At 49.2% G+C, this 46,296-nt stretch carries 45 protein-coding genes and 3 tRNA genes; 11 read left to right on the top strand and 37 right to left on the bottom strand.

Annotation, left to right across the window (positions count from 1 at the left end):
* Nucleotides 1–115: 115 nt before the first annotated feature.
* The 7 genes from DWY84_RS12590 to DWY84_RS12620 all read right to left on the bottom strand — a co-directional run bounded on the left by DWY84_RS12590 (nucleotide 116) and on the right by DWY84_RS12620 (nucleotide 5,996).
* Nucleotides 116–187, bottom strand: a tRNA-Gln gene (locus DWY84_RS12590).
* A gap of 29 nt (nucleotides 188–216) precedes the next feature.
* Nucleotides 217–288 (bottom strand) — tRNA-Gln (locus tag DWY84_RS12595).
* Between the two features lie 136 nt (nucleotides 289–424).
* Nucleotides 425–1,972 carry a hypothetical protein gene (locus DWY84_RS12600; RefSeq protein WP_182434953.1) on the bottom strand — a complete coding sequence of 516 codons (1,548 nt, stop codon included), beginning with the start codon at nucleotides 1,970–1,972 and terminating at the stop codon, nucleotides 425–427.
* A 6-nt stretch (nucleotides 1,973–1,978) separates the two neighbouring features.
* Complete coding sequence (locus DWY84_RS12605) at nucleotides 1,979–2,491, bottom strand: RNA polymerase sigma factor (protein ID WP_243024847.1); 513 nt, start codon at nucleotides 2,489–2,491, stop codon at nucleotides 1,979–1,981.
* An 86-nt stretch (nucleotides 2,492–2,577) separates the two neighbouring features.
* Nucleotides 2,578–3,774, bottom strand: a complete 1,197-nt coding sequence (locus DWY84_RS12610; RefSeq protein ID WP_118533733.1) for a cation diffusion facilitator family transporter — start codon at nucleotides 3,772–3,774, stop codon at nucleotides 2,578–2,580.
* 37 nt (nucleotides 3,775–3,811) lie between these two features.
* Nucleotides 3,812–4,645, bottom strand: coding sequence for a tRNA pseudouridine(38-40) synthase TruA (gene truA / locus DWY84_RS12615; RefSeq protein ID WP_118533734.1), 834 nt, complete (start codon nucleotides 4,643–4,645; stop codon nucleotides 3,812–3,814).
* A 184-nt stretch (nucleotides 4,646–4,829) separates the two neighbouring features.
* Nucleotides 4,830–5,996: an aminotransferase class I/II-fold pyridoxal phosphate-dependent enzyme gene (locus tag DWY84_RS12620; protein ID WP_118533769.1), complete on the bottom strand. Its 1,167-nt coding sequence runs from the start codon at nucleotides 5,994–5,996 to the stop codon at nucleotides 4,830–4,832.
* Between the two features lie 238 nt (nucleotides 5,997–6,234).
* Here DWY84_RS12620 and DWY84_RS12625 point away from each other — a divergent pair, with 238 nt between their 5' ends.
* The gene (locus DWY84_RS12625; protein ID WP_118533735.1) at nucleotides 6,235–7,065 is read left to right on the top strand and encodes a deoxyribonuclease IV; all 831 of its coding nucleotides are present in this window, start codon (nucleotides 6,235–6,237) and stop codon (nucleotides 7,063–7,065) included.
* 74 nt (nucleotides 7,066–7,139) lie between these two features.
* Here DWY84_RS12625 and DWY84_RS12630 read toward each other — a convergent pair whose 3' ends face one another.
* On the bottom strand, nucleotides 7,140–8,840 hold the full coding sequence (locus DWY84_RS12630; protein WP_118533770.1) for an AAA family ATPase: 1,701 nt from the start codon (nucleotides 8,838–8,840) through the stop codon (nucleotides 7,140–7,142).
* A gap of 62 nt (nucleotides 8,841–8,902) precedes the next feature.
* On the opposite strand from DWY84_RS12630, the gene DWY84_RS12635 reads away from it, so the two are divergent.
* Nucleotides 8,903–9,103 carry a hypothetical protein gene (locus DWY84_RS12635; RefSeq protein WP_118533736.1) on the top strand — a complete coding sequence of 67 codons (201 nt, stop codon included), beginning with the start codon at nucleotides 8,903–8,905 and terminating at the stop codon, nucleotides 9,101–9,103.
* A gap of 341 nt (nucleotides 9,104–9,444) precedes the next feature.
* On the opposite strand, the gene DWY84_RS12640 is transcribed toward DWY84_RS12635, so the two are convergent.
* The 7 genes from DWY84_RS12640 to aspA form a co-directional block, all read right to left on the bottom strand.
* Nucleotides 9,445–10,833 carry an MATE family efflux transporter gene (locus tag DWY84_RS12640; RefSeq protein ID WP_243024848.1) on the bottom strand — a complete coding sequence of 463 codons (1,389 nt, stop codon included), beginning with the start codon at nucleotides 10,831–10,833 and terminating at the stop codon, nucleotides 9,445–9,447.
* Nucleotides 10,823–11,425, bottom strand: a complete 603-nt coding sequence (locus DWY84_RS12645) for a cytidylate kinase-like family protein (RefSeq protein WP_118533737.1) — start codon at nucleotides 11,423–11,425, stop codon at nucleotides 10,823–10,825. Before DWY84_RS12645 ends, DWY84_RS12640 begins: the two co-directional genes overlap by 11 nt.
* Before the next feature lie 223 nt (nucleotides 11,426–11,648).
* Nucleotides 11,649–12,146: a GNAT family N-acetyltransferase gene (locus DWY84_RS12650; protein WP_118533738.1), complete on the bottom strand. Its 498-nt coding sequence runs from the start codon at nucleotides 12,144–12,146 to the stop codon at nucleotides 11,649–11,651.
* Between the two features lie 91 nt (nucleotides 12,147–12,237).
* Nucleotides 12,238–12,867, bottom strand: a complete 630-nt coding sequence (locus DWY84_RS12655; RefSeq protein ID WP_118533739.1) for a flavodoxin family protein — start codon at nucleotides 12,865–12,867, stop codon at nucleotides 12,238–12,240.
* Nucleotides 12,868–12,890: 23 nt separating this feature from the next.
* Entirely contained in the window at nucleotides 12,891–13,724 is an 834-nt protein-coding gene (locus DWY84_RS12660) for a bifunctional 5,10-methylenetetrahydrofolate dehydrogenase/5,10-methenyltetrahydrofolate cyclohydrolase (protein ID WP_118533740.1), read from the bottom strand.
* Nucleotides 13,725–13,793: 69 nt separating this feature from the next.
* Nucleotides 13,794–14,420 (bottom strand): cyclodeaminase/cyclohydrolase family protein, encoded by a 627-nt coding sequence (locus DWY84_RS12665; protein WP_118533741.1) that lies wholly within the window; start codon nucleotides 14,418–14,420, stop codon nucleotides 13,794–13,796.
* Between the two features lie 131 nt (nucleotides 14,421–14,551).
* Nucleotides 14,552–15,988, bottom strand: coding sequence for an aspartate ammonia-lyase (gene aspA / locus DWY84_RS12670; protein WP_118533742.1), 1,437 nt, complete (start codon nucleotides 15,986–15,988; stop codon nucleotides 14,552–14,554).
* Between the two features lie 145 nt (nucleotides 15,989–16,133).
* On the opposite strand from aspA, the gene DWY84_RS12675 reads away from it, so the two are divergent.
* Nucleotides 16,134–17,063, top strand: a complete 930-nt coding sequence (locus tag DWY84_RS12675) for a LysR family transcriptional regulator (protein WP_118533743.1) — start codon at nucleotides 16,134–16,136, stop codon at nucleotides 17,061–17,063.
* 124 nt (nucleotides 17,064–17,187) lie between these two features.
* Here DWY84_RS12675 and DWY84_RS12680 read toward each other — a convergent pair whose 3' ends face one another.
* The 3 genes from DWY84_RS12680 to DWY84_RS12690 form a co-directional block, all read right to left on the bottom strand.
* Nucleotides 17,188–18,096 carry a DUF3137 domain-containing protein gene (locus tag DWY84_RS12680; RefSeq protein ID WP_118533744.1) on the bottom strand — a complete coding sequence of 303 codons (909 nt, stop codon included), beginning with the start codon at nucleotides 18,094–18,096 and terminating at the stop codon, nucleotides 17,188–17,190.
* Nucleotides 18,097–18,107: 11 nt separating this feature from the next.
* Nucleotides 18,108–19,157 (bottom strand): hypothetical protein, encoded by a 1,050-nt coding sequence (locus tag DWY84_RS12685; protein WP_147354296.1) that lies wholly within the window; start codon nucleotides 19,155–19,157, stop codon nucleotides 18,108–18,110.
* A 106-nt stretch (nucleotides 19,158–19,263) separates the two neighbouring features.
* Nucleotides 19,264–19,644, bottom strand: a complete 381-nt coding sequence (locus tag DWY84_RS12690; protein WP_118533746.1) for a hypothetical protein — start codon at nucleotides 19,642–19,644, stop codon at nucleotides 19,264–19,266.
* A gap of 226 nt (nucleotides 19,645–19,870) precedes the next feature.
* Between DWY84_RS12690 and DWY84_RS12695 the strand changes: the two genes are divergently transcribed.
* The 3 genes from DWY84_RS12695 (at nucleotide 19,871) to mscL (ending at nucleotide 22,490) form a co-directional block, all read left to right on the top strand.
* A complete protein-coding gene (locus DWY84_RS12695) occupies nucleotides 19,871–20,620 on the top strand; it encodes a LytTR family DNA-binding domain-containing protein (protein WP_243024851.1) in 750 nt (249 codons plus the stop codon).
* Nucleotides 20,621–21,060: 440 nt separating this feature from the next.
* Nucleotides 21,061–21,930: a GHKL domain-containing protein gene (locus DWY84_RS12700; RefSeq protein ID WP_178716351.1), complete on the top strand. Its 870-nt coding sequence runs from the start codon at nucleotides 21,061–21,063 to the stop codon at nucleotides 21,928–21,930.
* A gap of 89 nt (nucleotides 21,931–22,019) precedes the next feature.
* Nucleotides 22,020–22,490: a large conductance mechanosensitive channel protein MscL gene (mscL, locus tag DWY84_RS12705; RefSeq protein ID WP_347560800.1), complete on the top strand. Its 471-nt coding sequence runs from the start codon at nucleotides 22,020–22,022 to the stop codon at nucleotides 22,488–22,490.
* 72 nt (nucleotides 22,491–22,562) lie between these two features.
* Here mscL and DWY84_RS12710 read toward each other — a convergent pair whose 3' ends face one another.
* From DWY84_RS12710 to argC, 8 genes are all read right to left on the bottom strand, one after another.
* Nucleotides 22,563–24,107, bottom strand: a complete 1,545-nt coding sequence (locus tag DWY84_RS12710; RefSeq protein ID WP_243024849.1) for a GGDEF domain-containing phosphodiesterase — start codon at nucleotides 24,105–24,107, stop codon at nucleotides 22,563–22,565.
* Nucleotides 24,074–24,415 carry a hypothetical protein gene (locus DWY84_RS17800; protein WP_243024850.1) on the bottom strand — a complete coding sequence of 114 codons (342 nt, stop codon included), beginning with the start codon at nucleotides 24,413–24,415 and terminating at the stop codon, nucleotides 24,074–24,076. The genes DWY84_RS12710 and DWY84_RS17800 overlap by 34 nt, the downstream gene beginning before the upstream one ends.
* A 44-nt stretch (nucleotides 24,416–24,459) precedes the next feature.
* Complete coding sequence (locus DWY84_RS12715; RefSeq protein ID WP_118533750.1) at nucleotides 24,460–25,443, bottom strand: D-isomer specific 2-hydroxyacid dehydrogenase family protein; 984 nt, start codon at nucleotides 25,441–25,443, stop codon at nucleotides 24,460–24,462.
* Nucleotides 25,444–25,624: 181 nt separating this feature from the next.
* Nucleotides 25,625–26,824 (bottom strand): aspartate aminotransferase family protein, encoded by a 1,200-nt coding sequence (locus DWY84_RS12720; RefSeq protein ID WP_118533751.1) that lies wholly within the window; start codon nucleotides 26,822–26,824, stop codon nucleotides 25,625–25,627.
* 26 nt (nucleotides 26,825–26,850) lie between these two features.
* A complete protein-coding gene (gene argB / locus DWY84_RS12725) occupies nucleotides 26,851–27,756 on the bottom strand; it encodes an acetylglutamate kinase (protein WP_118533752.1) in 906 nt (301 codons plus the stop codon).
* A gap of 90 nt (nucleotides 27,757–27,846) precedes the next feature.
* Nucleotides 27,847–29,073 carry a bifunctional glutamate N-acetyltransferase/amino-acid acetyltransferase ArgJ gene (gene argJ / locus DWY84_RS12730; protein ID WP_118533753.1) on the bottom strand — a complete coding sequence of 409 codons (1,227 nt, stop codon included), beginning with the start codon at nucleotides 29,071–29,073 and terminating at the stop codon, nucleotides 27,847–27,849.
* A 12-nt stretch (nucleotides 29,074–29,085) separates the two neighbouring features.
* Nucleotides 29,086–29,550 (bottom strand): GNAT family N-acetyltransferase, encoded by a 465-nt coding sequence (locus DWY84_RS12735; RefSeq protein ID WP_118533754.1) that lies wholly within the window; start codon nucleotides 29,548–29,550, stop codon nucleotides 29,086–29,088.
* 68 nt (nucleotides 29,551–29,618) lie between these two features.
* Nucleotides 29,619–30,659 (bottom strand): N-acetyl-gamma-glutamyl-phosphate reductase, encoded by a 1,041-nt coding sequence (argC, locus tag DWY84_RS12740; RefSeq protein WP_118533755.1) that lies wholly within the window; start codon nucleotides 30,657–30,659, stop codon nucleotides 29,619–29,621.
* A 339-nt stretch (nucleotides 30,660–30,998) separates the two neighbouring features.
* On the opposite strand from argC, the gene DWY84_RS12745 reads away from it, so the two are divergent.
* Entirely contained in the window at nucleotides 30,999–32,228 is a 1,230-nt protein-coding gene (locus tag DWY84_RS12745; protein ID WP_118533756.1) for an argininosuccinate synthase, read from the top strand.
* 145 nt (nucleotides 32,229–32,373) lie between these two features.
* On the opposite strand, the gene garD is transcribed toward DWY84_RS12745, so the two are convergent.
* From garD to DWY84_RS12780, 7 genes are all read right to left on the bottom strand, one after another.
* Nucleotides 32,374–33,891: a galactarate dehydratase gene (gene garD / locus DWY84_RS12750; RefSeq protein WP_118533757.1), complete on the bottom strand. Its 1,518-nt coding sequence runs from the start codon at nucleotides 33,889–33,891 to the stop codon at nucleotides 32,374–32,376.
* A 142-nt stretch (nucleotides 33,892–34,033) separates the two neighbouring features.
* Nucleotides 34,034–34,552 carry a hypothetical protein gene (locus DWY84_RS12755; RefSeq protein WP_118533758.1) on the bottom strand — a complete coding sequence of 173 codons (519 nt, stop codon included), beginning with the start codon at nucleotides 34,550–34,552 and terminating at the stop codon, nucleotides 34,034–34,036.
* 176 nt (nucleotides 34,553–34,728) lie between these two features.
* Nucleotides 34,729–36,186, bottom strand: a complete 1,458-nt coding sequence (gene nagE / locus DWY84_RS12760) for an N-acetylglucosamine-specific PTS transporter subunit IIBC (RefSeq protein WP_118533759.1) — start codon at nucleotides 36,184–36,186, stop codon at nucleotides 34,729–34,731.
* A 118-nt stretch (nucleotides 36,187–36,304) separates the two neighbouring features.
* The gene (locus DWY84_RS12765; protein ID WP_118533760.1) at nucleotides 36,305–36,547 is read right to left on the bottom strand and encodes an HPr family phosphocarrier protein; all 243 of its coding nucleotides are present in this window, start codon (nucleotides 36,545–36,547) and stop codon (nucleotides 36,305–36,307) included.
* A 35-nt stretch (nucleotides 36,548–36,582) separates the two neighbouring features.
* Nucleotides 36,583–37,071, bottom strand: coding sequence for a PTS glucose transporter subunit IIA (locus DWY84_RS12770; RefSeq protein ID WP_118533761.1), 489 nt, complete (start codon nucleotides 37,069–37,071; stop codon nucleotides 36,583–36,585).
* A 92-nt stretch (nucleotides 37,072–37,163) separates the two neighbouring features.
* On the bottom strand, nucleotides 37,164–38,009 hold the full coding sequence (locus DWY84_RS12775; RefSeq protein WP_118533762.1) for a PRD domain-containing protein: 846 nt from the start codon (nucleotides 38,007–38,009) through the stop codon (nucleotides 37,164–37,166).
* A 289-nt stretch (nucleotides 38,010–38,298) separates the two neighbouring features.
* Nucleotides 38,299–39,669, bottom strand: a complete 1,371-nt coding sequence (locus DWY84_RS12780) for a diguanylate cyclase (protein ID WP_118533763.1) — start codon at nucleotides 39,667–39,669, stop codon at nucleotides 38,299–38,301.
* Between the two features lie 193 nt (nucleotides 39,670–39,862).
* On the opposite strand from DWY84_RS12780, the gene DWY84_RS17445 reads away from it, so the two are divergent.
* Nucleotides 39,863–40,006 (top strand): hypothetical protein, encoded by a 144-nt coding sequence (locus DWY84_RS17445; RefSeq protein WP_178716353.1) that lies wholly within the window; start codon nucleotides 39,863–39,865, stop codon nucleotides 40,004–40,006.
* Nucleotides 40,007–40,083: 77 nt separating this feature from the next.
* Here the strand turns inward: DWY84_RS17445 and eno are convergent, their stop codons facing one another.
* Nucleotides 40,084–41,379, bottom strand: coding sequence for a phosphopyruvate hydratase (gene eno, locus DWY84_RS12785; RefSeq protein ID WP_118533764.1), 1,296 nt, complete (start codon nucleotides 41,377–41,379; stop codon nucleotides 40,084–40,086).
* 261 nt (nucleotides 41,380–41,640) lie between these two features.
* Here eno and DWY84_RS12790 point away from each other — a divergent pair, with 261 nt between their 5' ends.
* The 3 genes from DWY84_RS12790 (at nucleotide 41,641) to DWY84_RS12795 (ending at nucleotide 43,902) form a co-directional block, all read left to right on the top strand.
* The gene (locus tag DWY84_RS12790; RefSeq protein WP_118533765.1) at nucleotides 41,641–41,859 is read left to right on the top strand and encodes a FeoA family protein; all 219 of its coding nucleotides are present in this window, start codon (nucleotides 41,641–41,643) and stop codon (nucleotides 41,857–41,859) included.
* 67 nt (nucleotides 41,860–41,926) lie between these two features.
* The gene (locus DWY84_RS17450) at nucleotides 41,927–42,070 is read left to right on the top strand and encodes a hypothetical protein (protein ID WP_178716355.1); all 144 of its coding nucleotides are present in this window, start codon (nucleotides 41,927–41,929) and stop codon (nucleotides 42,068–42,070) included.
* Nucleotides 42,049–43,902 (top strand): EAL domain-containing protein, encoded by a 1,854-nt coding sequence (locus tag DWY84_RS12795; protein WP_118533766.1) that lies wholly within the window; start codon nucleotides 42,049–42,051, stop codon nucleotides 43,900–43,902. Before DWY84_RS17450 ends, DWY84_RS12795 begins: the two co-directional genes overlap by 22 nt.
* A gap of 681 nt (nucleotides 43,903–44,583) precedes the next feature.
* Here DWY84_RS12795 and DWY84_RS12800 read toward each other — a convergent pair.
* The 3 genes from DWY84_RS12800 to DWY84_RS12810 form a co-directional block, all read right to left on the bottom strand.
* Complete coding sequence (locus DWY84_RS12800; protein ID WP_118533767.1) at nucleotides 44,584–45,279, bottom strand: DNA alkylation repair protein; 696 nt, start codon at nucleotides 45,277–45,279, stop codon at nucleotides 44,584–44,586.
* Between the two features lie 10 nt (nucleotides 45,280–45,289).
* Nucleotides 45,290–45,916, bottom strand: coding sequence for a lactate utilization protein (locus DWY84_RS12805; RefSeq protein ID WP_118533768.1), 627 nt, complete (start codon nucleotides 45,914–45,916; stop codon nucleotides 45,290–45,292).
* A 197-nt stretch (nucleotides 45,917–46,113) separates the two neighbouring features.
* Nucleotides 46,114–46,184 (bottom strand) — tRNA-Gly (locus DWY84_RS12810).
* Between the last annotated feature and the right edge of the window lie 112 nt (nucleotides 46,185–46,296).

Consider the following 46,296-nt stretch of genomic DNA (forward strand, 5'->3'; position numbering starts at 1 on the left):
CGTCTTGTTTTGGTGCCCGCATAAAAGCGGGCATTTTTAGTGTGGTTTCCTCCGAGTGGAGGAATTTCCTATCATATAAAAAAGGCTCCCGAATTTGCGGAAGCCTTCTAAGCAGCTGGGCTACAAGGATTCGAACCTTGAAATGACGGAGTCAGAGTCCGTTGCCTTACCATTTGGCGATAGCCCAATAATCAAATCGAATATGAAGTTTTTGAACTGGGCTACAAGGATTCGAACCTTGAAATGACGGAGTCAGAGTCCGTTGCCTTACCATTTGGCGATAGCCCATTGCTGCAACGAGGATTATTATATACGATAGTGTCGATTTGGTCAAGCACTTTTTTCAAAAAATTTTATTTTTTTAATTCTTCCAAAAAAAGAACCGATTCAGCGGATTCCAGAAGATTAAAACAACGGCGGCGGTTCAGTTTTGCCCGCCGCCGTTGTCTGTATCTTTCTGTGTGCTGCTCTCTATACTGGTTTTTGCGTCTTCCGTCTCCTGCTGCTTTGCTTCTGTCATTTTCGCACTGCCTTCGGAAGTTTGCTTCTCATCCGGTGTTTCCGTGCTGGTCCTCGTTTCGGATTCCGCATTCGGATGTCGTTTCTGGCTATTTTCCTGATCGTGTTCTGTTTCTTCCGTTTCCTCATCCGATGCTTCTGAACTCTTCAGTTCATCCGCAATCTCCGGTGCATCAAAATAACCCTTTACCGTGGTTGCCGTGCTGTCGCCCTTGCGTGTGATGCCGCCCAGAACAAAGCTGTAGGTCTTTCCGTCTTCCAGACCACTAACCTCCACAATACAGCTGTCACTCTCGGTCTCGTCTACCATAGCGGAATAAGAATTTCCGTCTTCGTCCCGCACAGAAACGGTCGGATTCTTCCAGCGAACATAATCTTCAAAGTAAATGTAGATGGATCCGTCCTCATAATCCACATAGTCGATCTTCACGCGGCCCTGACGGATTTCTTCATCCGTCTCCGGCTCTGTCTCAGGCTTTGCAGAAGTTTCCGTTTCAGAAATGCTTTCCGCAGCGGCACTGCTTTCCTTCATCTCTTCTGAAATTCCCGTGCCTTCCGCTTCAGACCCGGTGCTGCTCTCTGCGTTCTTCTCTGCTTCCTGTATTGTTTCCGCATGCTGCGCGTTTCCTGATTCCGCATCCTGCGGACTCTTTGCCTTGTCCGCGAACTCACCCAGGTTCAGGGAATCTTTTGCGATCTCCCGGGCAATCTCTTCCATATTCATAGTGGAAAGCCGCCTCATATCAGCCTCGGTAAGGTTCTCATTCTGGCTGATCAGTTCCTTTAAAAAATAGGCTTTGCCATAGGAAATCCCGTAAGTATCTGCCAGCTTGCGGGCCGCATCCTCCTCAATTACCTGCTGGTCATAAACCACCGCTTTTACCTGATTTTCCTGCAGAGTCTGCTCAATGTCTTCCACAACACTGCTGCGCAGAGCCGTTGCTTTTTTGATGCTGTCATTGCTTACCGTAACCAGAATGGCATTGTCCAGATCATCCAGATAGCCGTGGATCACCATGGAACCAATGACCGCATTGACTGCTACATTCAGTTCTACGCCCTTTAAATCCATATCTTCCATAATGGACTCCGCATCCGCATTCAGCGGCTCCGCTTTTAGGATGCGGTTCTTACGGCTAATGGAAAGCTCCACGCTTGGGTTAACATCAATGCCGATCACCGAATCAATCTGACGGTTCTGATACTGGTAATGCCATGCGCCACCCCCGGCTGTCACCAGGCAGAGGCATGCCGCTGCCGCCACAGCCATGCCGCGCATACGCCGCTGCAGGCTTACGATCTTTTCCCGCCCGTCATCAGGCCGTGGCTTTTGCTGCGGCACGGAAAGATCAAGCCTGTCAAAGATATCCGGAGCGAGCGCATCTACCGCGGACTTCAAATGCTGTTCGATTTCCTGGCTGCTCATTTCCCGTTTCTGATACTCCGCTTTCATCTACACTCACTCCCCCTCTCTTAAATAATTCTGCATTTTTTTCATGGCCCGGTTATATTTGGACAAAACCGTAGCCAGCGGAAGGCCCAGACCAGCCGCAACCTCCCGGTGCTTTAACCCGGCAGACGCATGCAAAAGCACGATCTGACGTTCATCCTCTTTTAATATTTCCAGTGCCGCCTTCAGTACAATCGCATCCGTCATATGCTCCAGTGCCGGACACGATTCCCCGGTTTCCTCTCCGGAAAGCTCGTCCAGTCCCACATCCGCAATGCGTTTCTGATCCCGAAACTTCATATAACAAAGATTCCGGGCAATGGTAAACATCCAGGCAAGAGGTTTTCCCTGCGGCTTGTAGCTTCTGGCAGAAGTCCAGATTTTCAGATAGGTCTCCTGCAAAACCTCTTCCGCATCCTGCGGATTTTTCAGGATAGACAGGATAAAGCTGTAGACACTCCTGTTCGTCTCCAGATAAAGCTGGTGAAAGGCTTCCCGGTCACCATGCGCTACCTGTCTCAAAAGTTCCTCTTGATTCAATCGACTGTTCCTTCCTTATAGTTTAATGCGTTCCCGGCAATTCTTATTGCATGAAAATGACAGTTTTTTCAGTTTCTGGTACTGCCATTTTCTTCCTGCTGATAGCTGTTTTCCACCGTGATGATGCAGGCGCAGCGGCTATCCCGCTCCCTCACCCTCTCACAAACCTGGCGCGTCAGCTCCTCCCGCATCTGTTTTGTGTATTCCCGCGGCACTACCAGATCAAAGATCAGATTGATGCGGGCCTGGCTCTGCACAATGCGAAAATCATGCAGGGTCAGCCGGGAATCCAGATGCAGGATCACATCAATGGTCATTTTCTTCAAAATGGCTGCCAGCTCGTTGTCCGTCTCCACCGGGTCCATATGGATGACCAGAAAAATGCCAAGCTTTTCCAGAGCATCCCGCTCAATCTGATCTACCACCGCATGGGAGATTTCAATATCCACTTTGCTTGGTACTTCCGCATGAATGGAAGCCATACTGCGGCTCGGGCCGTAATTATGCACGATCAGATCGTGACTGCCAATGATGCCATCGTAGCTCTCAACAAACGCCGAGATCCGGTGATAAATCTCCGGTTCAATGGCCTGTCCTAAAAGGGGGGCCAGTGTATCCTTCGCAATGTTGACACCCGCAATTAACACCAGAACCGAAACCACCAGTCCAATGATGCCGTCTATGTTAATATGGAAAAAGCGGAACACAAGCAGTGATACGATGGTGGCTGAGGTTGCCCCCACATCCCCCAGGGAATCTGCTGCGGTTGCCATCATCACCGTGGAATTGATCCGCTTTCCCAGCTTTCGGTTGTAAGATGCCATCCACAGCTTGACCAGCACGGAACATACCAGAATTCCTACTGAAAGTGCGCTGAAGCTTAAGGTCTCCGGGTGCAGGATCTTGCCCACTGCCGTCTTTAAAAGAGAAAAGCCCACCTGTATGACCAGAAAGGCCACTACAAAAGCTGCAATGTATTCCATGCGCCCATGTCCAAATGGATGCTCCTCATCAGCCGGCTTTTCCGCCATGCGCACCCCAACAAATCCAATGATGGAGGACGCAGCATCCGACAGGTTGTTGAAGGCATCCGCCATAACGGAGATACTGTTTACCACCAGTCCCGCAAACAGCTTGCCGCCAAACAACAGCAGGTTGCAGCAGATTCCCGTGATACTGGCCAGCATGCCATAAGCCGTCCGCACTTTCACGTTCTCCACATTTTCAAAATCTTTTACAAATCGTCTTACCAGAAAATCCATCATAATGTCTGTTGCGCCATACCTTCCTCATAAAAACATCTTATTGATAAAATACCTGCTGCAGGCAGAGTCCTTCTGCCGGTGCCGTGTATCCGGCCGCCTGACGGTCCAGTGCCGCAAGGATTTCCGGCATACTGCCTGCATCCCGTTTTCCAAGCCCCACCTCAATCAGGGTTCCGGTCAGGATCCGGACCATATTCTGCAAAAATCCGTTTCCCTCAAATTCCAGCTTTACCAGTCCGCTGCCCGCATCCTGCTCCACGGTGATACGGAAAATGGTCCGCACCGTGGATTTTTTCATCTTTTTATTGCCGCAAAAGCTCTTATAATCATGGGTACCGCAGAGCAGATCCGCTGCTGTCTGCATCTTCTTTACATCCAATGCCTGACCCAGTCCGTAACAGATTCTGCGTGAGAATACATCCCGCTTTTCCCCGGTCTCAATCCGGTAGGTATAGATTTTTTTCACGGCACTTAAGCGGCTGTGAAAACGCTCCGGCACCGGAGTCAGTTCTGTTATGGCAATGTCATCCGGGAGATACTGATTCAGATAAGCCCGGATCCATTCAGAAACCGTTTTGTTTTTCCCTGCCGATTCTAAGTTTCCATGCTGCTTTCCGCCAGCCACAGACTCATTTTTCACCGCCATATCCCGCTTCCATCCATCCGGCAGATGGAAATTCGCCACCTGCCCTGCTGCATGCACACCCGCGTCTGTGCGGCCTGACCCATGCACTTCCACCGGAAAACCGGCCATGCGCTCCAGCACCTTTTCCAGCTTGCCCTGTATCGTATTTTCCGTGTTGCCCTGCTTCTGCCAGCCGTCATACCGTGTGCCTTCATATTGTATGATCATTTTATAATTCTGACTCATGGTTTCTCTGCCTCTCCGCAAAATTGCGTTACGCGGTTCACTCGCTGTGTGAACTATAACAATTGCTCCATGACAGTACTCTCGCCGCTGCTGTTTCCGATCAGCCTGCAGCAGATTCTTCCCGTGCTGTCATGAAGCAATTCTCTTTGCGTTCCGCTTTCTCCAGTTCTAACTGTTCCGTTTTTTATTTCAGGATTCCGCAGGCGTCAATCGCCGCAATGCCCTGTTTCAGTTCCGGCTCATCCTGTACCAGAGCCATGCGCACATAGCCCTCTCCGGACGGACCGAAAGCGCTGCCCGGTGTTACCAGGACACCGCTTCGCTTTACGAGTTCCACCGCAAACACCTCGGAGCTTGTGAAGCTTTCCGGAACCGGAGCCCACACGAACATGGTTGCCTCCGGCTTCGGGAACTTCCAGCCAATGTCACTTAAGCCGTCACAGAGCACATCACGGCGCTTCTCATAGGCCGCGCGGGTGGTCTCCACACAAGACTGGTCCCCGGTGATGGCTGCAATGGCTGCCTTCTGAAGCGGAAGGAACATGCCGTAGTCCATATTGGATTTTAACAGTTTTAAATGCTTTACAACTTCCGGATTACCCACGCAGAAACCGATTCTCGCTCCGGCCAGACCGTATGTTTTGGAAAGGGAATTAAACTCTACGCCAACCTCTTTCGCGCCCGGAAAACGAAGGAAGCTTCCACAGTGTCTTCCATCAAAGACCAGTTCACTGTAGGCGTTGTCGTGAAGAACAATGATGTCGTATTTCTTCGCGAACGCGATCAGTTCCTCATAGAAAGAGTCCGGTGCCATCACGGCGGTCGGATTGTTCGGATAAGAAACTACCATGAATTTTGCCCGCTGTGCCACCTCCTCCGGAATGTCGGAAAGACGGATCACATAACCATTCTCTTTTTTCTGCGGCATATAGTAAAGCTCTGCGCCAGCCAGACGCGGTCCATCCGCGAAGACCGGATAGCATGGATCTGGCACCAGCACCAGATCTCCCTCATCCACGATGGACATGGCAATATGGGCCAGTCCCTCCTGGGAACCGAGCAGGGAGCAAATCTCTGTATCCGGGTCCAGGTTCACGCCATAGCGGCGCTCATACCACTGGGAAACGGCCTGTAAGAGATCCTTCTGATCGTTGATGGCGTAAATATAATTGCTTTTATCGGCTGCTTCCTTACAGAGCACATCCAGAATGTGCTGGGCCGGCGGAATGTTCGGCGCGCCGATACTTAAATCCACCACACTCTCTCCTGCCTCCAGCTTCTGGCGTTTGATCTCTGCAAGTCTGGAGAAAACACCTTCTCCAAACCGGTTCATTCTCTCTGCGAATTCCATAATGTTCTCCTCCGTAACCTGGCACATGTCCGCTGCTGTCTGCGCAACTCCAAATCTCCTTGTATCCATATCTATATTTTTCAAAAAGATCAGGCTTATTCTACCACAGTTTTCTTAAAAAGTCTCGACTAACTTTACAATTCTGCGTCTATCCTCTATAGTAAAAAAGAACGGTTTCGGCCTGTTATTGCCAGAAGCGTTCTTACATAAATATCATATGAAAAGGGGACTCATCATCATGCTTACCATCGGATGTCATCTTTCCTCTTCCCGCGGCTACCTCGCCATGGGAAAAGAGGCTGTAAAAATAAACGCCAACACCTTCCAGTTCTTCACCCGCAATCCCCGGGGCGGAAAGGCCAAAGATATTGATCCAGATGATGTTTCCGCATTTCTGGGATTTGCCAGAGAACACGGAATCAGCCGCATTCTCGCCCATGCGCCCTACACCTTAAATGCCTGTTCCGCGGACGAAAAAATCCGTGATTTCGCCCGCCGCACCATGGCAGACGACCTGCTGCGCATGGAATACACGCCTGGAAACTGCTACAATTTCCACCCGGGCAGCCATGTAAAACAGGGCGTGGAAACCGGCATTGCCTATATCACAGACATGCTGAACGCCATCTTAAAGCCAGAGCAGACCACCACCGTTCTTCTGGAAACCATGGCCGGAAAAGGAAGCGAAATCGGAGGCCGCTTTGAAGAACTGCGTGAGATCATCGACCGCGTAGACTTAAACAGCCACCTGGGCATCTGCCTGGATACCTGCCATGTCTGGGATGGTGGCTACGACATCGCAAACCATCTGGACGAAGTTCTCACCGAATTCGACCGCGTGATCGGTCTTAACCGTCTCCGCGCCATCCACTTAAATGACAGCTTAAATCCCCTCGGTGCCCACAAAGACCGCCATGCCCGGATCGGCGAAGGCTGCATCGGACAGGAGGCTCTGATCCGCGTCGTGCAGCACCCGGCACTGAAGGATCTGCCTTTTTATCTGGAGACACCGAATGAGCTGGACGGGTACGCGAAGGAGATTGCGCTGATGCGGGAGCAGGCGGAGTAATGTAAACCAACATGATTACGTCAAAAAAATAGAAGCCATGTGTTACCATTTGGCTTCTATTTTTTCTATGATCCTTATTCTATCCTCTTCACAAAACATTCCTTCTTATAAAACGCGATTCCATAGCACAGAACTTCATTTCCATTTTCCAGAAATTCTTCCGCATAGCTGCGATTCCGAATCTGAGTTAATGCTTCCTCGCATTCCCGTTCAAGCTTTGTTCTGTCTTCTGCGATCTTAACTTCAAAGATCACTACCCGCATGTTGGACGGATCTGCTATCACAATATCACTTCGCCCTGTACCATGTTCCCGATTAGACTCTACCGCATAGCCGATTCCGGTAAAGATTCCCGCAAGAAACGCGTGGTAATAATCTTCCCGGTAATCATGATAGCTGATGGTTTTTCTCAGAAGACGATTCATTTCTGAAATAATCGTCCCCACATCTCCACGCCATATAGCCTCGCCCAAATTCTCCGGTTTCCAGGATGGTGCGCTTTCCATGAACCATTTTACGATCGTATCACGGTAAATTTCCTGAATTTCTTCATTGGGAATCATGAGCGCGGTAAAACCATCCCGGATTCTGTTTCGATCTTCTGGCCGCAAATCTTTCTCCCTGCACCGTGTCAAATATCCGGTCAGATACAGTACACTCCAAAAGTTTTCATCAGAACACCGATCAAAATCATAGGTCAGATTTTCATCGATTTTCTGGATAATATAACCGCCGCCCAATAAGATTTCCAGTTTTGCTGTAATGAGATTCTGCTTATGATCAAGGAAAGAACGAATCACTGCATTGTCACTAGTGTTTCTCCAATAGCTGACCGGCTGGCTGATTTCTTCGTGTTCTTGAAGATCATACACATAATTGAGCACATCCCAGGGACAGTACATGTCAAACTCACCAAAATGATAACCGTCATACCACGCACGAACCCGCTCTGCCTCATTCTGATAACCAGAATCCTCCAGAATCTGTCCTACCTCCTGGCTGGTAAAGCCAAAATATTCATTCAGCCTTGATTTTACAATCGAATCTGAAACAAAATTATTTGTTCCGGTGAAAATACTCTCATTGGATATACGCAGACAGCCTGTCACTACCGCAAAAAGAAGATTGCTGTTATCCTTCACAGAGGTGCTCATCATGGCACGCATCATATCCAGCATCTGGTCGTAATACCCATGCGCGCTTGCCTTTGCCAGCGGCACATCGTATTCATCCAGCAGAAGGATCACCGGCTTTTCGTAATAGTCATGAAGCATCTGCATGATCAGGGAAAGACTTGTTTTCAGCATCGTATCGGTTGTCTTTCCATCCACTACATCGACAAGCTGCAAAAAAATCTTTTTATCAAATGGATTTACTTTCTCGCTTTCTGTCAGATAAAAATACTGCCTGCACAGTTCCGCAATTCTTCTCTGAAGCATACTTTTCGCTGACTCAAAATCAAGCCCATCTACATCTTTTAATGTCAGAAAAACCGTAGGATACTGGTTCATCCAGTTTGCGCAAAGTCCGGAATTTCTGGAAATCGCAAGACCATTAAACAATTCATGGCTGTCTTTCCGGATATCAAAAAAGTTGGCCAGCATACTCATGCCGAGGGTCTTTCCAAAACGGCGCGGACGAGTGATCAGTGTTACCTTAGTGACTTTTGTTTTTACCAGTTTTTCAATCAGTTCCGATTTATCAATAAAGTAATATCCATTTTTGCGTATTTCCGCAAAATCAGAAACACCAACCGGAATATTCAGATTTGCCATCTTGTCACCCACCTTTTCATCATTTTTCAAGCATCTTTCTGGGTTTATGATACCACGAAATAATGATGGCTACAATTCTTATCTTTGGCAAAAAGCGACCGCCCTCTCCCGGTCAGAAACAGCAGATTGCCAAAGGCTTCCACGCTCTGGGATACAGCATCATATCCGACAGCCGCTTTTTCCGCAACGATCCGGAACTCCACTACATTCCCATGATCAACAAAGACGGGACTGCATTTACCAGAAAAACCTGGATGGTTTAGCTTCTGCTTTCCTGCTATTCTACGGTAATAAAAAACACAGCCAGAATGGTACTGGTAAAAGCTGGAAATCATGGCTCTTATCAGTACCGTTCTGGCTGTGTCTATCTTTTCTTAGTGGGGCCAATACAGTAGAAGCCGGTTATCCCGGCATTCCGCGGAGCATAAATATGGGTATACGTGTCCGGCTATGCAGCGACTGGTGTTTGAGGGAGGCGGACATCTTGTCCGACTATCCGCAAACATCTGTCAGCTGCATCGTCCGAACACAATACCCATATTTTGCACAGCGGTATGCCGGGATTACCGGCTTCGGACCTGTAGCGATCTACGCTCTTAAATTTTTATATTGCAATCTTCCTGTAGCTCCTCCAGAAGTACGCCACCTCTGCCGCTCCTGTAATGATCCACGAAAATGCATAAAGCAGATACAGGGATGTCAGCGTGTGGAAATGGGCAAAGATCGTAAATACCCAGATCACACGGAATACACAGGAACCAAGAATGACGATCACTGTAGGTGCGACACTCTTTCCGATTCCGCGGGAGGCTGCGATGGAACAGTCCATAAATGCTGAGATCGCATACGAAAAGGCCATGATGGAAAGCCGTTCCTTTCCCGCATGGATCACGGCAGGCTCTGTTGCAAACAGGGATAAGAACCCATCGCCAAATAAGAAGAAACATCCACCCAGAACCGCTCCGATTGAAAAAGCATATGTCAGGCAGATAAAATAGCTTTTCAATACCCGTTCCTTTTTTCCTGCGCCCAGATTGCGGCTCATGAAGCTGGCGCAGGCTGTATAGAACGCAAACATGGAATTATAGACCAGCGGATCGGTATTGGCTGCTGCCGCATTTCCCGAAACCGTAACTGCGTCAAAGGAATTGACTCCCGCCTGTACAAACAGGTTGGCGATTGCAAAGATTGCCTGCTGCAGTCCTCCGGGAATTCCCAGCATTAAAACAGCCTTACCTGCCATTCTGTGAAAACACACCTTGCGAAGCTGAAGTCTGCAGACATCCCGCCGTCTCCACAGATGATGTAAAACCAGGCCGGCCGATGTATACTGAGCCATGACACTGGCAATAGCCACACCTTCTGCTGCCATATGAAGCCCGATGACAAAGATCAGGTTCATGATCACGTTCAGGACTCCTGCGATAAGCAGATACACCAGCGGCCGTTTGGTGTCACCTCGGGCACTCATAACGCCGTTGCCGAAATTGTAAAGTCCCATGGCAGGCATACCCAGAGAATAGATCTGAAGGTAATTGACCGCACCCTCCATCAGCTCGTCCTTCGTATGCAGAAGAACAAGGAACGCTCTGGAGCTGGTCAGGCCGACCACACAGATCAGAAGTCCGGTCACAAGGCAGATCAGAAAAGAGGAATGGATCGTCTCCTCTGTCTCTTTCTGGTTTCCGGCTCCCAGGCCATGGGCCACGCGGACATTCACGCCAGCGCCCATGCCAATGAGAAATCCGGTAAACAGCGTCACCAGAAGGCTGGTGGAGCCCACCGATCCCAGTGCCCGGTAATCCGCAAAGCGCCCTACAACAGCCACATCGCTTAAATTAAACATGACCTCCAGCAGCTGGGAAAAAATCAGCGGGCAGCTGAACAGAAAGATATTCTTCCACAAGGATCCTTCTGTCATGCTGACCGCAGATGTCTGATTCTTCTTTGAATCCATTTTATTATATTCTTTTAAATTCTGATTACTGCTCATACAGCTTCAAACTCTCCAGGATCATATCAACACACTTTTCTATCCCAAGTTTTCCGCTGTTCAAACTTAAGTGATAGTTTCTTGGGTTTCCCCACTCATTTCCGCTGTAATACTGGTAATAATCGCGGCGTTTCTGATCGATCTGACGCATACGGCTTTCCATCTTTTTTGCAGTCTCCTGCGGCTCTAAAGCCAGCATACGCTCCACGCGCTTCTTCATGCCGGCGCAGATGAATACATGGAATCCATCTTCCACCAGAATATCCGAACAGCGTCCGATGATGACGCATGGGCCCTCCTGAGCCAGTTTTTTGATAATCTGGGACTGGGCCATAAATACCTGGTCTGATACCGGAACTTCATATAGTGGAGAAAACGGATTTACAGACACATAATCGTGATCGATCCGTTCCTTGTTTCCAATCACCTCATCATGGCTGTGAAACACATCTTCCGAAATATTTGTATCCTCCGCTGCCATGGAAATGATCTCTTTATCGTAAAACGGGATGCCAAGCTTTTCCGCCAGACGAAATCCCACCTCACGGCCGCCGCTTCCAAACTCACGGCTTATGGTAATGACTCTGCTCATAATTGTTTCCTCCTCTCCGGTATCGCTTTTTGTTTTACTTTCATTTTTTCGCATGTAAAAACAAAAAAGATTGTGAATGCCGTGCTTTCATCTTAGCATGTTTATCCACAGAAAGCTACCGTTTCCGACAAAATTATGCACAATTTTCCCGCTATTTTCCCTGCATCATACAGCAAACAATACAAATCCGCACCTGCGCTGGAATCAGCTGTCAGGAACCTGGTCAGATTGTTTTGGGCAAAAGCTCAAACGCCAGGCGTTCCTCTCCATTGGCCAGATAAATCTTGCCACATCTGGTAAATCCAATTTTTTCCAGCACATGCTGCATCGGAAGATTATTCCGGTGAGTATCAATCCGCAAATCTCCATGACTGTGCTCTGCGCACCAGTGGATGCAGAAAGAACCAGCCCCCTTCACACGGCCCGGCGCTGCCACCCGGTGCATGACATGATATGTTCCGGTCCCAATCCAGCTTCCCTCATAAATCTTTGCATAATCCGGATCGGGTTCCTCTGAAAAATAGAACACTCCGGCCAATACACCGTCCGCCTCGCAGACATAACTTTTTCCTGCCCGGATATCTGCTTCTATCTGCTCCACCGGCGGATAAGATGTTCCCCACTGCGTGCCATTTCCGGTCGCCTGCATGAAAGCTCTTGCTTCCGCATAGAGTTTTAAAATTTCCGGCAGATCCGTCATCTGGGCGTTTCTGATTTCCATATCGTCAGGTCCTTTCTGATTGCGAATTCTAACATGATTTTCATTTATCCAAGCCCTTTTCCGGCATGCGTCCGGCCGAAAACAGTCTGAGCTATCGGATGAAATTGGTTCTGACCCGCTCTTCCCGGCCGGTCGGCGGTGTAATGCCTGCTGCCTTTCCGGCCTCAATGCACAGGATCATCCAGGCCATATTGCGGCCCATAGTACGCATGGTCTGCAGGCCCTCCAGATCCTGAAGCACCTCCTCCGGCTTGTTGCCATGTACCATATTCCAGTACTGGGATCCAACGGTCATCATATTGCTGATGCCAAAATATTTGTTCAGCACATCAAAGGATGCCGTAGTTCCGCCGCGTCTTGCGGAAAGTACGGCAGCTCCCGGTTTGTACGCAAACGCGCTGCCTGCGGAATAGAACAGCCTGTCCAGGAAAGAAAGCACCCGGCCACTCGGATGCGCATAGTAAACCGGACTTCCGAAAATGAAGCCATCTGCCTCTTTTGCTTTTGCAGCCACAAGATTGACCTGATCATCATCAAATACACAGCGGCCCAGCTTTCCGCAGGAACCGCAGCCGATACAGTCGCGGATAGCATCTTTTCCAAGCTGGATGATCTCAGTCTCCACACCTTCCTCGTTTAATGCCCTTGCCGCCTCACTCAATGCAGTGAAGGTACAGCCATGCTCATTTCCACTTCCATTAATCAGTAATACTTTTGCCATGTGAATATCTCCTTCTATTTGTTTTACAGTCCCGCAGCTCTTACCAGATGCTTCGCCAGCACCGCCGTGGTCACGGCTCCGACACCGCCCGGCACCGGAGTTGCCGCCTGGGCTTTGTCCTGGATGGTATCGTAATCCACATCGCCGCAGAGTTTTCCGTTTTCGTCCACATTGATGCCCACATCAATCACCACAGCATCCTGAGCAACATAATCGCCGTTCAGCATTTTCGCCCGTCCGGCTGCAGCCACCAGGATCTCCGCATTGCGGCAGGTGCCTGCCAGATCTTTGGTTCTGGTATGGCAGATGGTTACTGTGGCATTTTCCTTCACCATTAACATGGAAAGCGGTTTGCCCACAACCATGCTGCGTCCTACGATGGTCACGCGTTTTCCGGTCATCGGGATTTCTGCTGCTTTCAGCACTTCAATGACGGCTTCTGCCGTGCACGGAGCAAAACCGCTGTCATCTCCCTCAAATATCTTTGCGATATTAACCGGGGAGATGCCGTCCAGATCCTTTGCCGGATCGATCATGCCCTCAATATCCTTCTCACAGATCTGCTTCGGCAACGGACGCAGCATCAGGATTCCGGTCACATCCGGGTCCTCATTGATCTTTGTGAACTCTGCCTTGAAATCAGCATCGGTAATATCTGCCGGATACACATAAGACTGCACCCGCAGGCCAAAATTCTCCATCTTTTTGGTGGCACCGCGCTCATAGGACATATCATCCGGATTCTCTCCCACACGGATGATGGCCAGCTTCGGAGCTGCACCCTTGCATTTTGCAAGTGCTGCCTGTACCTCTTCTTTGATCTTTGCAGAAACCTCTGCGCCTTTTAATACTCTCATGGATTTCCTCCCTCGTTCCTTCTGATACTCGCCCACCTGTATTTCAACAGGCACCAGGACGTCAATTCATCAGGTGAGCTGCTCTAACACCTTTTCGTATATTTCGTCTGCTTTCTTTGTTCCGTTTTTAATCAGTTCTCTGGCCTTTGTATTCAGCTCCTCCGCCTTTTCCCGGTTCTTCATGGATTTGGTATTGATATAGACATTCATGACTGCTCCGGTCAATGCGGTGCGGGCAAACTGTACGGCAACGCCTACATCGGACACAGCCATGCGGCTTCCCTTTTCCCCGAGAACCTCCAGAAACGTCAAGGTCTCAACAGCCTTCTCCATCATGTGAAGAGGTACCAGGCTTGCAGCCAGAAGATTTTCCTCCATAATGCGTACCTTCTCCTGCTTTTCTTCCTCGGTGGATGCCGGAAGGGCATAGGCTGCTGCCAGAGGCGCAAAAGCCTTTGCGTCCTGGTCTGCCAGATCCAGAAAATCTTCCTGCAGTGCCTGAAGCTTTCCAAGCAGTTCCTGCATTATTTTTTCTACATCTGCGTATTTTTTCTTTCCAACCGTTAAGTTCGCAACCATCTGTCCCAACGCTGCCGCCAGAGCTCCGCCGATTGCTGATGCTCCGCCGCCGCCCGGAACCGGAGCCTTGGAGGCCAGGCTATTCAGCCAGAGACCCATCAATTCTTTTTCTATCATCAGAGAATCCTTCCTTTTCAAAATATCATTTCACGATTATACCATATCAAAACAAAGAACACCAGTCCTGGAAATAGACTGGTGTTCCTGATTGATTGTCCAAATGGTATTTCTGTATGCTCTTTTTCTCGTTAACCCCGCAGCTGCTCCATCGGATCTTTTCCAAGAATGCCCGGCTCGGTCATGGTGTACGGATCCAGAACGGTGTTTAACTGTTCCTCGTCCATCAGACCCTTCTCCAGGATCAGGTCTCTGACCTGGCGGCCGGTACGCAGCGCTTCTTTTGCAATGTTGGCTGCGGTCTCATAACCCACATACGGACAGATGGCCGTGATGACACCAATGCTGTTCTCCACCTGCCTGCGGCAGTGCTCTTTGTTGGCGGTGATGCCGGTGATGCAGTTATCTACCAGAGTCTTTACTGCATAGGTCAGTGTCTCGATGGACTCAAATAAATTATAGAAAATGATCGGCTCAAACGCATTCAGCTCCAGCTGTCCGGCCTCAGCTGCCATGGTGATGGTCACATCATTTCCGATGATATTGAACGCAACCTGATTCACAACCTCCGGGATAACCGGGTTGATCTTGCCCGGCATAATGGAGGAACCATTCTGTCTCGCTGGAAGATTGATCTCGCCAAAACCGGTTCTCGGACCGGAAGACATCAGTCGCAGGTCATTGGACATCTTGGACAGGTTCACGGCACAGTTTTTCACGATGCCGGACACCGAAGCGTAGCTGTCCAGGTTCTGGGTAGCGTCGATCATATCGTAGGACTGCACCAGCTCCTCGCCGGTCAGCGTGGACATATTTTTTACAACTCGGTGGAAATACTGTACATCCGCATTCAGGCCGGTTCCGATGGCGGTACCGCCCAGGTTCAGGCAGCGGATCTCTTCTTTTGCATTCTCAAAGCGTTTGATATCCCGGCGGATGGCTGATGCGTAAGCGTGGAACTCCTGTCCCAGACGGATCGGCACTGCATCCTGCAACTGGGTGCGTCCCATCTTGATGACAGAATCAAATTCCTGGGCTTTCTGCATCAGCGCCTCTTCCAGGCGTTTCAGCTGTTCCTGGGCATTGCCTAAAAGCTTTAATGCCGCCATCTTGCCGCAGGATGGAAATACATCGTTGGTGGACTGGCCAAAGTTTACATGATCATTGGGGTTTACCAGATTATACTCACCTTTTTTTCCTCCCAGAATTTCAATGGCCCGGTTGGCAATGACTTCGTTGGCATTCATATTTAAGGAAGTTCCCGCACCGCCCTGGATCGGGTCTACAATAAACTGGTCATGCAGCTTTCCGGCAATGATCTCATCGCAGGCCTGGGTGATGGCAGATGCTCTTCTCTTATCCAGCTCTCCTACCTCAAAGTTGGTGATGGCTGCTGCCTTCTTGATCTGTGCCACACTGTTGATCAGCTCCGGGTGCATTTTCAGTCCGGTAATATTAAAGTTCTCATAGGCACGAAGGGTCTGCACACCATAATAGGCATCCTCCGGCACCTCTTTTTCTCCAATGGAATCGTGCTCCAGACGATATTTCTTTCCATCTTCCTGCATCTTTTTATCCTCCTGCATATCATATGAATATGTCTGCTGCCAGACATCATTTCCTCTTGACTTTAGTATAAATTGGCACTACACTATTTTCAAATACTTATAAAATCATACATTTTATAGATTATAATCTATATCAGGAGGATTTATGTTTCAGGGGATGCGCTATGTCTACGAGGTTTACAAAGAAATGAGCTTTTCCAAAGCCGCCCGCAACCTGTTTATCAGCCAGCCGTCTTTGAGTGCCGCAGTCAAAAAAGAGGAAGTCCAGATTGGCTTCCCCATCTTCGACCGCAGTTCCAATCCCATTCAGCTCACCGATCTGGGAAAGGAGTACATCCGATCCATTGAGATCATTATGGATGTGGAAAACGGATTTCAGAATTATATCAACGATATGCGTGAATTAAAAAGCGGATCCCTTTCCATTGGCGGTACCAACCTTTTTACATCCTATGTGCTGCCGCCGCTGATCTCCCGCTTTAATGAGCAGTATCCCCAGGTGCACCTGAATCTGATGGAGGCCACCACCGCGGAACTGACCGAGCGGCTCTTCTCCGGCTCCCTGGATCTTCTGATTGACAACCGGAGTATGGACAGTTCCGTCTACGGTAAACGCTTTTTCTGCGAAGAGCATCTGCTGCTCACGGTTCCGGCTCGCTTTGCAGTCAATGAGACCATGAAAAACTACGCGCTGACCGCCACTGACATCCTGGAAGAACGTCATTTAAACTCCCGTATTCCTCCGGTCTCCCTGGAACATTTTCAGAATGAAAGCTTCCTGCTGTTAAAAGGCGGAAATGACACCCGGGAACGCGCGGACCGGATTTTTCATAACGCCCATTTTCTTCCAAAGGTACGTCTGGAGCTGGACCAGCAGATCACAGCCTACAACCTGTCCCGCCAGGGCATGGGCATCTCCTTCAGTTCCGACACCCTGATCCGCCATGTACCGGATGAGGAGCATCTGGTGTACTACAAGCTAAACCATCAGGATGCCTTCCGGGAAGTAAATTTTTATTACAAGCGCAGCCGGTATATGCCGAAAGTAGTCAGCGCCTTCCTGGATATGATCTAACCAATTGATTCCAATGTTTCCATCTCTCTATATTCCTTATAGATATTTGTCTATATCATCCGGCATTTCATAGTGTATTGATTTTCATAAAACCAAAACCTCCGATCCGGATACAAATTGTATCTCAGAGACTGGAGATGCGGAATACATCCGCCATGTCTGTAAACCACTTCATTTCCCGGGCATAGCGCTGACGGAGCTGCCCGGGATTTTCTGTTCCCTTACCAATATCAAAAAATGCCTGCCCGCTGTGGACTGCAATATACAGCTTCCCGTCCCGGTTCAGATTGATGGAAAATTTCCCAAAAGATCTGTCCGTCAGATTCAGGATCCGCTCTGTCCGGCTGCTGTTCAGGATACGAAGTGCTTCCTGTTCGTTGTCACTGCTCAGATTAAAGCGCTTATCGAAGGTCGCATTTCCGGTCCTGATTGTCTGAGCATGAAACAGTTTATCCATTTTGTCCCGCGGCCAGATGGTAAGCCAGGTCGGAAATTCCTGATCCAGTTCACACAGCATCCACTGACCCGTATAAATCTCCCGCTCATTCTTTTCCCACAGACCGGTCTCCTCACGCTGGAATTCATTTACATCCGTCAGCTTCACGGTACACAGCTCTGCGGTCATACCATGATATGTTCCCCGGATATACCCGCTGCCGCTGCAGTAATTATGGCTGGGCAGCGGAATGTTCGTATCCTCCGCATTTAAAAGATGCGTCGTACTGTTCATTTCTATGTGCTCAAAAACTGTGTTCAGGATATCAGGCGCGATGGTGTCAAAGGTCTGCTGGCTCGCCTTATCTCTGACCCTTCCATGCGTCATCTGCCCCAGGCCAAGCAGCACAGCGCCTGCAATGATTAAGACCATATTTCCGCCCAGAATAATGCCCAGTACAATTACAGCTCCACCCAATAGCGAAAGAAGCTTTCCACCAGCCCTGCCGCCTTTACTCTTATGCAGTTCCTGCGACAACTGCTCATCTGTCATCTTTATCGGTTTTGGGGAATCGAAACCGCTTATTTTTTTCTTCATAAAACTCCTCCTTAGTCGCAAAGGCTGAAATACAGACTGCTGTAGGGGTCTAACGTATCAAGATCCAGAACACAGGCTTCCGGAGAGATGCTGTCCATCTGCATCTTTCTGGCACTTTCCTGATAGGTGTCCGGCTCCGCCTGAGCCGCGAACACAAGTCCATCGTAATCAGCCGGCATATAGACAGAATAGCTTTTGGTAAGAACCGCTCCCCAGTCACCCACCTGGAAATTCCAGTCCGTGGAATAGGTAAATTCGATCAGATAGCTGTTTCCTCTCCAGCTGACGGTATGAAGATAATAGTTGTCGCCGCGGCTGCTGTTGTTAAATGTGGATCCCGCTGTCAGCCACATGCCAGTATATGCATCGTACAGTTCGCTGGACACAACGACTGTTCCATTCGCAGCACTTGAAATTGCGCTTTCCGGGATATAGCAGATTGCGTCAAAGTGCAAATCGCGGATGCCATCATGGATATCGTCCGCCCTTTTCGTAATCTCCCAATAGCAGTCACTCCGGCGGTAGCCATTACCTTTCCCGGAATAGCTGCTTGCGCCATTCGCCAGCAGGAATGTACCAAGCTCCACTTCGGCATTCATTTCCAGGCCATTTCTGGTAAAATAAGGCACGCTGGACTGGATTGCTTCTACCGGAAACAGACTTCCGCCATTGGTAAGATCCATCAGATCGCCGCTGACCGTAAGGTCAAGCTGCAGGGTGTCACCGCTTCCATCAAAGTGAAGGGTGATTCCGTTTTCTTCCACCCAAAGCGTACCGGATTCAATCACATCATCCTGATCATTTACAAATTCCCATGTGAAATCATCGTGGATGCGCAGCCAGCGGTTCTCCCCCTGGTATTCCCAGAGTCCCACATAGTCTTCCAGATTCGTAACCAGATCCGCGTCTGCTTCCAGATGCATATCCTGTTCGGCATCCTGGTCACTGTCACCGATGGCAATGGTAGAAAGATCTTCCCGGAACACATAGCGCTCCACCGGATCCCAGATCCAGATCAGTTCTGTATTGTCTCCATATTCATCAATGAAGCTGACCAGCACATCACTTTCCCCAGTCTTTCCGATATGTATATGGTATTCAGATTCCATTTTGTTTTTGGCATATGAGCACCTCCGACCATTGATATTCCGGCTGATTTATTTTAGTTTACCGTCTCCTCTCCGTCCTTGAAAGACAGTCTGTCAAAACTTCCTCCAGCTGCTCCCTCTCTGGCGGAAAGAGCCCAAAAGCATTTGCATGAAGTTTCCAGAACTCCAGCGCGTTTTTCTCATCTGACAGCCAGATCAGAGAGGCGGCAGGATTATTTTCCCGGATTCTCTGAACAATCTGTGCTCCCTTCTCCCCCCTTGCGGAAACCAGCATGATCAGATATGGATTTCCCCGGACAAAATGCAGATAGTTTTCCAGATTTCCGATATAAGTGTGGATGACCGGCCACCTTTGTTTTTCCGTTAAGATTGCGCGCAGCATCATTTCCAGTCCATCCGTCTCTTCCGCATGTTCTCCATATATTACAATCCGTACCATCACTCCACCTGCCTTTTGGATTATTCATATCTCATGTCTGCCATTATGATTCGTACCATTTTTTATTATTGTCCTGTCATTTACTTTCTCTTCGGAGAATTTTGTATTATAATCATACTAAATACGAATATTTCTGAAAACCACATCGACGTTAACGGTCAATCCTCGACCAAATTGGTCATTGGCTTTCTGCTTATACTTACAGATAATGGAGGTTTCTGCCTTGATGCACTTTGCAATTGTAGAAGATCTGGCTATGGATCAGGAACATCTGATCCGGCTGATACAGGAGAATTTTAAGAAACATAACGAGACGGCAGATTTTGACTGTTATGAAAGCGGTGAGGATTTTTTAGAACACTTCCGCCCCGGCCTTTACCATGCGGTTTTTATGGATATTATGCTGGATCAGAGCGGTTTAAATGGCATTGAAACTGCTGAAAAACTGCGCAGCATCGCAGAACGGATCCCCCTTGTTTTTATTACCTCAGAACGTGACTATTCACTGCAGGGTTACCGTGTCCATCCACTTGATTACCTGCTGAAACCCGTTGATGCAAATGCTCTGTCCTGGTGTCTTGATGAAATCCGTACATTTCTTGCTGAGCCGGCTTATATTGAGATTCAGGCTGCACTTGGTCAGGGACAGACCTCGGCGAAACGGATTTTTCTGGACGATTTTCTGTATGCGGAGACTCAGAATCACCGGCTGATCATCCATACTTTAAAAGAAGATATCTCTGCGCGCCTCTCGTTTGCAGAACTTCTGGCCCTGCTTCCCAAGAGCGGACGCTTCTATATGAGCGGCCGCGGACTTCTCCTCAATTTTTCACAGGTTGGCGACTTTCAGGAGGATGGTACCATCCACCTGAAAAATGGTGAATGCATCTTCTGCAGCCGACGAAAGAAAAAGGAAACCAAAGAAGCATTTGTAGCGTATCTGTTTGACTCTCTCCGGAAAGGAATAACTTTATGAACTGGCATGTATTTGGAAAAGCTTTTCTCTGTGAAACGCTGTACTCGATTCCATTTTTTATCCTGGCACTGTTTCCATTCCGGAAACAGCTGCGCTTTTCTCTGAAAAGCATTACGTTTTTCATTTTTCTGGGACAGCTGTTCCAGTCATCCTGCTATGTATATCTTGTTGCACACGGAAAACCTACCCGGATAACGGATATGATCTTTGCCGTGGTCTGCCTAAGCCTCTACTTTTTATGTGTAAAAGCCAATGCATGGAAACTGCTTTTCCTGTGCTTTTTCATTTTTAACTTTATGGTCACACTTCGCGGAATCTGCTTTTTTCTGGAAAGCTGGTTCTTTTCCGGTTCGGATCTAACGTTTTATTCACTTCACAATGAAAGTATGCTGATTATCTTTGTCTTTCTGTTTTTCACGCTCCCCCTGGGACTCAGATTCATGAAAAATGCCAGGGAACGGGTTTTTGAGGTAGACAGCCCAGCATTCTGGCACAAGGCCTGGTTTCTTCCATTTTCGGGCACTTTTATTGTCTGCGTTCACAATTTTGATTTGAGTATTGATGTGGTCCGCACCCCACGTTTTATTCTGACAAGGATATGGCTGCTGCTCATGACGGTCCTGGTCTATTCCATTCTTCTGGAAGCATTTGATATCATCCGCCAGCAGACCGTGCTCAAAGAACGGGCGGCCCAGCAGGAAACACTCCTGGCCATCCAGCGCACGCAGTATCAGCAGCTTTCCAGACATATGGAAACCGTCCGCCAGGCGCGGCATGACCTGCGTCAGCATTTAAATGTGATCGACCATTATCTGAGCAGCGGGAAAACCGAGGATCTGAAATCGTATATCGAACAGTACCGCATGACGCTTCCCCCAGACACCGGCCGGACCTGGTGCGAAAATTATGCAGTCAATACCATTGTCTGCTATTATGGGGAAGAAGCACGCAAAGCCGGAATTGACTTTTCCGTTCGTCTTGAGCTTCCAAAGCAGCTTTCCATCAATGAACCGGAATTATGTTCCATTCTCGGTAATCTCCTGGAAAATGCACTGGATGCCTGCCGGGACTGCACGGACACTGCACCTTTTATCCGCATCCGCGCCCGGGAAGAAAGCGGGCATATTGCACTGGCTGTAGATAATACCTGCGGCAGCGCTCCCATCGAAGAAAACGGCCAATTCCGTTCCACCAAGCACGAGGGCTTTGGCACCGGAACCGCTTCGGTCCGGGCCATTGCGCAGCGTCATCAGGGTGTGGCCGAATTTCGCCATGAAGATGGCATTTTTTATGCTTCCGTCTTTATCTGAACGAAAGTCCGACCCAATCTTGACATTTTCCGCCGCAAATTCTATACTGTTTTTAATCAATTATGTAAGAGGGACTATCTATGAAAAAGATTCTGGAAGAATTCAAGGCCTTCGCGTTGAAAGGCAACATGATCGACATGGCAGTCGCTGTGATCATCGGCGGCGCGTTCAACAGCCTGATCACCTCTCTGGTTGAAAATGTTGTCATGCCGGCATTAAGCCTGATCACCGGAAAGATTGACTTCAGCAACATGTTCCTTGCCTTAAACGGCGAGCACTACGCAACCCTGGAGGCCGCAAAGGAGCAGACCTCCGTTGTTGCTTACGGCCTGTTCGTCACCCAGCTGATCAATTTCCTGATCATGGCCTTTGTTGTGTTCCTTGTTATCCGCCAGTTAAACAAGCTGTACAAGAAACCGGCTCCGCCTGCAAAGCCGACGGAAAAAGAATGCCCGTACTGCAAAACAAAGATTGCCATCGCGGCAACCCGCTGCCCGCACTGCACCTCCATTCTTTCTGACGAGATTCAGAGCGAGGCCGCTGCTGCATTCAAAGAATAACAAATATTCTTAAGCATAACTCTGTTTTAACAATTCCAGAAGTTCTTTCTGTGGAAGCGGTTTTGAGAAGTATTAGCCCTGGATCATATCCACATTCCAGCTGCTCAGCAGTCTCATTTCCGCTTCCGTTTCTACGCCCTCCGCCACGATCCTGTAATTCATCCTCCGGAAGGTTTCCACCACGCTCTGATAAAACAGAGCCCGTTTTTCATCGCTGCAGATATCAAAAAGAAGAGAACGGTCAAGCTTGATCGAGGAAAACGGAAGCTGCATCACCGTATTCAGGTTCGCATAGCCGGAGCCGAAATCATCCAGGCAAAGACGAACCCCGGCTGCCGTAAAGTCATCTGCGACCTTTTTGAGGCTTCCATTATATTCTGTCGCAACGGTTTCCGTGATCTCAAACTGGATCCAGTCATGCGGGATTCCAAACTCATCCATAATGCGGATAAAATGACTGCTGCAGTCGCTCCTCATCAGATCCAGGGAAGACAGATTCATCTTAACATTCCAAAGCCGGCTGAGCGCTGCGCAGTTTTCCTTCAGGAACCTGCAGATACGCCTGAGCTGCAGATCGGTGATCTGTTCAATCATATGATTTTTTTCCGCGATCTGGATAAAGACATCCGGCGCGATCCAGCCAAGCTCCGGATGATGCAGGCGGCTCAGAGCCTCCAGCGTGACAAAGCGTTTTTCCACAGTGGAATAAACCGGCTGATAATACAGTTCAAATCGATCCTCCGAAATGGCTGTGTGAAGATACTGCTCCACCTTTTTCTGGTATAGAAAGCCATCCAGGTTTTTCCTGTCATTCTGGATCACCTCAGTCAGGCCGCTCTGCGCAGCCAAAGATTCCAGATACTCTGCGTATTCCAGGATCAGTCCGCAATCTCCAAGCGCCTGTGCCTCTGTAATACCACTGAGGATCACAGGCATGCTGATTTTTCTTCGGTCCACATTCATGGACGTCTCCGCGCCAAACATCTGCTCCAGTTTCGTAAGAAAATACTCATATTCCTTCATGGAACCGGCCACCACCAGAAAACGCTTTCCAGTAATGCGGTAAGCCTTCTTCCCGCATAACTCGCTGATCATATCTGCCGTCAGCTGCAGCGTGCGGTCACCTCCCTGGATCCCGATGATCTTGTTGATGTACTTTAACTGATAAAGATATACGGTAATGATATGAAATGATTTTCCGGTTGCGATCAGCTCCTCACATTTTCTGGTCAGATAGAGATGATTGTATACACCAGTCAGACTGTCCGTGTTCACATTGGGATTATTGATCGTGATAAACAAAGCCAGAATACCGAGACTTAAACCGAAGCCTGTCATCAGCAGCGAGTGGTCCAGAAACTGGATCACCACACCGCTTCCACTTATCACAAGAATTTCCAGGAGCACCATGGTCTTTCGGTATCCCAGTCTCCTGCTCCAGGAAATAATCAGGATAAAGGCTGCTGCCATATGACAGATGGCACTGTAATACATCAGCTTATACCAGGGTCCTTCCACATATCCTTCTGCCAGGTCAAAATAAAACAGCTTTTCCGTAAACGGGTTGATCAGAACAAGACCGATCAGAAGAAACGTAGCCAGGCCGGGCAGCAGCATTTTTTTGCGGAAATCATCTTGTTGTCATGCAGCGTCACAATGTAGCAGATCAGGGTAAACGGAAGCAGGGCCTGAAACAGATAAAAGACGGTCGTCGCCAGTATTGCTGCCAGGCCGAAATCTCCACCTCCCAATGAAATATAATAATTGCTGAGCAGCTCCGCTGCCACATCCAGAATTCCAAGGACTGCAAAGAAAAGGAATATCTGGTTGTTCAGATCATCTGCTCTTTTCTGCCCCAGAAAATTCCACAGGATCAGCAGCAATATTACCATTGCCGCAATCAGAAAATCCATATTGTAAACCATGGGTATCCTCCATCCGTTATTCTGTCTTTGAATCGCATGGACAATTAATCCAGCATAGTGGGATACGTTCCCTCTTCTGCCATTTTCACGATTCCCTCAATGCCGCACTGTACCATGCTGTCTACAGCCTGCTCGGTGTAGAATGCCATGTGCTGGGTCATGATGACATTGCGGAACTGATGAAGGTAAAACCAGTTGCGGTTCGCGATGATGTCGCTTCTGCGATCGCAGTGGATGATGCCTTCCTCCCCCTCCGCGGTGTCCATGCCCAGAGCGCCGATCTGCATAGATTCGATTCCTTCAATCAGCGCCTCCGTATCCGTCAGGCCGCCGCGGGCGCAGTTGACCAGAATCACGCCCTTTTTCATTTTTGCAATGCTCTCCTGATTGATCATGTGATGAGTGGATGGAAGCAGCGGCATATGAAGAGTGATGATGTCGCTCTCTTTATACAGGGTGTCCAGATCTGTATACTCTGCCAGTTTTGCCACTTCCGCGTTCTGATAAACATCATACGCCAGAATGCGGCAGCCAAATCCCTGCAAATCCTGAATGACCCGATGGCCAATATGACCGGTTCCCATAACGCCCACCGTCATGGCGCTTAAATTTCTTCCTTCCAGTCCTGCCAGAGAAAAATCATTGACATATCCACGCCAGAAGGCCTGCTTATACTGGCGTAAGCACATCAGCATCATCATGATCGTGAAATCTGCCACGCTGTCCGGCGCGTAATTCGCGTTGCAGACCAGAATCCCAAGCTCCCTTGCGGCTTCCAGATCAATATGGTCACTGCCAATGGTGCGAGTAGAGACGCACTTTACGCCAAGTTTTTTATATTCCGCCAAAAGTTCCCGGTTAATTTTTCCCTGGCCAAGAAACGTAACCCCCTCGCATCCTGCCGCCAGATCTGCATTCTCAAGAGACGGAATCTCGCTGTACTCTTTCACTTCCACGTTATACGCCTTTGCCCAGCGGGCAAACGATGTTTTCTCATCTGGGCGCACTTCAAATGCGGCAATCTTCAAAATAGTCTCCTCCTTCGTTTCAGCCTGTCACCGCCGTTATCTGGAAACGGTGGCTCAATCCTCTGCCCTGATTATATCTGTCACCTGCCCACCCTGTCAATATACAGCAATAAAGCCAGCAGCCCAGAAATTGCAGCACATATGCAGTTTCCAGACCACTGGCTTCATTTTTATGTCATTTTTATTTCATCACAGCTTCAATCGCTGCCTTCAGTCTCACAACCATCTCGTCCACATCTGCCTGCTCGATGACAAGCGGCGGAACAAAGCGGATGATGTTGGCACCGGCGCTGATGAGTACCAGATGCTGCTCTAACAGAGCGTTGGTGACAACTGGGCCGACTGCGGAATTGAACTCCAGGCCCTGGATCAGGCCTTTGCCTCGGTGGGCGATGACGCAGTCATACTCTGCCACCAGCTCTTCCAGTTTCTCATAGAGATAAGCGCCAACCTCTTTGACATGGCCAACGATATTTTTCTCTTTAAATACATCCAGAACTGCGTTGGCTGCCGCGCATACCAGCGGGTTGCCGCCGTAGGTGGTTCCGTGGTCACCCGGTACCATAGCGGTTGCTGCCTTGCCGCAGGCCAGGAACGCGCCGACCGGAGTACCATTGCCAAGAGCCTTTGCAGTAGTCATGACATCCGGCTTCACACCATAGCCCTGCCATGCAAACATCTCGCCGCTACGGCCCATACCGCACTGGATCTCATCTAATATCAGAAGGGCATCATGCTCATCGCAAAGGGCACGCACACCTTTGATAAACTCCTCGGTCGCCGGATAAATGCCGCCCTCACCCTGGATGGTCTCCATGATAACGGCGCAGGTCTTATCGGAGAACAGTGCCTTCACGCTGTCCAGATTATTAAACTCCGCGAATCTGATATTCGGAATCAGCGGAGCGAAGGGCTCCTGGTAGTGGTCATTTCCGGTTACGGAAAGGGCTCCCAGGCTTCTGCCGTGGAAAGAATGCTTCATGGCAATGATCTCGTAATCCGGTGCCATGCCCTTATTGTAGGCATAACGCTTCGCGATCTTTAACGCACCCTCAATGGCCTCGGTACCGCTGTTGGTGAAGAATACCTTGTCCATCTGGGATACGGCCAGAAGCTTCTCACCGGCACTGATGGCCGGCTCATTGTAAAACAGGTTGGAGATGTGAGGAAGCTTGTCCATCTGCTCCTTCACTGCGTTTTTCACTTCGTCACAGCTATATCCCAGTCCCATAACAGCAATGCCTGCGCCAAAATCCAGGTATTCCTGTCCGTCCGTGTCATACAGCTTTACGCCTTCGCCATGGTCAAAAACCACCGAAAAACGGTTGTAAACTTTATATAATGCGTGCTCTGCACGGTCAATGTACTGCTGTTTTTCCATTTGTATTTCTCCTCTTTTCGCAAACCTTATTTTGCTTCCTCATGGAAGTACCGCGCATCGCCATCCTTGTAGATTGCGGTACCGATACCACGGTTAGTAAAGATTTCCAGAAGCAGACAGTGTGCAATACGTCCGTCCAGAATATGTACCCGGGATACGCCGTTCTCGATGGCATCAATGCAGTTCTGCAGCTTCGGCAGCATGCCGCCTCCCAGGCTTCCGCTGTTCACGAAGTTCTGTGCCTCTTTTACGGTCATCTCGGAAATCAAGGAGCTCTTGTCCTCAAAGTCACGGTAAACACCCTCTACATCCGTCAGGAATGCCAGCTTCTCTGCGTTTACGGCACGGGCAATGGCACAGGCCGCATCATCTGCATTGATGTTGTAGCTTGCGTAATGCTCATCAGAACCGATCGGGCAGATGATCGGAAGGAAATCCTTCTCTAACAGATCGTAGATGATCTGCGGGTCTACCTTGGTGATCTCGCCTACAAAGCCAATGTCCTCGCCCTTGGAAAGCTTCTTCTCACAGCGGAGCAGCATACCGTCCTTGCCGCTGATGCCGACTGCTTTCACACCCAGCTCGTTCACCAGCTGTACCAGGCTCTTGTTCACCTTATTCAGAACCATCTCCGCAATCTCCATGGTCGGCTCATCAGTCACACGCAGGCCGTTTACAAAGTGCGGCTCCATGCCTACCTTGTTGACCCAGCGGCTGATTTCCTTGCCGCCGCCGTGCACGATGATCGGCTTGAAGCCAACCAGCTTAAGCAGTACCACATCCTGGATGACCTGGTGTTTTAACTGCTCATCCACCATGGCACTGCCACCGTATTTGACAACAATGATCTTGCGGTTGAAACGCTGGATATAAGGAAGTGCCTCAATGAGGACCTCCGCTTTCTGTAACTCAGTAATCTCGGAATTTTTCATAATCGTCTCCCTCCCCGGACTGCGCAGCCTCAGACGCAGTCCGTACCTTGCTCTGCATGTTTCGCTCCTGTCTGCCAGAATCCGCAGTGCTTAAGATCTATAATCTGCGTTAATCTTTACATAATCAAATGTTAAATCGCAGCCCCATGCGGTTGCGGACGCATTGCCCATCTTCACATCGGCAATGGCGGTTACCTCCGGCTCGGAAAGGATCTTGGTTGCCTGCTCCTCGCTGTAATCCAGTGCCACGCCATCCTTGATGATCTGCATGCTGCCTGCAGCGCTCTCAAAGAACAGGTCTACCTTCTCCGGATCGAACTGTGCTCCGGAGTAACCCATGGCACAGAGGATACGGCCCCAGTTTGCGTCATGTCCGAAGATTGCTGCCTTGGTCAGGCTGGAGGTGATGATGGATTTGGAAAGGGTCACAGCCTGCGCCTTGCTCTCCGCTCCGATAACCTTTACCTCAAACAGAGCGGTACAGCCCTCGCCGTCTCCGGCCATCTTCTTTGCCAGAGTCTCATTGACATAGTTTAATGCCTTGCAGAACTCCTCGTAATCTGCGTTCTTCTCGGTGATCTCAGAGTTGCCAGCCATGCCGTTTGCCAGAACCAGGCAGGTATCGTTGGTGGAGGTATCGCCATCTACGGAAATCATGTTATAGGTATCTTTCACATCCGCGCTCAGAGCCTCCTGCAGAAGCTCCTTGGAAATGGCAATGTCGGTGGTAACAAAGGAAAGCATGGTGCACATATTTGGATGGATCATGCCGGAGCCCTTGCACATGCCGCCTACGGTTACGGTCTTGCCGCCGATTTCAAACTGAACAGCGACCTCTTTCTTTCTGGTATCGGTGGTCATGATGGATTTGGCTGCCTCAGTACCGCTCTCGATGGTGCCGGAAAGCTCCGGGGCCATGGCCGCGATGCCTGCTTTTAACTTATCCATCGGAAGCTGCATGCCGATAACGCCGGTGGATGCCACTAAAACGGCGCTCTCCGGAACCTTCAGTGCCGCGGAAGCTGCCTGGGCGGTTTCTGCGCAGTAGCCCATGCCCTCAGCGCCGGTACATGCGTTTGCGATACCCGCGTTGATAACAACCGCCTGCGCGTACTCAGATTCCTTTACGATTTTCTGGTCCCACTTGACCGGAGCTGCCTTTACAATGTTGGTGGTAAAGGTACCAGCTGCCTTACATGGTTTCTCGCTGTAGATCATTGCCATGTCTTTTCTGTTTTTGTATTTGATTCCTGCCGCTGTAGATGCGGTCTGAAATCCTGCTGCTGCGGTTACGCCGCCCTCAATTACTGTATACATACTGTCTTCCTCTTATTTAATAAAATTGGTAATGTTCTCTTCGTTCAATACGAAATCATAATAGTTTACATCACTGCGTTCCACCCAGCCGACGTTGTGCCAGAACTCATTGCCGGCCTCGTTGGATTTGAAGGCGATGAGACTCACCTTGTTGATACCCTCCGCCTGAAGCGCTTTCATGGCAAAATGCACCATGCGGTGCCCCACGCCATGCTGCCGGTAATCGGACGCCACGCACACATGGTAGAAGAATCCGGTTCTTCCATCATGTCCGCACAGGATAGCGCCCACAATGCGGCCATTCTGCTCTGCCACCACGCTGGTGGTGGGATTGCGCTTTAAGAACCGCTCCACGCCCTCTCTGGAATCATCGATGGAACGGATTCCAAAGCCCTGAATGCTCATCCAGAGCTCATATACCTTATCATAATCTGCCAGGGTCATCTCCCGGACTAAAATACTCATGGTTCCTGCCATGTGCTGCTTCCTTTCCCGGTCAGAAGCTCAGGCTTTCGCCTCCGGCCCTTTTACTTTCTCTTTCCTATTTACGGGAATACCGGAATCTGTTTGAGTCCTGTATTCTCCGGCAGTCCGAACAGCAGGTTCATGTTCTGCATGGCCTGTCCGGCTGCTCCTTTTACCATATTGTCGATAGCACCCATCATAACAACACGTTTGGTTCGCGAATCCAGCTTAAAGGATACATCCGCAAAGTTGCTGCCCTCTACCCAGCGGGTCTCCGGCGGAAGTCCCGGCTCCAGAACGCGTACAAAGTATTCATTCTGATAATACTTATCGTAGATGGCCTTTACCTCTTCCGTGGTCACATCCTTTACCAGAGATGCGTAAGCAGTTACCAGAATGCCGCGGTTCATCGGAACCAGATGCGGAGTGAAGCTGATGGTCACCGGCTTTCCCACCGCGTAGGATAACTGCTCCTCGATTTCCGGAGTGTGGCGGTGTCCGGCCACGCCGTAAGCTTTCATGCTCTCGTTGACCTCACAGAACAGGCTCGGAACCTTTGCACTTCTGCCTGCGCCGGAAGTACCGGACTTGGCATCAATGATCATGGTATTCGGATCGATAATGCCTTCCTTTACCAGCGGATAGGTACTTAAGAAGGAACAGGTCGGGTAACAGCCCGGATTCGCGATGAGTCTTGCGCCCTTGATTTTCTCCCGGTTGATCTCCGGAAGTCCGTAAACTGCCTCACCGATGAACTGCGGGGTTGCGTGTTTGATCTTGTACCATTTCTCATAAACATCTACATCTTTAATACGGAAGTCCGCGCTTAAATCGATAATCTTTGTTTTGGATAAGATGTCCTCGGTCACCTGGGATGCGCAGAAGCCCTGCGGCGTTGCGGTGAAGATCACATCCGCGATCTCTGCCAGCTTTGCCATGTCATCATCCTTGCACGGCTCGTTTACAGCATGTGCCGTGTTTCTATATATAGAAGCGAAATCTTCACCCACATAACTTCTGGAACCGTACCATACGATTTCCACATCCTCTCTCTGAAGTAACAAACGTGCCAGCTCCGCTCCAGCGTAGCCGGTCGCACCGATAATTCCAGCCTTGATCATAGCCGTTCCTCCTGCGGTTTATAAATATTCACTTCTGCGGCTTGCTAATAAAAGAAGGTGCCGCAGAGCCGTTTACTGAGTTTCATTATAAGTACTTTTCCATCACAAGAAAATACTTTTTTCCAAATATTCTCAGGGATCCATGTGCAAAATGATGCGCACGGTCCCCCGCGAGTTTTCATAATTATACATCACATATGCATATTATGCAATGTTTTTTTGAAAAATATGCAATTAGTTCTTGCATAATACGAGAAACTGTTGTATATTTATGAAGTCTTACATGACAACGCAAATTTGAAAAACCATTTTTATAGACTACTCAAGGAGGATTTTGAGATGAAAGAGAAAGTTGTTCTTGCATATTCCGGCGGTCTGGATACCACTACAATTATCCCGTGGTTAAAGGAGCATTTCGATTACGATGTTGTCTGCTGCTGCATCGACTGCGGTCAGGGAAATGAGCTGGATGGCTTAGAGGAGAGAGCAAAGCTCTCCGGCGCTTCCAAATTATACATTGAAGATCTGGTAGATGATTTCGCTGAGAACTACATCGTTCCGTGCGTACAGGCAAACGCCACCTATGAAAACAAGTACCTGTTAGGTACCTCCATGGCCCGTCCGGCCATCGCGAAACGCCTCGTTGAGATTGCCAGAAAAGAGGGCGCAGTTGCTATCTGCCACGGCGCTACCGGCAAGGGCAACGACCAGATCCGTTTCGAGCTGGGCATCAAGGCACTGGCTCCGGACATCAAGATCATCGCTCCGTGGCGTATGACTGATATCTGGACTCTGCAGTCCCGTGAAGATGAGATTGAATACTGCAAGCAGCACGGCATCGATCTTCCGTTTGCAGCAGACAGCAGCTACAGCCGTGACCGTAACTTATGGCACATCAGCCATGAGGGCCTGGAGTTAGAGAATCCGGCAAACGAGCCGAACTACGATCACCTTCTGGTATTAAGCAATACTCCGGAGAAAGCACCGGATGAGGGTGAGTACGTTACCATGACCTTCGAGAAAGGTGTTCCGACCAGCGTAAACGGCGAGAAGATGAAGGTTGCTGACATCATCCGCAAGCTGAACACCCTCGGCGGCAAACACGGCATCGGTATCGTAGATATCGTTGAGAACCGTGTTGTAGGCATGAAGTCCCGCGGCGTTTATGAGACTCCTGGCGGAACTATCCTCATGGAGGCTCACAAGCAGTTGGAGGAGCTGGTTCTTGACCGTGCTACCATGGAAGTCAAGAAAGAGATGGGCGACAAGCTGGCTCAGGTTGTTTACGAGGGCAAATGGTTCACCCCGCTGTGCGACGCAATCCGCGCATTCGTAACCTCCACTCAGGAGTATGTAACCGGTGAAGTCAAATTCAAACTATACAAGGGCAACATCATCAAAGCTGGTACTACTTCTCCGTACTCCTTATACAGCGAGTCCCTGGCATCCTTCACCACCGGCGATCTTTACGATCACCACGATGCAGACGGCTTCATCACCCTGTTCGGACTGCCGCTTAAGGTTCGCGCAATGAAGATGGCTGAGCTTAAGAAAAACGAGACCAAATAAAATAATCTGAATCTGTAAAAACCCGGAAGAAGCCGCTCATACGGCTTTTTCCGGGTTTTTTATTTTGAAAGCTATAAAAGAGGACCACCCCATCCGGGGGCAGTCCTCTCTGAATTTTGAATTTAATTTGCTTTTTCCGGCAGGATCAGGTTATCGGTGCCGGGTTGAAGATGCACATGTCGTTGTGGAATCCGTGCTGATCGCTGTACGGCTGCTTGATTCCGCTTGCCACATCCAGGATCATGTCGAAGATCTGCTGGCCGACATCTGCGATGGTTTTCTCACCGGTAGCCACATCACCGGCAGAGATGTCGATCATGTCGAACCAGTGGTTCTTTAACTCGTTACGGCTGCAGACCTTGATAACCGGGCTGATATCCAGTCCATACGGAGTTCCGCGTCCGGTCATGAATACCTGAAGGCCGATACCGCTTGCAACCTGGCTCGGTCCGCAAACGATGTCGCTGGCCGGGGTAGCTGCATAGATCAGGCCATGTTTGGTCGGCTTCTGAGCCGGGGAAAGTACTTCCACGATCTGGCTGGTACCGCTCTTTGCGATACTTCCCATTGCTTTCTCTACGATATTCGCAAGTCCGCCTGCCTTGTTGCCAGGAGTCGGGTTTGCGTCACGGCCTACGCCGCCCTCTGCAAGGTACTTGTCGTACCATTTCATCTCCTCTGCCAGACGGTCACGGGTGTGGGCATCCGGGCAGCGTGCTGCCAGCATGTGAACGCCGTCGCGAACCTCGGTAACCTCACTGAACATAACGGTAGCGCCGCCACGAACCAGCATATCTGCTGCGTAACCTGCACTCGGGTTAGCGGAGATACCGGAGAATGCGTCACTGCCGCCGCACTGCATACCGATCAGCAGGTCGCTTAACGGAAGCTCCTCACGGGTTCTCTTGTTCAGCTTCTGCAGCTTTTTATCTGCCATTTCCAGAATTGCGTTCATCATAGCGTCATGACCAGCGTAGTCCTGAAGAGTCAGAACGTTCTCCGGGGTGATATCCTCCGGCGGAAGCACGCGGTCATAGGTCAGCTTCTCACAGCCAAGGCCTACTACCATGATCTCACCGCCAAAGTTCGGATGACGGATGACATTGGTGATCGCGCGGATCGGGATATATGCTAACGGTGCGTTGATCGCAACACCACAGCCATACGGATGGGTAACTGCTACCACACCATCTACATTCGGATACTTCGGAAGCAGCTCCTTCTTAATGCGCTCTACTGCTACCTTTAATACGCCAGCCGCACACTGAACCGTGGTTACGATTCCCAGAAGGTTTCTGGTGCCTGCCGGACCCTCGGCATTGCGGTAACCCATCCAGGTGGTTCTGGTCGGCATCGGAAGATCCTCCACCGGTACCAGGTTGGTGCCGTACTCCATATCATCTACAGACGGGCTCTGCGGGAGATCCAGCATATGCTCATTGATCCAGTCACCCTTCTTGATATCGTTGATCGCATAGCCGAGAACAACGCCGTAACGAATGATCTCTCCGCCTGCCGGGATATCGCACAGAGCAATCTTATGAGCCTGCGGAATGTCCTGATTGGTCACAAGACCTTCCATGATCTCGGTGCCGGCCTTCAGATCCTGAACAGCTACAACAACGTTATCCTGGTCTTTGATCTTGACATACAAACGTGCCATACATTTCCTCCTTCTTCGTCTCGCACTGCGGTTTTGCACGAACCTGCAATGCTTTAACTCCTTGTTGATAATCATATTATAATGCAGGAAATGTCATAAGTAAAATTAATTCTTTTTTTTAAAAACTTAGTTTTTGTAAGTTCTATTCATACAGATCCAATACGATCTTCGTGGAAACATCCTTGGCTGTTCCGGTCCGTCTGTCGACCTCAAAGGTTTTTAAGGTGCTTCCAATCTCATCCGGGCGGCTCTCTTCCTGAACTACAACGGTATATTTGTACTGGTTTTTGCTGTCTACCCGGTAATGCAGCACAATATCCTCAGAAATTTCCCTGTTGAACCAGCCGGCACGGTTTACCGCATTCTCCACCAGATAGCAGACGGAAGTCTCATCCAGGGACGGATGGCTGTTCCACGCCCCATTTTCCGCATCCAGGTCATACCAGACACCGTCTATCTTCTGCCAGCCGGATGCCAGGCTGCCATCGTCTTCTTTGTAAGTCCAGTCTCCGTTTTCTGCCTGCTGCCATTCGGCCGCGTAAGCCTTAAGCTCTGTCTCGGTGCCAACCGCAAAAACAGCCGCGCTTCCAGCAGCCAGCAGAAATGCTCCTGCCAGAATGCCCTTCATGGTTTTCTTCATTTTTCCCTGTCTGAGTTTCATAAATATCGCCCTCTTCTTTCTATCTGCAATTGTATTTCATCTTACCAGAAGAATATGACCGTTCTGTGAAGCAAAGCAAAACTTTTTCCGTTTTTCCAGAGACGCGCAAAAGGACCTTCCCCGTACCGGGGAAAGCCCTTTCGCATATCTATGGTTTGGAACCAGGGAGGACTCTGCTATTTGCAAAGCTTTTTGAATTCATCTGCCACAAACTGTACCTGGGTTCCGATGATGACCTGAACGGAGGTCTTGCTCGGACGCATCACACCTGCAACGCCTGCGGATTTGATCCGTTTCTCATCCACCTTCGTGTAATCCTTGATCTCCAGACGAAGTCTGGTGATGCAGTTATCGATAGAAGCTACGTTCTCCGGACCGCCTACGCCTTCCAGAACGATCTTTGCTACCTGAGTAAAGTCATTGTTTGCAAGTTTCACCTGAGTTTCATCTGCGTCATCATCCTCACGACCCGGAGTCTTCAGATTGAACTTAACGATAACAACACGGAATACTACATAGTAGATCACGCCGACAGCCAGGCCAACCGGAATCAGCAGCCACGGATTCTGTGCCAGCGGAGTGAAGGAGCTAAGTACCATATCTACCGCACCGCCGGAGAAGGAGAAGCCTGCACGGATCGGAAGTGCTACGGTAATACCAGCGGTGATACCGGCTAACAGAGCATGTACCACATACAGACCAGGAGCCAGGAACATGAAAGAGAACTCGATTGGCTCGGTTACGCCAGTAAAGAAGGAGCAGAATGCTGCGGATGCAAGCAGTCCGTATACCATTTTCTTTTTAGACGGTTTTGCAGTCTGATACATAGCCAGGCAGGCTGCCGGAAGACCAAACATCATGAACGGGAAGAAACCGGTCATGTACATACCTGTCTGTCCGTAAACACCGGTGTTGCCCCAGAAATTACTTAAATCACTGATTCCGGCTACATCGAACCAGAATACAGAGTTCAGTGCATGATGCAGACCGAACGGGATCAGCAGACGGTTGAAGAATGCATAGATACCTGCACCCAGAGCGCCCATGCCGATAAAGGTCTCACCCAGAGTAACCAGTGCACCGTAAACTAACGGCCATACAAAGAACAGAACAAGTGCTGCCACGATAGAATACAGTGCGGTGAAGATCGCAACTGCACGCTTGCCACTGAAGAATGCCAGCGCATCCGGAAGTTTTACGGATTTGTACTTATTGTAGCAGTTCGCACCGATCAGACCGGAAACAATACCAACGAACTGGTTCACGATCTTGCCGAACGCCGGAGCTGCCTCGTGACCGGTGATACCGGCAACGGAACCGCTGCTTAAGAGCGTAGTGATCATGTACATGGAAACCAGGCCTGCCAGACCTGCTGTACCATCACTGTCATCTGCCATGCCGACTGCAACACCAATTGCAAACAGCCAGGACATATTGTCGATCAGCGCTCCGCCGGCCTTGATCAGGAACAGACCGATGGAATAACTCAGGCCTCCTGCCGTGAAGCCCTGAACCTCACCTGCCATTGCCGCAGGTGCCAGAATGTATCCGATTCCCATCAGGATACCGCATACCGGAAGACATGCTACCGGAAGCATCAAAGCTTTGCCCAATCTCTGGAAAAACTTCATCATAATGTAAAACCCCTTTCTTTTTTTCGCCTCTCGGCGTTTTCTTTATTTGAACCATTCCCCAATGGATTCAAATCACATTTGCATATAACAACAGCCATGAAAGAGTCGGTTTGCCAGCTCACTTCTGCAGAATCTGCGCAATTGTCTTTACTGCCTGCTCTGCATCTTCGCCACACGCCTGGATTTCAATAAAATCTCCGGCTCTGGCCTCCATGGCCATCAGTTCCAGGATGTGATCCGCCCTTGCTGTCTTCTCCCCTAAGCAAAGCCGGATCTTTGCATTCAGGTCTCCTGCTGCCGCAAAAATCCTCGCAGCATTGCGGACATGAAGCCCCTCCGGATCCTGAAGTCTGACCGTAATACAGCTCGTATCTCCTCACTCCGTTCTTTTTATAATCATAAGGTAATGATCGGATCAGCCGGCTTTACCTGCATACCGGTGTGACAGACCATATCCGGAAAATCCGGTGTATTGCAGATGAGGACCGGCGTGATCACATCGTATCCAGCTGCACGAATCTGCTCTAAATCTGCCGTGATCAGAAGATCTCCGGCCTGAACGCGGTCTCCCTGCTTTACATGGGCCGTAAAATGCTGTCCCTTTAACTGCACTGTATCCAGCCCGATATGAACAATGACTTCAGCACCGTTATCTCCCCTGATGCTGACGGCATGTCCGGTGTCGAACATCACTGTGACCTCACCGGAAAGCGGCGCCCTGAATTCTCCTTCAGACGGCTTCACAGCCACACCCTTTCCAAGGATCTCCTGCGCAAAGGCAGGATCATTCACTTCGCTCAGCGGAACTACTGAACCGGATACCGGTGATAATACCTCATCTGCCTCCTTTTTCCCTCCAAACATTTTTTTCAGTGTCTGAAACATAACGCTCTTCTCCTTTCTTTTTTCTGCCATCCATTTCCGTCTGTGTTTTCTGCATGCCGCCGATGCACTCCCCCCCTGTGACAGCGTTTTTCTTAAGCCTGCGGACTGCAATTTCTAACCCGTCGGATATGAACAGACAGATAGGATACCTCTTCCTCCGACACTTCATGGCCGTAGGTCTGCCAGATAAAATCCTTCACACCTCTGCTGCAGGCGTATTCCTCCGGATACATCTGCCGGATCATGGCATGAAATTCCTCCAGACCGGCTCCGTCATCCAGTGACTCTCCGCTGTAGATCCGGTGTGCCAGAAAACGCAGATGCGTGATCATGCGCTCGTAGCTCGTGGAGGTTTCATCCAGCTCTATATGAAAATAATCTCCCACTAATTTAAGGACATCCTGAATGATCTTTGTCATGTCAATGGTGTCACGCATGCGGGTGTTGTACTCCGCATTCACAATATGAAGGGCGATGGAAGCTGCTTCATCGGCCGGAAAAGCAATGCCCAGCCTGCGCTCGATCAGATCCAGCGCAAAAGTGCCAATCAGGTACTCTTCCCTGTAAAAGGTACGAACCTCCCGCAGAAGCGGATTGCCAAACAGCATCTTCTTCTGATACCGCTCTATTGCAAAATTGATATGATCCGTCAGCGTGAGATAAATGTTATGATTCAGTTTTTTATTCATAACACCTTTTGCATACTGGATCACCTCTGCGGAAATCTGGAGCCGCTCCGGCGGAAGCTTCTGGACCAGGCTCTTGAACTGATCCATAATCCCCGGATTGTCGAGACGGAATACCTTCTCGATCAGCTCGTTTGGAATATCCATGCCAGCCCGGAGCTGGAAGCCAATGCCCTTTCCCATAACGACCACTTCCCGTCCGTCTTCCAGGGCACTGACCACGTTGTTGTTAATCACTTTTTCAATTTTCATACTTGTCCCCACCAGTACCAGCCGGTCTTCAACGATCTAATCTGTTTTTATATTATCAGGCAATATAAAAGAAATAAAAAAACCAATTCTGAACAAATATCTGCCACACAAAATATCGTTCAGAACTGGTCTTGCCTGCCGTACAGTAACAACCCAATCTGTTGCTATTCAAATCATGTTATCCTCATGTTACCATGATTTTGACGACATGTCAACTTACTTTTCATCCTCTATTGTTCATTTTTCACAATTCGTGTTGTTGCGCGCGCACAATGGCAATATTCGCACATTACGTAACCGCTTCGGTATCCTCATGAATGACAAAACATCCTCTTCCGCTTTCTTTCGCTTCATAGAGCGCAGCGTCGGTCTCTGTCAAAAGCTCTGTTATGTCATGTGGAAACAGAAAATGGTACGCTCCGATGCTGCTGCCCACTGAAATATCCGGTGAAATTTCGGTAATATCCCGTAAAAACCGGCTCAGCATTTTCTCCAGCTCCGCCCGTTCCAGTTCCCGGCTGATCATCACCGCAAATTCATCTCCGCCGCCCCGGCCGACAATGCCACAGTCAGCAACTGCATCTTCCAGCACCTGGGCAAACCGGCGAAGCACTTTGTCCCCGGTCGGATGTCCAAAGGTATCATTCACCTGTTTAAAGCGGTCCACATCCAGAAACAGGAACCAGCCCCTTGTCCCCGGCTCCGAGTCTGCCTGGATTCTCCTGCACTGGTTCAGAAAAAGCCTCCGTCCCATAACGCCGGTCAGGCTGTCCATCTGCCCTGCATACTCTTTGTATTTCATATACCGGTACATCAGCAGGGCGGCCATCAGAATAATGAAGTTCAGCGCCAGCATCGCTGTACGAAACTGGATCTGCAAATGCAGGATATCATGCTGAATCTCACCAGTCACAACGACATGATGTACAGTCAGCATATAATTTATCCGGTCAGAAAAATAAATCGTAGAAACCGCTGTCATACACAAAACAAACAGGATCATGCCGCAAAATACCACAACGCTCCGAAATGACCAGCGCCAGTCCTGTTCCTGCTGATTCACCGCTTTCCGGTAACGCGTAACAGCCTCACTCTGATAGATCCGGTCAACCAACAGTACACTGACCAGACAAAGCAGCTGGATCAGCATATCATCAAACCGCATGGAGCCTATGGATTTCCAGCTAAAACCACTTGATGGAAAGAAGATTCCCATTGCCGTATAAACCAAAAACGCGTGCAGCTTTGGAGCAATAAACGCCGTCAGGCACTTAAAAAACTGTGCATGCTTCCGTTTTCTGGACCAGGAAAAAAGCAGTCCGGTCAGAACACTAAAGAGAAGTCTGGTCCCAACACTCAAGATCAGACTTTCCAACGGAGCACCGCTCTGAAAGGGGGAAAACAGCCGGTCATCTGCCATCACATACAATGCAGATGCCTTATACATACTGCCAAACCCAAAGATCAGTCCGGCAAACGCGGACTGCGCTGTTCCGAACAGACATCCAATCACCACAACCGGAATATATGCAGTGGCCACCGATATCGGCGGAACGTGGATATACCCCAAAAAGGTAGAGGACATAATCAGCTCCAGCGCGATCAGAATCCCCAGACAACACCATTCAAATTTGCAATTATTCCACTTTTTTCGATTCATTCCCCAACACCTGTTATTCGCAGCTTTCATAGACAAACTATACTAGTTTATAAAAGATTTGCCAAAAAAACAAAATATATTTCAGAATTATGTCGAAAAATGTCAGAATCAATGTTTAGCTATAATCCTTTTCATTTTGCACACTTCATGCTAGAATAAAAACATTCATACAAAAGAAAGGAATTCACGCATCATGTTCAGGAAAAAAAACACCGGCTATGTCTTAAAGCTCAGCCCCCAGGGACCAAAGATGCGCTTCAAGTCTGAAAAGGAAGCCAATGAGTATCTGGCAAAGCTGAAAGAGAAGAACGCGAAGTACCGCAACAACGAAAATTAAAACCGTCTTTGATAACAAAAATGGGGCGAACAATCCATGATGGATCGTTCGCCCCTGCTGCATCTCGTACAGGCTTATTACCGTTTGATATTGAATGCCTTCACACCCGGAAACTGTGCTGCCGCTCCAAGCTCTTCCTCGATGCGGAGCAGCTGGTTGTACTTCGCGACACGCTCACTTCTGCTCGGCGCGCCGGTCTTGATCTGGCAGGTATTCAGAGCCACTGCCAGGTCTGCGATGGTGGTATCCTCGGTCTCACCGGAACGGTGGGATGCAATCGCGGTGTAGCCGGCCTTGTGGGCCATCTTGATTGCTTCCAGAGTCTCAGATACGGTACCGATCTGGTTTAACTTGATCAGGATTGAGTTGCCGCAGCCAAGCTCAATACCCTTTGCAAGACGCTCGGTATTGGTTACAAATAAGTCATCACCAACCAGCTGAACCTTATCGCACAATTCCTTGGTCATCATCTGCCAGCCTTCCCAGTCTTCCTCATCCAGGCCATCCTCGATGGAGTAGATCGGGTACTTCTCGCACAGGCTCTTCCAGTGCTCAACCAGCTCTTTGGAGGTGAACTTCTTGCCGCTCTTCGGAAGCAGATATTCGCCCTTCCTGTCGCTCTTCCACTCACTGGAAGCCGCGTCCATAGCCAGAACGAAATCGGTGCCCGGCTTGTAACCAGCCTTCTCCACTGCTTCCAGAATTACCTGGATTGCTTCCTCATCACTGCCAAGGTCCGGTGCAAAGCCTCCCTCATCACCTACGGAGGTAGCCAGTCCTCTGGACTTTAACAGAGCTGCCAGAGCATGGAACACCTCGGTACACCAGCGCAGGCCTTCTTTGAAGCTCGGAGCGCCGGCCGGCATGATCATAAACTCCTGTACATCAACAGTGTTTGCCGCATGAGCGCCGCCATTTAAGATGTTCATCATCGGCAGCGGCAGACGGTTTCCGTTTGCTCCGCCCAGGAAGCGGTAGAGAGGCATCTCCATGGCATTTGCTGCTGCTCTCGCGCTTGCGATGGAGACAGCCAGAATTGCGTTGGCGCCCAGCCTGGATTTATCTTTTGTGCCGTCAGCCTGGATCATAGCCTGATCAATGGCATAAACGTTAGACGGATCCATACCGCACAGCACATCGGAGATGACGGTGTTGATGTTCTCCACTGCTTTGGAAACGCCTTTTCCGCCAAAGCGGCTCTTATCCTGGTCCCTTAATTCCAGTGCCTCAAACTCACCGGTGGATGCTCCACTCGGTGCCGCGCCTCTTCCAACGGTGCCGTCGGTTAAATAAACCTCAGCCTCTACGGTTGGATTTCCGCGGGAATCGATAATCTCTCTTCCAATTACCTTCTCAATTTCCAGATACATCATAGTCAAATCCTCCTGCTTGTGCCGCTTCCGGCACACATTTTCTGGTTATATGTTAGCTATTGCTAACCGACTACAGTCTATCATAAGGGCTTTGTTCTGTAAATTAGCCTTATTGATCAGTCTTTCTCATTGTCCCCGTTTCTGGTAGTTTTATACCGGAATAAAGACTTCTTTCATATGGAAAAAGATTGACAGGATTTGGATTTATGCTATGATGTTAGCTGCAACTAACTTTAACAAAATTTTCCAGAGGAGGACACCATGCCACTGAATTTAGCTGAGATTAACCAGCAGTACATGATTCAGAAAATATGCGGTGATAAGGAACAGCGTCATTATCTGGAAACCCTTGGTTTTGTAGAAAACGCTGCTGTCCGCATTCTTTCTGTCTTTTTTGGCAATTACATCGTCATGGTCAAGGAGAGTAAGATCGCGATCGGCGCTGATTTTGCGCGAATGATCATCGTACAGGCTGATTAACCGGCCGCGGATCCCGATGCTGTCAATCCATATCAAAACTGCAGCAACTATACTGAAGGAGAACCTTATGAAACGAAACAAGAGCATCCTGCATCTTTGTGAAGTCATCCTGGGCGTGCTCATGCTGATTCTGATACTCAATCTTTATCTTGTCAAGCTTCTGGTCGACCCGGATATCTCTTATACCCCATGTACCGCAACCTCTGCCTGACCCTGGCTCTGCTTGTGTTCTGCATGGTACTGGCCCTGATCCAGCGAGAACTGCTGGCCCGCCTGCTCCATAACGCCTACCGGGATGTCACCGGAATCCACAATAAAAAATCCCTGGAGAAAAAGCTTCTGGAATTAAACGATCGCGCCACCACATTCGGTGTAGGTGTTATGATGTTTGATCTGAATAACCTGAAACATGTCAATGATACCTACGGGCACGAAAAGGGCGACGAATTCATCCAGGCCTTCGCTTACTGTCTGACCCGCATTCTGGATGAGCACAGCTTCCTGGCCCGCTATGGAGGTGACGAATTCATCATCATTCAGGAAAACACCACCCCGGAAGAATTAAAACACATGGATCTGCATCTGAGCACGCTGGTGCAGGAATACAACACCCGCGCAAGCCTGCCTTTAAGCTACGCAGTCGGCTTCGAGGTCAGCTACCGGAATCACTATTTTTTGATGAACGACCTCATCAACGCCGCAGACAAAAACATGTATCAGGATAAATTTTATAAAAAGAATTCCCGCACTGCTACCGAACAGCAAAAGCAGAATCCGCAGGTAATTCCCACCGTATCTTCGGAATATCTTGCGGAGAAAATCCGCCTGATCCAGTCTCAGGCGTACGGAAAACTTCAGATTGCACTGATTTCCACCGATATTGAAAACTTCCATTATATCAATGATAAATACGGCTATCCGCTTGGAAATGAAATTTTAAACATTGTCTACGAAGAAATGACGGCCTATTCCCTTTCTTTATTTACGGCCCGGTTCTTCTCCGATGTATTTATCAGCATCGCCGATGTCAGCAAACAGACCGGAGATGCCCTTCGTGAACAGATTCAGGCACTGGACCAGAAAATCTGTGACCGGATCCGCGATACCTACCACATCAGTTTCTTTCGCACCAACTCCGGCATCTACCTGATTCCGAACGAAGAAGTCACACCGGAAACCATGATTTCCTGTGCTAATGTCGCACGGCGGATTGCCAAAAAACTGATCAGCCACACCTGTCTCTATTCCCCGGAAATTAACCGGCAGGAAAAAATGCAGGCCGAGATCCTGCATTCCTTCCACCCGGCCCTGGAAAACAAAGAATTTGAAATTTATTTCCAGCCAAAGGTACGGACATCAAACCTGGCGGTTTCCAGTGCGGAAGTTTTAGTCCGCTGGATCCGGAACGGGAAAATGCTCTGGTCCCCGGATATCTATATTCCACTCTTTGAGCAGAACGGATTTGTGGTGGATCTGGACTATTATGTTTATGAACAGACCTTCCAGTGGCTCCGCAAATATTCCGGGAAACTGCCCCAGGGATTCCGCATCTCCTTAAACGTCTCCCCGGTCCACTTTGAGCAGCCCCAGACCTTCATCCAGAAGATCCAGGAACTCATCGATTCCTACTGCGTGGAGCCGTCCTTCCTCACCTTTGAGATTACGGAATCCACCTATGTGAACAATCCGCTGGCCGTCAACCAGGTCATCCGTAGTCTCCAGAACCGCAACATCCAGATTTCCATGGATGACTTCGGTTCCGGATACTCCTCTTTAAACACCTTAAAGGATCTGCTCTTCGACGAAGTCAAAATTGACCGGATGTTCCTCGGAGACACCATCTCCGAAAGCGGCCACATCGTCCTGGAAGAAATCTTCCACATGTTAAAGCGCATGAAAAAATCCATCGTCTGCGAAGGCGTGGAAACCCAGAAAGTCGCGGACTTCCTAAAGCAGGAGGGCTGCGATGAAATTCAGGGATTTCTGTATTACCGACCAATGTGCAGAGGGGATTTTGAAAAACTGATGGGATGCTTGCGGTGATATCAATTTAAGGGAATAGCACGAAAGGGTCCGAAGTTTCGGAGAGGGCCTACAGAACCGCAGATGCGGTGGAATTTTGTACTTCATTCGCTCCGCCGCCTATTGTTTCCCCTGCGACCCAAACTCACTCGCTGCGCTCGTTCAGACAAGGGTCTCCGGGGAAACGCTATGCTCGCTCATGAAGAAAATTCCAATGCATCTGCTTATTCTGTATGCCCTCCCCGAAACTTCTGCTTTACTGACTATTCTACGATAATGAATAACGCAGCCAGAACGATATTAACGAAAGTCTGTAAAAATAGACTTTTCCAAATATCATTCTGGCTGTGTTTTGTTTTTGGGCAGAGTGAATGCCTGACTGTAGCCATTATCTTCATTGGCTCCGCTAGAGATAAAAACCACGCAAGCACAAGGTATTAGTTTAAACCTCTTACGATTGCACGGTTTTAATTATCGTAACGGAGCCAATAAAGTAGAAGTTCCGGAAACCGCGTACAGAATAAGCAGAAACATTGGAATTTGCTTTGTGAGCGAGCATAGCGTCAGACCGGAGACCCTTGTTTGAGCACGCAGCGCGTGCGAGTTTGGGTCGCAGGTCTGACAATAGGCGGCGCAGTGAACAAAGCGCAAAATTTCACCGTTTCTGCGTTTCTGTACGCGGTTTCCGGAACTTCGGACCTTTTAGTGGTTCCGTCTCAATATTTTTATTACCTTCAGTCTCTTCAAATATTCCTTCTGCTCTGTCGTGATTCTGTAACTTTCCCTTGCTTTCTGGATGGTCTTATTATGCGTCCACGGATCCAGGCGATTCTGTTCCAGATAAGGAATTGCTGCATCCCACTGTTTCGCCAGCGCTGTCGCAAAAAACCACGCCGTCATCATATTCACATAATACTCTTCCGAACGCACTGCAGCCGGCAGCTCCAGATACCCTGGCTGAAAGTCCTCATCGAGAAACCATCTCATGAGCATTCCTATGCCAAACCGGCAGGTGTATGTATGCTCAGAGGGAATCCAGAGTCTGATTTTCTCCAGAAGCTCCGCTTTGTGTTTTCCAAATACTTTCGGGGAGAGGCCGTCGCATACCGCCCAGTTGTCAATATATGGCAGAAATGCTTCCACGGCTTCCATGCAGGCATCGTAATCTTTGATTTCTGCAATGAGAAGGGCATGAAGAATATTCTCATCGTAATAAGTATGGGGAAGCTGTTTCAAAAACACAGCCGCCTCCGGCTCTTTCACAAATTCCTTTGCCAGCTTTCTCATGGCAGGTATGCGGATTCCAATGATGTTCTCTCTGGGAAGTCCCGGAATCAAACTGCGGTGAAACTCCCTGTACTTCTCATCCTGCAATGCAAATAATCGTTCCTGAATCATAGATACTCCTTTAGAATCCCAGATTATCATTCACCAGAATTACATGAATTCTTCCGGCATGTCTGGAATATCTTGTGATCAAAAACTGACAGCAGATGGTATCCGGAGACTTGCAGTCAAAACATTTTCCCGTTGTCTTACAGGGTGTTTTTACTTCAAAGCGCTGGGCATTCACCGGTGCTGCCACATTTCTTGCCCGCTTCATGGCTGCGTCCAGATCACTGCATACCTTATTAATTCCCACGATAAAAATAACCTTTTTCGGTCCCTGGGCAATACAGGATACCCGGTTGGAATTTCCATCAATATTCACCATAATGCCATCATCGGTGATCGCGTTCGCGCTGCTTAAGAACACATCTGCATCGTACGCCGCCATAAGCCCTGCTCTGGGATCCAGCTTCGCACGGTCAATATAATTGTAATTGCCCTCTTCCAGTGCCTTGATCAGCCCGATTTCATGGGCACTCATGCAGCCGCCCATGGCAATCGTGCTGCCCTCCGGGATCAGTTCTAACGCCAGCTTCAGCGCCTCTTCCCTGTTTGCCGCATAATAACCGCTCATATTTCGGGACTGCAGTCCCTTGATCACAGTCTGTGCCAGGCATTCATTTCTTTTTACAAGATTCTCGTTCATGTGATATTCCTCCATTCTGACCACTCCATGCAGCCAATCTTATTTTCATTATAGCGTTGCTTTTCTGAAATCTCAACAAATACCAAACAGATGAATCAGTTTCAGACTGTATCAAACACACACCGATGCAATAAAAAAGCCCAGAATCCCTTGATTTTACAAGGAATTTCTGAGCAATACATTTTGACAAAAAAATAAGCGGGTGATGGGAATCGAACCCACGTATCCAGCTTGGAAGGCTGGTGTTCTACCATTGAACTACACCCGCATCTTACAACGAAAAATATAATACCACAGAATTTCAGAAAATGCAATTACATTTTTATATACCAATTAAAAAATAGTCACGAAAGGTCCGAAGCAGGCCGGGGTGGTATCCC

Origin of the sequence: Clostridium sp. AF27-2AA, from assembly GCF_003478505.1 — a bacterium.
In the GTDB taxonomy this organism is placed as follows: domain Bacteria; phylum Bacillota; class Clostridia; order Lachnospirales; family Lachnospiraceae; genus Brotaphodocola.

Excerpts from the sequence above, each read along its gene's own strand:
- DWY84_RS12600 (WP_182434953.1), bottom strand. The coding sequence starts at position 1,972 with ATGAAAGCGGAGTATCAGAAACGGGAAATGAGCAGCCAGGAAATCGAA.
- DWY84_RS12610 (WP_118533733.1), bottom strand. The coding sequence starts at position 3,774 with ATGATGGATTTTCTGGTAAGACGATTTGTAAAAGATTTTGAAAATGTG.
- truA (WP_118533734.1), bottom strand. The coding sequence starts at position 4,645 with ATGAGTCAGAATTATAAAATGATCATACAATATGAAGGCACACGGTAT.
- DWY84_RS12620 (WP_118533769.1), bottom strand. The coding sequence starts at position 5,996 with ATGGAATTCGCAGAGAGAATGAACCGGTTTGGAGAAGGTGTTTTCTCC.
- DWY84_RS12625 (WP_118533735.1), top strand. The coding sequence starts at position 6,235 with ATGCTTACCATCGGATGTCATCTTTCCTCTTCCCGCGGCTACCTCGCC.
- DWY84_RS12630 (WP_118533770.1), bottom strand. The coding sequence starts at position 8,840 with ATGGCAAATCTGAATATTCCGGTTGGTGTTTCTGATTTTGCGGAAATA.
- DWY84_RS12635 (WP_118533736.1), top strand. The coding sequence starts at position 8,903 with ATGATGGCTACAATTCTTATCTTTGGCAAAAAGCGACCGCCCTCTCCC.
- DWY84_RS12640 (WP_243024848.1), bottom strand. The coding sequence starts at position 10,833 with ATGAGCAGTAATCAGAATTTAAAAGAATATAATAAAATGGATTCAAAG.
- DWY84_RS12645 (WP_118533737.1), bottom strand. The coding sequence starts at position 11,425 with ATGAGCAGAGTCATTACCATAAGCCGTGAGTTTGGAAGCGGCGGCCGT.
- DWY84_RS12650 (WP_118533738.1), bottom strand. The coding sequence starts at position 12,146 with ATGGAAATCAGAAACGCCCAGATGACGGATCTGCCGGAAATTTTAAAA.
- DWY84_RS12655 (WP_118533739.1), bottom strand. The coding sequence starts at position 12,867 with ATGGCAAAAGTATTACTGATTAATGGAAGTGGAAATGAGCATGGCTGT.
- DWY84_RS12660 (WP_118533740.1), bottom strand. The coding sequence starts at position 13,724 with ATGAGAGTATTAAAAGGCGCAGAGGTTTCTGCAAAGATCAAAGAAGAG.
- DWY84_RS12665 (WP_118533741.1), bottom strand. The coding sequence starts at position 14,420 with ATGATAGAAAAAGAATTGATGGGTCTCTGGCTGAATAGCCTGGCCTCC.
- aspA (WP_118533742.1), bottom strand. The coding sequence starts at position 15,988 with ATGCAGGAAGATGGAAAGAAATATCGTCTGGAGCACGATTCCATTGGA.
- DWY84_RS12675 (WP_118533743.1), top strand. The coding sequence starts at position 16,134 with ATGTTTCAGGGGATGCGCTATGTCTACGAGGTTTACAAAGAAATGAGC.
- DWY84_RS12680 (WP_118533744.1), bottom strand. The coding sequence starts at position 18,096 with ATGAAGAAAAAAATAAGCGGTTTCGATTCCCCAAAACCGATAAAGATG.
- DWY84_RS12690 (WP_118533746.1), bottom strand. The coding sequence starts at position 19,644 with ATGGTACGGATTGTAATATATGGAGAACATGCGGAAGAGACGGATGGA.
- DWY84_RS12695 (WP_243024851.1), top strand. The coding sequence starts at position 19,871 with ATGCACTTTGCAATTGTAGAAGATCTGGCTATGGATCAGGAACATCTG.
- DWY84_RS12700 (WP_178716351.1), top strand. The coding sequence starts at position 21,061 with ATGAAAAATGCCAGGGAACGGGTTTTTGAGGTAGACAGCCCAGCATTC.
- DWY84_RS12710 (WP_243024849.1), bottom strand. The coding sequence starts at position 24,107 with ATGCTGCTGCCCGGCCTGGCTACGTTTCTTCTGATCGGTCTTGTTCTG.
- DWY84_RS17800 (WP_243024850.1), bottom strand. The coding sequence starts at position 24,415 with ATGGTTTACAATATGGATTTTCTGATTGCGGCAATGGTAATATTGCTG.
- DWY84_RS12720 (WP_118533751.1), bottom strand. The coding sequence starts at position 26,824 with ATGGAAAAACAGCAGTACATTGACCGTGCAGAGCACGCATTATATAAA.
- argB (WP_118533752.1), bottom strand. The coding sequence starts at position 27,756 with ATGAAAAATTCCGAGATTACTGAGTTACAGAAAGCGGAGGTCCTCATT.
- argJ (WP_118533753.1), bottom strand. The coding sequence starts at position 29,073 with ATGTATACAGTAATTGAGGGCGGCGTAACCGCAGCAGCAGGATTTCAG.
- DWY84_RS12735 (WP_118533754.1), bottom strand. The coding sequence starts at position 29,550 with ATGGCAGGAACCATGAGTATTTTAGTCCGGGAGATGACCCTGGCAGAT.
- argC (WP_118533755.1), bottom strand. The coding sequence starts at position 30,659 with ATGATCAAGGCTGGAATTATCGGTGCGACCGGCTACGCTGGAGCGGAG.
- DWY84_RS12745 (WP_118533756.1), top strand. The coding sequence starts at position 30,999 with ATGAAAGAGAAAGTTGTTCTTGCATATTCCGGCGGTCTGGATACCACT.
- garD (WP_118533757.1), bottom strand. The coding sequence starts at position 33,891 with ATGGCACGTTTGTATGTCAAGATCAAAGACCAGGATAACGTTGTTGTA.
- DWY84_RS12755 (WP_118533758.1), bottom strand. The coding sequence starts at position 34,552 with ATGAAACTCAGACAGGGAAAAATGAAGAAAACCATGAAGGGCATTCTG.
- nagE (WP_118533759.1), bottom strand. The coding sequence starts at position 36,186 with ATGATGAAGTTTTTCCAGAGATTGGGCAAAGCTTTGATGCTTCCGGTA.
- DWY84_RS12770 (WP_118533761.1), bottom strand. The coding sequence starts at position 37,071 with ATGTTTCAGACACTGAAAAAAATGTTTGGAGGGAAAAAGGAGGCAGAT.
- DWY84_RS12775 (WP_118533762.1), bottom strand. The coding sequence starts at position 38,009 with ATGAAAATTGAAAAAGTGATTAACAACAACGTGGTCAGTGCCCTGGAA.
- DWY84_RS12780 (WP_118533763.1), bottom strand. The coding sequence starts at position 39,669 with ATGAATCGAAAAAAGTGGAATAATTGCAAATTTGAATGGTGTTGTCTG.
- DWY84_RS17445 (WP_178716353.1), top strand. The coding sequence starts at position 39,863 with ATGTTCAGGAAAAAAAACACCGGCTATGTCTTAAAGCTCAGCCCCCAG.
- eno (WP_118533764.1), bottom strand. The coding sequence starts at position 41,379 with ATGATGTATCTGGAAATTGAGAAGGTAATTGGAAGAGAGATTATCGAT.
- DWY84_RS12790 (WP_118533765.1), top strand. The coding sequence starts at position 41,641 with ATGCCACTGAATTTAGCTGAGATTAACCAGCAGTACATGATTCAGAAA.
- DWY84_RS17450 (WP_178716355.1), top strand. The coding sequence starts at position 41,927 with ATGAAACGAAACAAGAGCATCCTGCATCTTTGTGAAGTCATCCTGGGC.
- DWY84_RS12795 (WP_118533766.1), top strand. The coding sequence starts at position 42,049 with ATGTACCGCAACCTCTGCCTGACCCTGGCTCTGCTTGTGTTCTGCATG.
- DWY84_RS12800 (WP_118533767.1), bottom strand. The coding sequence starts at position 45,279 with ATGATTCAGGAACGATTATTTGCATTGCAGGATGAGAAGTACAGGGAG.
- DWY84_RS12805 (WP_118533768.1), bottom strand. The coding sequence starts at position 45,916 with ATGAACGAGAATCTTGTAAAAAGAAATGAATGCCTGGCACAGACTGTG.